Source organism: Chryseobacterium sp. T16E-39, from assembly GCF_002216065.1.
GTDB lineage: Bacteria > Bacteroidota > Bacteroidia > Flavobacteriales > Weeksellaceae > Chryseobacterium.
The window spans coordinates 173015-230685 of the sequence record NZ_CP022282.1; the positions used below are offsets into that span (position 1 = coordinate 173015).

The following is a 57671-nucleotide window of genomic DNA, read 5'->3' on the forward strand; positions in this document are numbered from 1 at the left end:
CTGATCCATGATGCCGAGAAGTTTTAAACGATAGTCATCAGTGGCACTGGAAGGCAGGTTACGTTCCTTATTGCTGAATTCGAAGAATGTATTCACTCTTTCCGGAGTGTACTCGTCCCATGCGGCAAAAACCAGCAGGTGAGAAGCCTGAAGAATCTGCTTCTGTTCCCATGAAAAAGGATATAACTTTTCTTTTAATTCCTGATTGGTGATCACAAAAACCTTGAAAGGCTGTAAACCTGAACTCGAAGGCGACAAACGAATCGCTTCAAGGATCTGGTCGATCTTTTCATTTTCTATTGTTTTACCATTATAGCTTTTAGTGGCAAATCTCCATTGTAATGTTTCCTGTAATGACATAATGTTGAGTGTTTTTTATTAAAATCTGTTGAGGTTTTAATCTCATTTATGGTACAAAGTTAGGGTGTTTAGGTTTCCAAAATACACCTGTTCCCTGTTGGTAACCAGTTACAAAAAAGTAACCAGGTGAATTTTTATAGGAAGATTTGCGTAATTTTGATTAATAATTTCAGGGTATGAAAAAAGATAAAATTGAAATCGGAGAAAAATGCAAAAGCCACATCCGCGGAGTAAAGGATACCATGGATCTGCTTGATGGAAAATGGAAAACCCTTATTATAAGCCATCTTTATTATGTGGGGACGATGCGTTTTATGGATTTAAAAAGACAGGTGGAAGGGATTGCTTCCAAAACCCTTTCCAAAGAATTGAAAGACCTCGAAATGAATAATCTGGTCAAAAGGACCCAAAACAACACCATGCCCGTTTCCGTAGATTATCAACTGACCTGTTTTGGAGAAAGCCTGCATACGATTATTGATACCATGGGTGAATGGGGGATCAGGTACAGGAAAGATTTATTAGGAAAAGAAACGAAAGTGGTTGCTGAAGTTATCGACTGATTCTTCCAACGAAATGAAATTTTGATTGAAGAAGTATTACCATAAAACTTAAGAGAACAGTCTTTTTACTTCAAATTTCAATTAGAGGGAAGATTGTAAATGAAAAATCTGAAAGTTTTACCTTTTTATCCTGCCCGAAAAAGGTAATATTGTAACAATTAAATGCAGACTCATGGACTTAAAAATACTTTCAATTGTTTGGGGGGTAAAGGACCTTAACAGAGCCATTACGTTTTGGTGCAAGGCATTAAATTACGAGCTTAAAAGAGATCCCGATATCGATTTTGCGATTTTAATCCCCAAAAATGGTACAGGGATGCAATTGTCGTTGAAGTTAACCAGTTCCGATGAACCCAAGAGGCATCATATCGATCTCATAACGGAAAATCAGAAAGAAGAAGTTAATCGGCTGCTCAGCATTGGAGCTACGAAAGTAGAAGATTGGAATTATGAACCGGATGCTGACTATGTAGTCCTGCTTGATCCTGAAGGAAACTCTTTTTGTGTAGTTCAGGCGTAAAAGACCAGGATGCACTGAATTATTTTGCCTTCCTTTATTTCAGATTATTACTGTATTTTTTTGGCTTTTGACCCATATGTTTTTCAAATACTCTTGAAAAATGACTTAGGTTTTCAAACCCCATTTGATAGCCTGCTTCTGATACGGATAGTTTTTCATCCCGCAAAAGCCGGGCAGCTTCTTTCATGCGTAAATGCTGATAGTAATCGTAAATTCCCATGCCGAAAACCTGGGTGAATATTCTGCGGAGCTTAAGTTCGTTCATTCCTGCAATTTGTTTCAGTTCTGCAATGCTGGTTGGTTGGCTTAATGAAGAAACTATTTTGTCGCGCACCTGGTAAATAGATTTTATTTCCTTTCCGCTTAGTTTTTGGTGGACTGAACTTTCCCGTTTGCGCAAACTTTCAAATAAATAAAAAAGAAGTTCCATTGCCTTGATCTTGTAGTAATAACTTTTCATTGTGTCTGGCGCTTCTTTTTTCACGATGTCGTTTACGGTGCGTAAAATATCATCCGTCATCAATTCTTCAATCAGAAAACTGTTGGTATCATCGAACAGGAATTGAAAATAGGGAGATTCCTCCTTCAGAAAACTTTTCAGATAATCGGCACTGATGCTGATGGAAACATAGGTGGCCTGTGTATTTTTTGTAAAATTGATTTTCTGCTGTATCGTAAATGGGAATATACGTACAAAGGGTGCATCTCCGGGCAGTTTGATTGTACTTGTACCAGAAGAGGTCCCGTCATCATCAAAGATGTTATAAAATAAAAACCCAATACTGTCTTTGATCGATGAGGTTGCAGTTTTGCGGATAAAATTCTTTTTAATGTTAAACGTACCAAAATGCATGGCTATATCCGGCAAAAATGTGAAGGCTTTAAAAAGTTTGACCTCGACATACTGTAGCTCGTCCAGTGTAGTCAGTCCTACCTTGGTTGCATATTCAAGAATTCTGTGGTCTATATCTTTATGATCTGCATTGCTCATAATTTTTACGACTATTTTTAATAGCTATTGGAGTATTTTAATCGTAAAGTTACTGCTAATTTTGTTCTATCAATGTTACAATAACAATTAAATTTTCAAGTTATGAAAAAACAAGTTTTGATCTCAGGGGCAAGCTTTGCCGGATTAACATTAGCCTATTGGTTAAACAAATTTGGTTATAAGGTGACAGTCGTAGAAATCGGCAAAGAGCTTAGAAGCGGCGGTTCACCCATCGATGTCCGTGGCAAAGCCCTGGATATTGTAAAAGAAATGGGAATACTACAAAAAATAAAAGACCAGGAATTTATCCATACCGATGAGGTTGTCAATGCCAAAGGTGAAACACTCACTACTTTTTCAATCAATGCACTGGAAGAATATCTCGGTGATATTGAAATCCATCGCAGCGACCTGGTAGATATTATTTTTGATATTGTTCCTAAGGATGAAGTCGAAATTGTTTTCGGAAACAGCATAAAAACATTGATCCAACATGAAGATCGGGTTGATGTGTCCTTTGAACATGGAGCGGACAGAAGTTTTGATTTTGTATTTGGGGCAGATGGTACGCACTCTATTGTAAGGAAACTTGTATTCGGTCCTGAAGAAAATTTCAAAAAGTTTTTCGGTGTTTACTTTGCTTTTGCTAAAGCGGATCATATAGAAACAGGTAAGTCGGGTAATACGGGAATCGTATACCGGGAGTTGGGTAAACAAGCTGTTATCTACCATTTTAAAGAGGGAGCGAACGCTATACTCATGTTTAGAGCACCTCAATTGGATTGGGATTATAGAAATAATGAACAGCACAAACAAATTCTGAAAGAATATTTTGGCAACAATACGAATTGGAAAATCCCTGAAATATTAGATACCATGCTGCATTCTGACAATTTGTATTTTGATGAAGCCTGTCAGATTCATATACCGAACTGGACGAAAGGGCGTGTTGCCTTACTTGGAGATGCAGCACATGCTCCAAGCTTTTTTACAGGAATGGGGACAAGTCTGGCTTTACAAGGTGCAACGTTGCTAGCAAAGGAGCTTAACGCCAATGATGATTATAGAACTGCTTTTGGGAAGTATCATGAAATTTTCAAACCAGTTGCAGAAGACATTCAATCCCGCATTACACGAGGGTTAAAAGTGCAGCTACCCGAAACAGAAGAAGAGTTACAGGCATCTTTTGCGGCGATGACTAATAATCCATAAAAATTAAGAGCTATTTTATAGTTAATTTATTTATATTTGATAAATAACCATAAAATAAAAAATTCATGAAAAATTTTAAGAAAATTTCAAGACAAGAAATGAAATCAGTTATCGGATCAGGTACTCCTATCACATGTCCTGCAAAATACTATCTTAAATGTGAATCTATTTATGTTTGTGATCCTGATCAAGGCATTTATGACTGTGTTTGTTCTTGTGTTCCAATCGGATCTTAAAAAGAATTTTTCATATGAAAAAAAAAGCCATCTGTAATAGGTGGCTTTTTTTATGAGATAATCTATTGAAAGTCATTAGAGTAAAGTGCCATGCGAAAGGATTCGTGAGGCAGCGGGGGGATTTTTTTCTACTTATGTATCAAGTTAATATTCTAGAAATTGCTTTCTTTAGTTCAACACTATTAAACAATGAAGAAACTCATTAAATGCTTTTAATTAACTTGTATTGAATGTTTTTCTCTTAATTTTTGGAGGGCTATTTTATCAGTAAGTAGTCCAAAGGGATTATCATTTATATCTATCCATTCGAGCCTATTAATATCATCTGTATTCACTTTAAGATTTTCAACGTCAAGAATTCTTGCCGTATAGTAGATTATAAGGATTTGGCTTCCGTCAAATATAGACTGTATAAAATCTTCCTGTGTATAGAGATGACCTGTAATTTCAATTTTAACATTTAGTTCTTCCAAAAATTCCCTGTGGAGACAATCCAGAATTCCTTCTCCAAATTCCAAGCCACCACCGGGCAACTTACAATAAAATTCTTCCTTGTTATACTCGTAAACTGTCAGCATCTTTCCTTCATGCTCACAGATAGCATAAACCCTTATATTAAAACCATTAATTTTATTCATAGAGCCTGTTTAATTTATAAATTATTAGGCTTTAGAGAAAAAGAAATCAGCCAACTATCCATAATGGTGCCGGCTGCTTTTCCCTACGACGGTATTAACCGTATCAGGTTCAAAGAGACTCTCTCAATTTCGTATAGAAATACCCCTAAAGCTTAGCAAATATACTAATTCTAAAAACTCTCAGTAAAAAGAATATTTAAACATTTCAGTTTGATTTATTAATTAATTTCATTATATTAGAGAATAAGACTCTTGTGTCTTATCTAATTTTATGTTTAAAGAAATGAGCGAGTCTATTGAAAGACTCCAAAATGTAGCGGCGTTAGAATTTATAAAAAATGTGGATTTTTCTAGTAGTATACTAGGTGAAAATCTGATGCAGGATCTTAGATCAGCTACTAAAGCCTTTGATGACTTATCAAATAAATTGAAAATGGATACGTCACAAGTAAGTTTAAGAACTGGGGCCGAAGTATATTGTAATTACGGTACTATAAGACCAGAAGATATTAATTATGAATATAAAGTAATGGTATCCATCAGAAATTAATAACAACAAAACTGCCCCTTAATTGGGGCTTTGTTTTAATTATCATCCAAAGAAAACATTTTTTGAAATTTGAGAAAACATAGGTATTGTAACATATGAACATGTTGAGTTTCCTCATTGAAAAAATTATCTGCTCCATCTAGATCAAATCGAATTAATACTTGCCGATCTTTTGTGAATCTAATTTCAACACTTTTACTTTCTGAATGTTCATATCTCCAACAGTCGTAACATTTTCTAAATCCAAAATCATTAAGCCATCCATCGTCTAATCTTATTGGTTCAATTTGTGTAATTTCCTCATTAGTAATTTTTTCTAATAATTGATCGTCAATTATTGTACGATCTCCGTTTATATTGACATAACTGCCAATAATTATTTTATCTTTTTTCATAATACAAAAATAATATTACTACTTAAGAATAGCAAAAGCATTAATCTGACAATTAATGCTTTGTGTTGTGTGCTTATTGGATAGGGGTTTATACGAGTTCTACCATTTGCTATATTCTAACTCTTTTTCCCTTTGCTGGCGCGAGCATCTTGCTCGTGTCCATATAAATAATATGTTACAAAATAATTCGAGAAACTTAAGTCTCTTGAATTATTCATTATTTTTTCGGTTTAAATTTATACTTATAAATGGGCAACGAGCGTGACGCTCGCGCCAGCGTGGGGAAAAATTCGGAATGTCTAATCAAGTTTTCATAGAATTGGCAAAAAGTGATTCAGATTTTTATTATCTAAGACATACAATAACTAAAGATTGTATATTTTTTTAGGAAAATCAAATAAGTTAGATGTCATTCAATAAGAAGGCTTTTTTGTTATATTTGTGAAAACTAGTAACATGGAGTATAAAGAGCAATTAAAAAATTTAGATTATAGTAAGGTCAATAATTTCCTTAGTGAAAATACTCTGAACTTTGGCAATAGAACAGTTGTAACATCAGCAATACTAATTTTAGCGTCGCTTAATTTCTTGAGTATAGAAGGGATTGAAATAGAAGGAATTACATTATCAATAAATACTACAATAATAATTGTCGTTATTTTACTTGTTAATCTGTACTATTATCAACAGTTTTTTATTTCTTTAAAGGTAGATGATAGTAAATATGTATCACCTGAAGAATATACTCAATTTGGAAAAGATTTAAATACCGTATCCGAACCAATAAAGGCTCAACTACTAGAATATATAAGCAAAGGAAAAGAAATGACTGAAAAATTGGTAAGTCCCGATTTGACGGCAAAAGAGGGATTGAAATTAGAGAAAGAAGTTTCATTAGTTTATGAAGAAATTAAAAAATTTCAGGAAATCTTAGAGAGAACTAAAAATGCTGTAATTGCTGATAATCTAAAAGCTCAAAAATTTGCCAAACTCACAAATAGTTATAATAGATTGAATGCCAGGATGCCTAAATGGATTTATTATTTAGGCCTTGTATCAGTAATTTTTAGATTCATTATATTTTCTTATCAAGTTTATAAAATTCAAGAGCATCCATTGGATTATATTATTGAGAATGAGATGAATTATTATAAAGTGATTTTTGAAAGTAAAGAACTAAAAGATGCTTTAAAAAAATAAAGTAGCCATTGCTTTGAAATATCTAGAATAAATTCCCCTTTTGTTCCAAAATACTATATACAACACCTCTTTTACAATATTTAGTGTCGCCCATCGAATATTTCACAACAACTATTTTTTCAGGATTAGTTTTACTATCAAATTGAAAGTCAATTAATCCTTTTTTATCATTTTTACTTTTTAATCCAAAGGCTAGATGACCAGAAATAGGACCTCCAAATACAACTGAAAGAACGATTCTTTTATCACTGTTTGTTTTATTTTTGAAAACGGGGATTACATGGAGCTCTGTCATTCCTTTTCTAAACGAAAAGTCGTATTCTTGGGTTCTAACTGAATAAGTTCCTGAGAGGTTTTTTAATAATATATCATATTTTAACTTACTATCTACATTGTCATAGTCATCTTTTAAAATTAGCTTTTCACTAAAAATAGAATCTGATTCTATATTGTACATGGTATTTATCGAAGCCGAATTATCGTCTTCAATGTTAAAAGCAAAGGCTATTATTGCCAAGATGAAAAAAGATGCTGTCAGAGCCCCAATAATAATGAAAAATGTTTTCAGGCAACCACGTGTTTTTTGAGGTTTTGTAACAATATTATCCATGATTTTAATTTTACACAAAGAAAGAAAATATAACTATATAGTCTTTACGGTAAACCGTAATATATGGCAAAAAATGGAATTTATCAATTAGATATAAACAGAACATATAAAATCCAATTTTTCTCTATATTTGTACAAAGCACAACAAACCACTATGGAAAAGCTAAGAAGTCTAAGAAAGCAGCGAGGATACACTCAGGAATACATGTCAAAAATCTTATCAACGGATGTTTCCAACTATTGCCGAAAGGAGAGTGGAGATGTCAAAATATTTGAGGACGAGTGGGAGAAGTTAGCGAAGGCTTTGGATGTTTCTGTGGAGGACATCAAAGAGGAGAGAGGTGCTCAGATTCAGCATAATGAAAACTCTACATTAAACGATAATTCGAGTATCAATTACAATCAATTTTGTAATATTCCTAATTACTTGTTAGAAAACCAACAGGAATATATCAACCTTCTAAAAGAGCAGATCGAAGCTTTAAAAGAAGAAAATAAAAGATTAAAATCAGGGAAATAAATCTGTTAAAAACAGATCAACAACATACCATACTGCTTCCAACGAGGCAGTATTTTTTTTGTGGTAAAATACTGTGTTTTCCGCGCTACGTGTTTCTACGTAACTCACCATTTGGTTATTTATACTATGAAATTTCAATCTTTTTCTCCGTTACTTTGGAGTGTTCGCAGAACTGAAACTTGATAGGATAACTAAAAAACTAAAATACGACCATGAAAATTATTACCATCACCTTACCCTTATCTCCGGATTATCATAATGCATCCGCAGACCTTCAAAAAAAAGGATATACCTTATCCTTTGAGTTGCAAGACGGTACCCACACTGTAGAGACGCCGTCCATACCTGTCGGAAAACTGGTGTATCTTGACAATACCAATCTGATGGCGCAGCTTTCTTTTACTTACAATTATGACGAAGAAAATAAAGTAGTGACCATCAGCGGTCCAGATTATACTGCAGAAGATGCCGTTTGCCTGACGACCTATCCGGAAGGAACTGAAGAATATGCTTACCAAAGAGGATCGGAAGTCAAGATCAGCACCCAAAAGTCATTGTATAATCCCAACTGGAACTATAATACACCGATGACACCTCAACTGGATCAGCTTTTTGCGGATACGGTGAAGGAGGCTAACCAGGCTTTAATTGATGCTTTCCTAAAAGAAGAACTGACAGTTCAGGTAAAGACCACACCTCCCGCACTGACTCCCGAGGAGCATGATGAGCTTAAAGTCGTGTATCAAGATGGTGTTTTTGCCGGATTTTATAACCCGGAAGAGCATTATGGCGGTGAGTTTGTCGTAAGGTCTATTTTTTCTGTGTGGGGTGGGGAAGTTACCTTCAACAAAAATGAGAATTTTGCTAATGTCATCGGCAGTACCAACGATCCCAAGATCGCAGGTAAATCATGGCTAAAATTGTGGTGTGATCAGTTTGGAATATATCCTGTAAGCTGTAGCTCTCTCAATTACAGTCCGGTTACCTGTAATACAAGTCTTGTAGGAGGGCACGTGATCCTGGGAAAAAAGGCACAAACTGTACCTAAAGGATCCAATAGTGTTTACATTATGCCGATTTGTACTGCTCATAATAACAATAACAATGTGTATATGGCGGCTATTGTTTATCAGAAAGGAATCTGGCTGAAAAATTATCTGAATTAAGAGTTTACAAAAAAATAATAACCAAAAATATCAACAATATGGTACACTTAACATTGCGGTCCGTTGAAGAATGCATCATGACCGCGTATAATCAATACCTTAAAGGTAAAGACGGAACGATTACATGCCCAACCATTGACAATGGTAAGGTAACAATCCAGACCGTGATCCGTAGCTCTCAGTTCGACTGTGGTTTTGCGGGGAACCAAATGAATAAAGCTGATAAAGCCAACCTTAAACAATGGTGTGCCAGCAATCCCGGAGGAGGCTGGGCTTTCGGATTCAGAGATACAGATGCTAATCATCCGGATAATATCAACGTTACCCTCATTAATAAAACAAACCTGATGTTTAATTTTCATGTTTATCTCTATTAAATAAGATTGTTTTTCTAAATATAATTCCCGGCAACAAGTTGCCGGGTTTTTTGATCATTTTAGATCAAATGTAAAAGGTTTGATTTTTCTTTATCTTTAGAGAATGATGAACATGTCAAGAACTGGAAGGACCCCTATATATTGAATGAATAGGATTTAAACCTCATTCAGACAAGAATGTTATAACTTAAAAATCGTAAATGAATAAGAGTACAAAATTTTTAGTGGTAATACTGATGCTAGCTTGTTTTAATGTATTCTCCCAAACTATTAAGAATAATGGTAGTTTTTCAATAAACCCATTTATTAATTCTTTTATTGAAAATCTTATCAATAAAGAGACAAATTTAGATAAGAATTATCTTACATTAATAAGTCTTATAGATAAAGATGGAAACTATAATATTGATTTGGAACTTACTACAGGAAGCATAGAGACTTTAAAGGTCGCTTCTTCTAAAGAAGAAAAATTAGCCTATGGGAATATTAAAGTTCTATTGATTGGAAAAACAAGTGATGATTTGAAATTTTTAAAGAGATCAATAAAAAAAACGATTAAGGTATTCACCAATAAAGATTTATCCAAGAACAATATGGGCTTTTTTGACGAAGATTATGTCTGGAGTACATTTTTCGATAAGAATAGGAAATTAATATATGTTTACATCCCTGAAGAAAAAGAATCAGCTGATGAGATTTTTAAGAATTTAAAAACGAAAATAAGACTAAGTCCCAAATTTAGAAGTATGGGCTGTAATTGTTTTTAGTTGTATCGATCAAAATACACCCAATACTGCCTGAATAAAGCAGTATTGTTTTTTAGAGTTATCCCTACTAAATCACTTTGTTGTATTCCCTGTAATCAGCCACTAATCAGGGATATATTAATTTTTATGATATTTTCCTGAAACGAAAATTTTGTCTTGTTTTACTGAGTTAAATTCCAGTAATTTGCACGCTATTAATAATAAGACTAAATAATAATAATGAAGTTGAAATTACTTATTCTAATGATCTTCTTTTCTACGATGGCGTTGGCACAGGAAAAGGAAGGAAATAATGGTTCAGTGAAAGGGACTGTAACAACGGCAGACGGAAATAGTGGGCAGGGCGTTGACGTTAAGGTTAAGGAACTGAATATAACTACTACCGCAGGAGCTGATGGTAACTATGAACTGAAAAACCTTCCCCCTGGAAAATATACGATATTGGTTGCCAAAGGAAAATCTGATGGCTATTCCCAGGAAATAGAGATCACCCCTGAAAATGAACATGTTCTTTTGAACATTCAATTGGATTACTCATCCCAAAAGCTGGAAGAGGTCATCGTAAGTTCAGGAGGGAACCGTTTTGCTAAAAAAGAAAGTGATGATGCTTCAAAAATGCCTTTGAAGAACATGGAAAATCCACAGGTTTATTCCATTGTAAGCAAGGAGCTGATGAAAGAGCAGAATATTACAGATTATAACAGTGCTTTTAAAAATATTCCGGGAGCTGGTATTGCGGAAGTAAGAAACCAGGGAAGAACAACGAATATGTCCCGTGGATTTCCAACCCCACAACTGGTAAGAAACGGAGTAGGGAGTTTTACTTATAATTCCATCGATCCTGCGAACCTGGAGCGTATAGAAGTGATCAAAGGGCCTTCAGCAACTTTGTTTGGAAGTACGATCTCTTCTTTTGGAGGATTGTTCAATAGGGTAACGAAAAAACCATTTGATACTTTTAAGGGTGAGATATCATATTCAGCAGGAAGCTGGGATCTGAACCGTTTTACGGCAGATATCAATACGCCGCTGAACCCGGAAAAAACAATGTTGTTAAGATTCAATACCGCATTTCATAGCGAAAACAGCTTTCAGGATGCTGGATTCAACAGAAGCTTTTTATTAGCACCTAGCTTTTCTTATGCGGTGAATGACAGGCTGACCTTCTTATTGGATGTAGAATTTGGGATCATGAAAGGAACTTCACCCACCAGGTTGGCTCCATACATCAGCAAGGACCCGACGAAACCAGCATTGGCTACAAGTATCGAGGATATGAACATTCCTTATACCCGTTCTTTTGCTAATAATACAGTGAACTATACCGGGCAGCAGTACAATATTTTTGCCCAGATGAAATATAAAATATCTGATACATGGAATTCTCAGACAATCGTTTCACGAACAAGATCTGCATCAGAAGGATATGTAGTATCATTATCTGCCTTATCAGACACAACATTAAGACAGTCGGTAACAAAGCAGGATTATCCGTATTATGGAACTGATATTCAACAGAATTTTATCGGGGATTTTAAAATCGGGGAACACAGAAACAGAGTCGTGGCAGGATTGGATTTTTACAGTCTGAAAGCTTACCGTAATGATGCAACCGTAAATATGCCTGCGATCGACTACAGAAATCCGGGAGCTGCTTACAATAACTTTACAATCTCTAAAATAGAACCGCTATTTGACAATGTAACCTTCAATAATTTTACATCCAACAACGAGCAGACATACAGTGCGTATGTATCTGATGTATTTAATGTAACCGATAAATTCATCGCGATGGCAGGGGTACGATTGGACAGATATTTCAATAAAGGGTCTTATTACCCTGAAAAAGATCTTACCGTTGGAGATTATAACCAGACTGCATTCTCTCCCAGATTTGGATTATTGTACCAGTTGATTGAAAAGAAATTATCTTTGTTTACCAACTATATGAATGGTTTCAACAATGTAGGAGGTTCCGATTTTAATGGAAATCCTTTTAAACCAAGTCAGGCCAATCAGTGGGAAGGCGGGGTGAAATTAGACCTTAATAAATTCAGTGCTACGGTAAGTTATTATAACATCAGGGTAACGAATATGACGAGACCTGATCTTGACCATACGGAAGCAAGTTTCCTTATTCAGGATGGAACACAGTTGAGCAAAGGATTTGAAGCTGAATTGATCGCGAATCCGGTTCCGGGATTGAATATCGTTGCAGGATTCAGTTATAACGACAGTAAATATACAAAGGCGAGCGCTGATGTAGATGGCTTAAGACCTTCTACGGCAAGTTCTCCAACAATGGCAAACATTTGGGCGAGCTACCGTTTCATCAATGGCCCTTTAAGTGGCCTTGGAGTAGGAATCGGAGGAATTTACGGAAGTAAATATTATCAGACCAACACCCATACCTTTACATTCAGTATTCCTGAATACACGGTATTGGATGCTTCTGTTTTCTATGACAGACCAAAATTCAGAATCGGGCTGAAAGTGGATAACTTAACCAATGAAAAATATTGGTCGTACCGTTTGGCAGCTCAGAACCCAACAAGGGTAACGGGTAGTTTTACATTTAAATTTTAATCATAAGAGATCCGGTGGCGAATAAGACATTTAAAAAAGCAATACGACAGATCCATTTGTGGCTGGGATTAGCGACAGGGATCATTGTCTTTGTGATCTGTATCACCGGATCTCTCTATGTTTTTGAAGAAGAGATAAGGGATGCAACCGGCAAAGAATTAATGCATGTGGAGCCCCAATCTCAACCTTTTATAGGATTGGAAAGCATCATCCTGAATTTTCAGAAGATCACTCCTAAAGACAAGATCACTTCGATCAGGATCACGGAAAATGAGCCCGGTGCTACAGTTCAGATCCTGAATAAAAAGAAACAAATTTTCTATTTTAATCCTTATACTGGTGGTTTGATAGGCAAACAGGGCCGCGACTGGCTGAATACCGTGTTTGACCTGCATACTTCCCTAATGTTAGGCGAAACAGGGAAAATGATCCAGGGCTGGAGTGTAGTGATCTTTTTACTTATGCTGATAACAGGCTTGGTCCTTTGGTATCCGGCACGCATAAAACAGGCAAAACAAAGTCTGACGATCAAGTGGGAAGCTTCTGTAAAAAGGAAAATTTACGATTTCCATAATGTTTTGGGATTCTATGCTTCCATTCTTTTAATCATCCTGGCGCTTACCGGAATGTATTTCGCTTTTTCCGGAGTTAAAACAGCAGTGGAGATGGTAACCAACTCCAAATTAGGTAAGGGGGATTCTTCTATAAAAATGGCCTTCGATCCGAAAGCTAATTTAGCGGTACGATACAATACCATTTATAAAACATTGACTGAGAAGTACCCTGGTGCTATTTCGATGACCTATTCGGTAAGAAAAAAAGATGAAATGCGTGTACGGATGATCTATCCTTATCAATGGTCACGAAAACAAAATACCTTCTTTTTTAATCGCAATACCGGCGAACTTCTACGCAGTAAACTATACAAAAACAATAATGCCGCTGATACAGTGGAAGCTGCGAATTACGACCTCCATACCGGAAAATTTTTCGGAATTATTGGAAAGATCCTGTGGCTTTTAGCATCACTGATCGGAGCGTCTTTGCCTGTAACCGGTTTCATTATGTGGTGGAACAAAAGGAAAGCAAAAAAGAAAAAACCGAAGAAAAAACATCATCATAAGGTTTTGAAAAAGGTTGTTTGAAAATACAATGCTGATTAAATAATGATAAAAAAGTACTGCTTCTATTGGGCAGTATTTTTTTTTGAAGTCAGGAGTGGGTAAATGACCTGAAAAATTAAAAAATTCCCTGCAATTAGAATAAGCATTAAGTTTAAAAATAGTTCACAACCTACTGAATGTTAATTATGGTTAAGCTTTTATAAGATGATTAATTGCTCTGAAGAAAAATAGTGTGTGTAAAATTGTTATTTTATTAAAATAATATTCTTGCTGTAAGTATTGTGTAAGCAATATTTAGATAAATTGTCTGTAAAATTTTAATTAAAGTTAATACATCCCGTGGTTTTGTTAATACTTTGTTAAAAGATAGTCTGTGATTTTTATAGAATTTTGCCCCAATAAAAAATGTCGCATGAATCTTATCAAAACTTCCTTATTTATTTTCCTTTCTGTTACCGGTTCCAATGCTTTTGCTCAGAAACATTCACCGCAGAAAAAAGTGGTCTTTATCATTGTAGATGGTATTGCTGAAGATATGCTGGGTAAAACCAAAATTCCTAATCTTGATAAAATAAAAAAAGATGGTGCATTGCTGAAAGCTTATGTGGGAGGAGAAAAAGGAGGTTACAGCGAAACCCCTACGATTTCGGCAGTAGGGTATAACAGTTTACTGACGGGGACATGGGTAAATAAACACAATGTTTTCGATAATGATATTAAAGACCCTAACTATAGTTATCCTACGATTTTCAAACTATTGAAAGATCAGTTTCCTAATAAAAAGACTGCTATATTTTCAACGTGGGAAGATAACCGTACCAAATTGGTTGGTGAGAATCTGGATGCAACAGGGAAAGTAAAGGTGGATTTTGCTTATGACGGAATGGAAAAAGATACCAAGAATTTTCCACATGATAAGCAAAGGAGCTATATCCGTAAAATCGATAGTTTGGTTGCCGGAAAAGCAGCCAACTATATTACAGAAAATGGACCGGACCTCTCATGGGTCTATTTAGAATTTTCCGATGATATGGGGCATGGATATGGAGATGGTGATATTTTGTACAAAGCAATTTCTTTCGAAGACCAGTTGATCGGGAAAATATATGAGGCGGTGAAAAAACGTGAGGCAAAACACGGGGAAGACTGGTTGTTTATAGTCACTACAGATCATGGAAGAACGGCAGATACCGGAAAGGGACATGGTGGACAAAGCGACAGAGAGCGTAATACCTGGATCGCTATCAATAAACCGAACATCAATACATACGCAAAGAACAATCGTGTAGGGATTACAGATATATTGCCAACGATCACAGACTTTATGAGCATTAAAGTCCCTGAAAAATTCCAACAGGAAATCGATGGAATTGATTTACTTAAAAGCAGAACAGCTTACGATTTGAAAGCTTCTTTGTCATCTGATAAGACCCTTGAACTTACCTGGAAAACGACAAGTCCTTCTAAGGAGCTTGGAGAAGTATACATTACCGATACCAATAATTTCAAAACCGGAGGCAAAGACCTCTATCAGTTATTGGGACAGGCTGATTTAGGAAGCGGCAAATTTACTTCAAAACTAAAAATTAATAATTCCAATGTCTATAAGATCGTTCTGAAAACCAAAGAAGGTTTTCTGAATACCTGGATCACAACCAAATAAATAAGGAATCTACTTATGAAATTATCGCTTTTAATCGGGCTGGGCTTAGTCTCCGGTCTGGAGGTCTATGGCCAAAATGTACAGAAAATAGACCGTATTGATACGTTAAACACCCACGAAAAAAAAATCGATGAGGTGGTTGTTACAGCCCTGGGAATCAAAAAAGATAAGAAAGCCTTAGGGTACGCAGTACAGGAGGTAAAAGGGGATGTTTTTGAAAAGGCAAAAGAACCTAACTTCATCAATTCATTATCAGGGCGTGTTGCCGGATTGAATATCAAGAACAGTACAGACCTGTTTCAGGATCCGGGAATCAGCCTGAGAGGAGCGAAACCGCTTATCGTTATCGATGGAGTTCCGGACAGAACCGCTGATTTGTGGAGAATCAACGCGGATGATATCGATAACATTAGTGTATTGAAAGGGCCTACTGCTTCGGCATTATATGGATCTGTAGGTAAAGATGGAGCGATAATGATTACCACGAAGAAAGGGAAAAAAGGGAAAATGAGCATCTCCTTCAATAATTCAACGATGTTTCAGACTTCCTTTATCCGGATTCCGAAGGTACAGACTACTTATGGCGGGGGAAATAACGGAAAATATGCTTATGTAGACGGAAGTGGTTCAGGAAGCGAAGGTGGAGGATGGATCTGGGGACCAAAACTCGATCAGAAAGACCCTTCTACACCAAGCGGATACTATGAAACCCCGCAATACAACAGCCCGATTGATCCTACGACAGGGAAACCGATACCATTACCATGGATCTCCAGAGGGAAGAATAATATCAAAAATTTCTTCGATACCGGAGTGATCCAGTCTAATAATCTGAGCGTAGATTGGGGAAGTGATAAAGCAACCTTCAGACTTTCCTTATCCAATATTTATCAAAAGGGAATCGTTCCTAATACCGATCTGAAAACAACTTCGATCAGCCTTGCAGGTTCTATGAACCCTACTGAAAAACTTACGATCAACTCAACCTTAACTTATAATAAGGAATACACTTCCAACTTTCCTGAAGTTGGCTATGGACCTACCAACTATTTGTACAATCTTGTACTATGGACAGGAGCTGATGTAGATGTAAGGGATTTGAGGAATTACTGGGTAGCAGGAAAAGAAGGTTATCAGCAAAGGCACTACAACGTCTCTTATTACAATAACCCTTATTTTCAGGCTTATGAATACCTGAGACCTTATTATAAAGATAACGTGATGGGTAACGTGAACCTGGAATATAAGATTCTTCCTAAATTATCTGCCAAAGCCCGTGTCGGAACGAATATTTATGCGCTGAACCGTGAGTATCAAGAACCGAAAAGTTACATTGGATATGGAAATAAATCATTAGGAAACTATACCCAAATCAATGGAAACTATTTTGATATTACTTCAGAAGTAGGGCTTAAATACCAGAACAGATTTTCAGATAACTTTATGTTGACAGGAGAAGGGTACTTATCCAACTATTACAGAGAACAAAAAAACAGTGAAATACGTACCGATGGATTGGTAAGTCCGGGTTGGTACAACCTTTTTAATAGTATTGGACCACTGTTTGCACCAAAAGAAGGAAACCGGAAAGAATATGAGCAGATCAACAGTGCGTATGGCTATGTAGATATGGAGATTTATAAAGCATTTTTTCTGAATATGACTGCTCGTTATGATAAGGTGTCAACCCTTCCGCAGGGAAATAATGGCTATTTTTATCCTTCAGTTTCGGGATCAGTAGTACTTAATCAGCTGTTCACAATGCCTGACTGGATCAGTTTTGCGAAAGTGCGGGGATCTTTGGCACAGGTTTCCAATGGTAAACTGGCGAATGATACCTATGGTTATATTTCAGCTTTTCAAAAAAGTGATATCAGCTGGAATGGACAGTCTACATTCTCTTTTGGGGATGTTCTTATTGATGCTACTATAAAACCTGAAACTTCAAATTCCTGGGAAATAGGAACAAACATTTCTTTTCTGAAAAACAGGATCAATCTGGACGTTGCCTATTATCAGACCCGCGATTATAATAACCTGGCAAAAATACCTTTGTCTGAAGGGGCGGGATATAAAACCTACCTTACCAATGGAAATGTTTTTCAAAGAAAAGGAGTGGAATTTACGCTGAATGCAGATGTTATAAAGAAATCTGATTTCAGATGGAGTACCCAGCTGAATGTAAGCCATTACAGGAAGTATCTGAAAGAGGCTTATGGTGGAAAAGACTATACGACGATTTATAACCCTGCTAATGGAAGGGATAATTTCATAAGAGTAGGTGAAAGAGCCGACAAGTTAACAGCGATGCCTTATGAAACCTCTCCTGATGGACAACTGGTGTTGCAGAACGGATATCCTGTGAATTCCACAGCACCATTCGAATCCGCTATGGGATATTCTGATCCTGACTGGACCTACGGATTATCAAATAATTTTGGTTATAAAAACTTCTCACTCTCTTTACTGTTTGACGGAAGACTTGGAGGGACCATGTATTCTACCACCAATCAGAAAATGTGGTGGGGTGGAATTGCACCGGGAACTGTTAATCAGTACAGGGACGATGCCAATGCCGGAAATAATACCTATATCGCTCCTGGAGTAAGGGTTGTGAGCGGAGCAATTACTTATGATCAGAATGGGAATGTAAAATCAGATACCCGTGTTTTCGTTCAGAACGATGTTGCAGTGAACTATAATGCTTATATGCAAAGTACCAGCAACGCTTTTGAAAGCAATTACCATTATTACAAACAAACCTTTATCAAATTAAGGGAGATCACGGTTACCTATGATTTTGCGAAATCTTTTGCAGAAAAACTGGGGGTATCTTCAGCAAGTGTTTCCCTGATCGGGAGAAATCTATGGCTGTCTTCAAAGATTAAGAATGTAGATCCTGACTCAGGAGTGGATCAGCTTCAGACACCTGCAACAAGAAGTTTTGGAGTTAACCTCAATGTAAAATTCTAATGATAAAAATACTATAGAAATGAAAGTAGTTAAAATATATATATTGTTATCGGTTGCTTTATTAGGGCTTACGGGCTGCAGCAGAGTGGATGATTTCCATGATGACCCAAACCGTCCTAAAAGTGTAGATGCCGAAAATATCCTTCCAGGAATTGAAGTAAGTGCCTTTAGCAATATAGAAGCTGAAGCAGCATTGGCATCAAGGCAGCTTACCTATATCAATGGGGTAAGTTCTCAGCAATATTACAACTGGCAGAGAGGCTCATTTGGTGCTTATGATAACATCAAGCAGGTGGAGAAGATGGTAGAAGAAGCAAATAAAAAGGGCGCAAAAGAATATATCGCATTAGCCCGTTTTTTCAGATCTTATTATTATATATCATTAACGGAAACATTCGGTGATATTCCATATAGTGAGGCAATAAAAACAGATATTTTCTATCCAAAATATGATGATCAGAAAAGCATTTATAAAAATGTGTTAGCAGAGCTGGCACTGGCTAATACAGAGCTCTCAAACCTGAACACAGTGATCAGGGGAGATCTTATTTATAATGGGGATGTGCTTAAATGGAGAAAGCTTATTAATTCTTACAGATTAAGAATTTTAATGGACTTGTCGAAAAAAACAGATGACCCCGACCTGAATGTGAAGCAGACTTTTGCCGGTATTATTAATAATCCGGCTCAGAATCCTGTTATGGAAACAGTAGAGGAGAGTGGGCAGTTACCTTTCTATAATGTGGTCAATAACCGTTATCCTTATTTCAACAGTAATGATTTGCAGACAGCCTATTATATGGAACAGAGTTTTGTAGACAAACTGAGGACCTCTAAAGATCCAAGGCTTTTTAAGATGGCGGAAAAGAAAACGAGTACAGTAGGAACCAACCCTGCAGATCCGTTTAGTTTTTATGATGGATTATATGGAAGTGGTGATTTGGGGCAGAATTCTACTAAAGCATCCAGCGGTCTGGCATCCAGGATCAATCCAAGGTATTTTAATGATCCGATCAATGAACCTACTTTATTAATGGGATATACTGAATTACAGTTTATATTGGCAGAAGCTGCAGTTCGTGGCTGGATCAGCGGAAATGCGGATACCTATTACCTGAAAGCAATCAATGCTTCTATGAGTTTTTATAAGATAAGCCCGACTGACATTGCTGCCTATCTGGCACAGCCAGCAATTGGTCTTCAACCGGGAAAAGAGATAGAAATGATCATGGATCAGAAACATACAGCCATGTTCTTTAATACGGGTTGGCAAATATTTTACGATCAGAGAAGAACAGGATTTCCCAAGTTCAATACAGATGGACCCGGTATTCTGAACAATGGAAAGATTCCTAAAAGATGGATGTATCCTTCATCTGAAATCACTAATAACAATGCGAATCTTAATACTGCGATTACGAAACAGTATCCGGGTGGTGATAATATCAATGAAACCATGTGGCTGATTAAGTAATACGATACGATAGGTTTTATTTTAAAATATTTTATCGTCTTGCAGAAGATTCCGATACATTAAAAAAAACACCTGCTTCAAAGAAGCAGGTGTTTGCTGTTAGATATAAAATAATTGATATGATGAGATTAAATTGAGTGGATTAGCTAAATTTTTTAATGGCTTCAGGACTCACCGGAGTAAAAAAGTTGATGAGGTTCCCATCCGGATCACAAAATAAAAGAGACCGGTTGCCCCAAGGCATTGTGGTCGGTTCCTGAATGATGTCAGTAGTAAGATCTTTAATCTTTTCATATTCATCATCCACATTGGTGACCATAAATTCTATAATACTGCTTACATTACCTGTGGATTCCAGCAGTTGATCGGTAAACATCTTCATAGTTCGGGTACTCCCTATCGCTATGGTAATAGAGCCAGTGGAAAGCTCAGCAAAATCTTCCGTATACCACTGAGCTGTTAATCCAATCGCCTTTTCATAAAATTGAACCGATTGTTTAATGTCTTTTGTAATAATTCTTATTGATGTAAATTTCATAGGATGTATTGTTTGAATAATTTTAAACAAATGTACAGCAGATCGATGACAACAGTTTGTCAGGAGTATCTGGGTCCTACTTTTATTTTTGAAAGAATTATATTTTTTTGCCTGTCCTGTTAGACCGAGCGTTTATCTTTTGCTATTCTCCTTCGCTGTAATTATTGAATCGGTATGTTGAGCAATGGCCTGGAACATTTTCAGTCTTCTGGAATCCCCGGTAGGATCCTCTGTGTAGTCAGCATATGCAGAATTGGATGCAATAATTATTTTTCTTTTGGGGTTTATGTATAACGTCTGACCATAGATACCTATAGCTGAAAAGTCCATCCCTTCCCGGTTGATAGGAAACCACCATTGATTTTTATATCCTTCCTCAGAGTCAGAATTACTTCGTTTACCAGGCATCAGCTGAGATTTTGTGGGGGTAATTGATTCTTTGATCCATTTCTCAGAAAAAATGGATTCTCCTTTACTGTTTTTTCCTCCATTCAGCATTAGTAATCCTATTTTAGACCAGTCCCGTGTGGATATAATCAATCCACCATACGCAAGCGGATTTCCTTTTTTATCAACCAAAAAGTAAGCATCATCTTCCGCATAGATTTTATCCCACAGTGAATTTTTAAAGAAGTCTTGGATAGATTGGTTGGTCGCACCTGCGATTACCATACTCAATACCTGTGTATCCATACTTGTATATTGATTGTAGATTCCTTGTGGGCGTTTTCTTGTCATTCGTTTTGGATAATCATTAAGAGAACCTTTTAGTGTAGAGAGGATAGATTGTACGACATCAGAACGAATATCTCCGTAATCTTCGGACCAATTGACTCCTGAGGACATATCAAGAAGATTCTGGATTTTTACCTTCTCATAGACTGTTCCTTTAAGAGCCGGGACATATTTTACTACAGGGTCTTCGAGGCTTTCTATATATCTTTTTTCATAGGCAATTCCCGTGAGTAAGCTTATGATTGATTTCGTACCCGAGAATATGATAACCGGTTTTTGTTTTTGGTTGTTCCTGTAATAATACTCTGCAATAACTTTCCCATCCTTGATCATTAATAGTGAAGTAATCGCTCTTTTTTTTATTTCTTCAGAAACATTGTATATTTTGTTTTTAAAGACAAAGTCTTTAGGAAAAATGTCGTTCCCTAAAATATTTTTGGGTACCGAATAGGGCTGGCTGCTCTTATTAAATTTAATAGAAGGATACTGATCCTGGAGACTTCGGAAGTTTTCAGAGATATTTTTTTTATCAAATACTTCTGCGTACTTCTTAAGTAAAAACATATCATCAACTTTATTTTTTAAAAGGTATGCTATACATGCAGCTACCAATAGAACGATACTGCCGATAATGATTTTCTTTTTCATATTTTATTTTTTAATCAAAAGATTATTCAATCACAAATTGACTCAAAATGAAGCGATAAATTTTTAATTAATATTAAAAAAGGATCATTTGAATATTTGCTGTTTTTATATAGTGAAATTATAATATGGCTTTAATCCCTATCAAAGGGCTTACTCCATTTAAGTGGGTTAATGAATTGCTGGAAATCCCGGGAACAGTATAGAACAGACATTCCCCTAGAACGATAAAGGTTTTAGAAATCACATAATTGACGCCGATTCCAAAGTTTAGATAGAGATTATTTGAACTTTTCGTTCCATAGTTGATCTGGTTGTCGGCAGAACTGTAATGAATGGAAGGTTCTTCGATAAGTGCTATACCGGATCCTGCAAAAAGAAAAGGCTGCCAATGTCCATACATTCTTTGGTATCCGATATCCAATCCGATGTTTGTACTGTTTGTCTTTACATCAACTTCGGATCGTAGCGAGTTAAAAGAAAAGCTGGCCTTATAATTAACGGTTGTCTGGCCTAGCTTAAGTCTTGTGAAATATTTGTTATTGTACGTTAATTGAATAGAAGTTACGGAGTTTGAACCTATCGTATTCTTAAATCCATCTGTGCTGCTGTATGGAAAAAATGCTCCAAATGTTCCTCCAAAATCAAAATATATTTTTTTGTTTTCCGTATTCAGTAAATCCTGAGATTTAAAGCTGGCAGGTAAAAGACATAAAATGATGAAATAGATAATATATTGTTGAGATAAAATTTTTTTAAGTGACAGATATAAGGGCATGTTAGATATTTTATTATCTGACAAATAAAAATCATTTTAGCTCGTATTTCTTTAATATAAATTAAAAAATACACGCTAAATAACATGGAAAATAAGGACTAAAGCTTAGTGTTGGCTCTTATGACACTTAACGTCTGTTGGGTTATTCCGAGATATGAAGCAATATGTCCCAGGGATGCCCTCAATATGAGATCGGGAAAATTTTCCATAAGGTCTTCATATTTATTCTGTGCAGACTGGAACTGTAGATTGTATACCCGGTCTGCAAGTATTTTTATATGGTAAGCCATTATCGTTCTTACAAGAGTATTAAGTTTTGGATGTGCATCCAGTAATGATTCTATTTTGGAATAATCAACGATACGTATACTGCAGTTTTCCAATAACTGGTAGCTATAATGATCTTCCTGGTCAAGAAATACATTTTCCACAGATAAGAAAAAAGTGTCTTCTGCAAAAAAATAGTCTGTAATATCTTTTCCGTCTTTATAATAAAAAATACGGACCAGTCCTTTTTCAATATAAAAGACCTGTTTAGATCGATTACCACTCGATAGCAAGATATGATTTTTTGGAAATTCCTTATAATCAAAGGCCTCATCAAGCAAAGTAATGAGTTCCTTTGATAATCCCATTTCTTTTTCAAGATATACACTCAAATCCATATAAAAAGATATGGAACAAAATTACTGTTTTTATACTATACGAATAAACTTAATCTTATGGGGAACATTAAAAAAAATTGAATTTAATGATATGTGATTTTATATGCTTTATGATTTTCAAAAATGATAATTCCATTATCGTAGATTTTTGCAACTAATATGTGTAAAATATTAGGGAAAAACTATGGTGAAATATTAAAATACAGATATTGTATCTACTTAAAATTTGCTCAAAATAATTAAGTGAGATTATTTTTTTGTTATTGGTTGATTTTTAATATTGTGATTTTCAATTATTTGTGTAGGTGTTATATGTATGTAATACCCCAGAATTACAGCTTGTAATTGATTGGATTGTATACTTGTGAAATCAAGAATCATGATCAAGTGAATTGTGCAAAATATCACTTTTATAATGACTATTGAAATGTGAAACTTTTTTTAAAAACAACCAAACAAAAGATTTATTTATGAAAAACAAATTAACTTTTGCAATTTTTATTCCACTGTTAGTAAGTGGTATTTCTTTGCACGCTCAACGATTTATTGAGCAAAAAATCACTAGCAATGACGGAAGGTCATCATTTATTACATTTAATTCTGGTACTGCTGCTAAAGATTTAGCTTTATCGGATAATAAGAAATTCTTCTCGGAGGTTTTAAACCTTCCTGCCGGATCTGAAATGGTTAAAACTGAATCAGCAAAACTGTTCAGTGATTTTTCTGATGAAAGATACCAGCTTTACCACAATGGAATTAAGGTTGAGTTTGCCAATTATATATTGCACTATATAAAAGGTAACTTGGTAAGCATGAACGGTGAAATGTATGATACAGGTAATGTAAATACCCAGCCGACTGTCTCAGAATCTGCCGCACTTAATACAGCTATAAAATCTGTAGGCTCTAAAACGCTGATGAGTACTACTCCTTATGGAAAAGAAATCGGTTATCAGCCGAAAGGTGAGCTTGTTTTAATTCCTGTTGAAGCGTCCAATGGAAAATACAGGCTTATTCTATCATATAAGTTTGATATTTTTTCAGCTGAACCTTTTGTAAGATCTCATATTTATGTAGATGCCCAATCAGGAGCTGTACTGCTAAATGATCCGATCATGAAGCATGCTGGAGAAAATGCCCATGGAAAAGAATTGAAAAACAGTGCTTCTATTGGAGCTGAAAATAAAACAAAAGAAAATTTTGCATCAATTTTTGTTGCGGGAACTGCCCAGACAAAATACAGTGGAACTAAATCCATAGAAACCACCCTTGTGAATGGTAAATATACTTTAAGAGATAATACAAGAGGAGGGGGAGTAAATACCTATAACAACAATAATGCAAACTATACCAGTCTTACAAAAAACGATATAACAGATACTGATAACAACTGGACTACGGCAGAGCATTCTTCAACAGGGAATGATGTTGCATTAGATGTGCACTGGGGTGTAGAAAAGACCTATGATTATTTCAAAAGTGCATTTAACAGAAATAGCTATGATAATCAGGGAGCGGTATTGAATAGTTATGTACACGTAAGAAATTCCTGGGAGAATGCAGCATGGACAGGAAGCGCAATGGTATATGGTGACGGAGCTACTAACTTTAAGCCCCTTGGTGCATTTGATGTTACAGCTCACGAATTGGGACACGCGGTATGTCAGACCACAGCGAATCTTGTTTATCAGAGAGAGTCAGGCGCTATAAACGAAGGACTTTCTGATATCTGGGGAACAGTAGTTGAAAATATGTATGCACCGGATAAGCAAAACTTTTTAATTGGTGAGGATATTACTAAAGTATCACCTAATTATTTAAGATCGATGAGCAATCCGAATTCAGGATTATCAAAACAGCCGGATACCTACAAAGGGACTTATTGGAAAGATGCCAGTAATTCATGTACTCCAAATCCTGATACCAATGATAACTGTGGAGTTCACTATAACAGCGGTGTACTGAACTATTGGTTCTATCTTTTGGTAATGGGAGGTTCCGGAACAAATGATATTGGAAGCAACTTTACAGTGAGCGGAATAGGATTTGAAAAAGCGGCCAAGATCGTTTATAGATTAGAAACTTCTTATCTTACTTCCAATTCTAATTATAATAATGCTTTAACGTACGGAATTCAGTCAGCTAAAGATCTTTTTGGTGCTGATTCAGCAGAGCATATTGCAACGCAGAATGCATTTTATGCGGTAGGTTTAGGGCAGGCATACACGGGTGGAGGAAATCCAACAACAGATACTCAGGCTCCTACTGCACCTCAATTGACATCATCTTCTACAACACAGAATTCCACCGTACTTTCATGGAGCGGTTCTACAGATAATGTAGGAGTAACCGGCTATGATGTATACAGAGGAACAAGTCTTTTAGGATCTACTACAACAGCTACAACTTATTCAGTAACAGGATTGTCACCTGCCACTTCTTATAGCTTCACGGTAAAAGCCAAAGACGCTGCAGGAAATATTTCAGGAGCAAGTAATACTGTAAATGTAACCACTCAATCTGGTGGAACTACGACGACTTATTGTTCATCTTCAGCCAATTCTACATCTGATGAGCGTATCAGTAATGTGAAATTTGCAGACATTAATAAAGCTTCAACCGGAACAACAGGATATGAGAACTTTACTTCTACAGTAGGAAATGTTGTAAAAGGAAATACCTATTCTATCAGTATCACTCCGTTCTGGTCGTCATGGACGTACAGTGAAGCATATGCTGTTTATATCGATTATAACGGTGATGGTGATTTTACAGATAGCGGAGAGCTGGCATGGTCTAAAACAGCAAGTACAACATCTCCTGTTACAGGAAATATAACCATTCCAACGACAGCGATTACAGGGAATACAAGAATGAGAGTAATTATGAGATACAACTCACTGCCAACTTCATCATGTGGAACGTTTGATTACGGACAAGTTGAAGATTATACATTGAGAATAGCTTCAGCAGGTGGAATCAGTTCATTGATTTCTGAGTCTGCAGCTACGAATAATACGATCAGCGTTTATCCAAATCCGGTAAATGATGTTATTAAGATTAAATCTGCTTTCAATTCCGAGTTCAAATATCAGCTTATTGATGCTCTTGGAAAAGTAGTGTTGTCAGGAGAGACACAATCTCAATCTATTCATGTAGAATCATTACTTAAGGGAGTTTATATACTGTCATTGGATAATGGTAAAGAGAAAAGTACTCAGAAAATTATTAAAAATTAATCACTGATTTTTAAAGATTCCTACGGGATTAAAAATAAATGAATATCAAACAGCTGTGGAATTATTTCCACGGCTGTTTTTTTTAGATAGATATAATAGATGTTATTTAGATATTCTTCATCCAGATGTAAAGATCTTCTTCGGAGGAGATCTGTAATCTTTTTCTTAATCTGTTTTTTCTGATCTGAATAGATTGGGGCTGGACAAAAGTAAAGGTGGCAATATCTTTTGTGGAAAAGTTAAGATAAATAAAAGCACAGAACTTTAATTCTGAATTTTGAAGCTGAGGTTCAATGCTTATTAACTTAGGAAACAAAGCCGGATATACTTCCTGAAATCTTGTAATAAATGAAGGATCATCGCTTTTAGCCAATTGTATCACTTCATCAAAAGCAAGATTTAATTTCTGAGACAGTGCTTTGCTGGCATTTTCCTTTTCATTGATATTATTGATTAAAATATTTTTTTGCATTTTATGAAGCCGCCTGTTAACTACTAAAACAATAATCAGCAGCAGAATAATTACAGTAGCTGCAAGCCCCCAATTGATAATGTACTCTGTTTTTGCTTCTAAAGGTTTTCGCTTTTCGTCAACAAGAAGCTGAACTGTGTCTTTCAAGTTTTTATCCTCGGTTTCCTTAATTTTGTCATTGAGAATTGTATACAAGCGTAAATTATCCTGTGCATTTTTTGAATCACCTACTTTATGGTAGGCATCTGAAATGAGTAAATACAAATCCGGGAGATAATTAGACCCTTTTATTTTCTTTGCAAGTTCTATTGATTTCTTATAATAAGATATAGCAGAGTCATATTTCTTTTCAGCATTATTGATCTGTGCTAAAATTTTATAGGTTTTAAACTCGTAAAATCCCAGATTCGTTGGCAATGACTGGACTGATTTAATGAAGTATTTTGCGGAGTCTATCTTTTGTTCCTTGATTTTAACACCGGCCAAATTCAATGTTGCTATTTTTAAATTGGTTTCAAAACAGGAGCAGATCTTTTTCTTCTTTTGCAATATATTAATCGCCCTTTTACCAAAAATAGTTGCCGAATCATAACTTTTTTTATCACAATAAGTGGTAGCTAAATCAATCATTGCTATTGTAGACTGATATATTTTTGCCGAATCATCCTTAATTTCGCTGGCAAGAAGAATATTTTTCTTATACTTTACTATCGCTTCGTCATACATTTTAACGCCATAATAATTATTACCAAATAATCTGTTGATATCAATCTGGGTATTGAGATCTTCAGTCGTATTTTCCCTTTCCAGTAAATGCAGATAATAGATGCTTTTTTTGAATTGATTAAGCCTGTTATAACCATAAGAGAGATTCAGGCCAGCCGTCACTTTACCCTTGGAATAATCAATAGCTTTTGCCTTTTCAAATAAATCCAGGCTTGTGGCAATGAATTTTTCGGTATCTCCGGAGGCAAAAATAGTTTCAGTCTGTTTGAGTTTCTGATCGATTTCTTTGGTCGTCAGCTTTTGAGAATAAAAGGAAAGGGGTAGCCATAAAAAAAGTAAGAGTTTTTTCATTATTATAAATATCGTAATTGTGGTGAAAAATGGTTTTTATGCAACGAATTCGTTGCAATTCCTGAAAAATACAAATATTTTTTGTGTTTTTTGTTAAATAGTGCATTTTTATTTAGTGCATGTACTGATCAGGTGTATATTGGAAACGACAGAAAGTATATAGAACCATCTGAGAATATTCGTGTAAATTTGTTTAGCATAACCATTAATAGGTGAACATCACATGAAAGAAAGTGCTTTAATAAAAAATATTTCGAGGTATGTAACCTTAACCGCCGAGGAAGTTTTAACTTTTGATAGTTTCTGGACTGAGAAAACACTGGAAAAAGGAGACTATCTTTTAAGAAACGGAGAGGTTTGCCGGTATGATAATTACGTCATTTCAGGTCTGTTAAAAGCATTTTATATCAATTCTGAAAATGGAAACGAAGAAATTCTTTATTTTTCTATCGATGACTGGTGGGCAACAGATATCGACAGTTTTTCCAAACAAAGAGCTTCTATCTACAATATACAGGCACTTGAAAAAACAACTGTTTTGCAGATTAGCTACCATTCCTTTCAGCAGCTTTTGAGTAAAATTCCGAAATTGGAAAGGTATTTCCGCCTTATATTGGAAGGCTATCTGGTTGCCATGCAAAAGAGGATCATTTACAATAATATTTATGATGCGGAACACCGTTACTTTGATTTTTTAGAAACCTATCCCAATATTGCTTCCAGAGTTCCTCAGTATTTGATTGCATCTTATTTAGGAATCTCAGCTGAATTTATAAGCAGACTGCGAAAAAAAAATAAATCCTCTTGAACTAGGTCAATTTTTCTTTACTTATTAATCGGGAATTTTGCTTCATAATAATTACGAAGCATATGAATAAAGTATTGATCATTAACGCAAGCGTTAGAAATGAAAGATCCTACAGCCGGAAACTGTCTCAACTTTTTGTAGACAACTGGCAGTCGAAATATCCTGAAGATCTGTTCACTTACAGGGAAGTTGGAACCGAACTCATTCCGGGGATAGATGAATCATGGATTGCAGGAGCTTTTACGAAACCCGCAGACAGAACCGAAGAAAATCAAAAAGCATTGAAACTAAGCGATGAACTGGTGGATGAGTTGAAAGCACATGATCTGTATGTGATTGCAACCCCTATGTATAACTGGTCGCTTCCCAGCGGATTGAAAGCATACATTGATCAGGTGATGAGGTTTAATAAAACCTGGAAGTTCAGATCGGGAGTTCCTGATGGTGATTATGTTGGTTTACTTGAAAATAAAAAAATATTTATATTATCGAGTAGAGGAGATACCGGCTATGGAGAAGGAGAGAAGAATGAACATATGAATTTTCAGACAACCTACCTGAAATTTATTTTCGGAATTATGGGAATAAAAGACATAACAGTATTTTCTTTGGATAACGAAGAATTTGGTGGGGAAATATTCGAAAATTCCAAAAAAGAGATTTTTGATAGAATAAGTTTAATTGAATAAAAGTGGGATTTTTTTAATCCCACCGGAACATTAAAATTGATCGTTATAAAAACCACAACTCAAAACTACTGCCTTCTTCCAATGCCTGATAATTAAGATAGCCACCGTGGGCTTCCATAATGCTTTTAGTAAGCGTTAGCCCGATTCCTGATCCGGTAGCTCTTGTAGTGAAAAACGGAAGGAAGATCTTGTCCTTAATTTCCGGGGTAATACCGGAGCCATTGTCTGTAATGCTGATAATGATCCGGTTGTTGTGTGATCTTACACTTGTTTTAATCGTTTTATGCTCTTTTTCAGAAACGGCAAAAATGGCATTGAGATAAAGGTTGATGAGGCTCCTTTCGATCATTTTCTCATCAGCAGGAACCCTAAAGTCTTCTATTTCCAGAATTATTGAAATGTTCTGTTTTTCAAATTCAGGTTTTAAAAAGCTCACGGCGGATTCAATTACTTTTTTCAGGGAAACAGGAGAGAAAACAGGTTTAGGTAATTCTGCAACCTGACGGTAATCATCCACAAACCTTAGAAGCTGTTTCGATTTTGAATTAATGATCATCAGGCTTTCCTTCATCTCCTGCTGATCCTCCTTGTCTACAGTTTCCTGATTACTGATATATTCCAGATTCTGTATCAGGCTGTTTACGGGGGTCAGCGTATTGAGAAGTTCATGCGAAAGCACTTTCATCAAATTATTCCAAGCCATTTTCTCCTTTTGTTCAATGATTTTTTGAACAGATTCAAGCGTGATAATATAAAAACGGTGTTGTATATTTTTCACCTGTTTTGTTCTTAGTGAGAAAGACTGTTTGGAGTTTCCCTGGATGGAAATGTCAAAAAACTCCTGAGAACTGGTATAACCTGTATCTTCAATAATCTTATAAAATTCAGGAACTTTTGATGCATATGGACTCCAGGTATTGTATTTGGGAACCTGTAAAATATCAAGAAAAGCTCCGTTTACATAAAATACATCCCAGTTTTTATCTTTTTCCAAAAGGATCATAAGGCCTGTTTCCATCTGATCCAGAATACTCTCATAAAGAAGCTGTAAGGAAGATTGGGATAATTGTTCCTGTTTACTTTGGTAATATAAGCGAATGCTGCTGTCTAAAAGTTCTGTTCCATCTTCTTTTGGAAATAATGAAAAGTCTTTTCTTCGGATGGATGAGATTATTTTTTCAGTTTTTGCAAGCTGGGTTGTTAATGAATAATTTATGAAAACTAAAAAGGCAATCATAAGTCCCGCAAAAAGAATTGCACTGAACCACTTTCCCTCCAGGAAAAAATGGTAACATGCAATTCCGCTTAGGATCGCAAAGAAATTATAAAGGAACCATTGGTAATTATGTCTACTCATTATTTTCTATGTATTTTAATTGTAGTCTTTAATTTTAGGTGTTAGGTGTTAGGTGTTAGGTGCTGGACATCCCGCATCTCGTACCTCGAAACCCGTACCCCGAAACTCATCTCCCTCATATCCCAAACTTCTCCATTCTCCTGTACAATGCTGCCCTTGAAAGTCCCAGGTCTTCAGCCGCCAGAGAAATATTTCCGCGATGCTTTTTTAAGGCTTTTTTGATGAGCACTTCTTCCATTTCTTCAATGTTGAGATTGATAATGGTATGTTCATGTTCTTCCAATTGTGGCATCAGGAGCTGAAGGTTGTTATCAGTTGAAAGAATGACACTTCTTTCCAGGCAATGATCCAGTTCACGGATATTTCCCGGCCATGGATAATTTTTAAGGGTAAACAGCAAATCATCGGTCAGCTCCAGATTCGGTTTATGGTACTTTTGTTTATAACGGTCTAAAAAATAATGCGCTAAAAGACCGATATCCTCCTGTCTTTCCCTTAATGCCGGAATCTGAATTTCCACAGTATTGATCCTGTAATACAGATCCTGACGAAACCGGTTTTCAGCCACCGCTTTTTTCAGGTTTTCATTCGTTGCAAAAATGAAACGGACATCCAGTAAACGTTCTTTAGATTCTCCTAATCTGGATAATTTCCTGTTCTGGATCAGACTCAACAATTTTGTCTGAAGCTGAAGGGGAAGATTTCCGATCTCATCGAGAAAAACCGTTCCGTTTTGAGCATTCTCGATTTTCCCTGCATAATCCTGATAAGCATCTGTAAATGCTCCCTTTTTATAACCAAATAATTCAGATTCAAAAAGACTTTCTGAAATACTGCCTAAGTCAATATGAACAAAAGGTTGATTTTTTCTTTCCGACTGTTCATGAATGGATTCAGCCAATACATATTTTCCGGTTCCGTTTTCTCCTAAAAGAAGGACGTTAGCATCTGTTGGCGCTACCTTTTTGATCTGTTCAAGAACCTCCTTCATTTTCAGAGAGTGGCTCTCCAGTTGATACTGACTGTTTTTTTGATTCACATTTTCCCATTGACTGAGCTTTTTATTTTTTCTTGAAATATCAACAGCCAGATTTACTGAGGCATATAACTTTTCATTGTTCCAGGGTTTTAAAATAAAATCAGAGGCTCCTTTTTTTAATGCTTCTACAGCTAATTCTACTTCACCATAAGCGGTCATTAAAATAATAGGAAGATGGGGTTCAAGGGTTTTAATCTCGTTCATCCAATACAGGCCATCCTGGCCACTTTCAAATCCTTTTCTGAAATTCATGTCTAATACCACCGCATCAATCTGACTTTCAGTCATGAATTTCATGATCTGGGCAGGCTTGCTGAGGCAGCTGACCTCAGTGAAAAACTTTTTGAGCCAGACTCTTGCAGAAAACAAAATATCTTCGTCATCGTCCACAATTAGAATATGGGCTTCTTTTTTTCGCATAGTATAGATTAAGTATATTAAAATTAATTCATTATCATGAAAAACTGTTCATTTCTGAACAAAAAGTGTCCGGTATCGGACAGTTAGTTCCATAGCTCTAAAAATATTATTCCAGATTTTCAGGGACTTACAGATTTATATTTTTCTGGCATTTTCATTGTGTAATCTATTGTAATGAAATAAGTTACATCTTATTATGGATACGAAAATAGTAAAAAAGAAATCGAAATTAAAATTTGTTTTAGGCGGATTGGCAGGAGTGGTCATATTATCGCTATCTGGGTTATATTTTACCCAACAGAAGAAAACCTATAATGTTGCAGCAGAAGATATCCAGACGGATAAAGTGACTCAGGGAAAGTTTGAGGATATGCTAATGGTTACTGCACAGACACAATCCCTTAATTCTTCACTGGTGAATGTTTTAGAAGGCGGGGCTGTAAAAGAAATTTTTGCTGAGGATGGTCAGATGCTGATCAAGGGTCAACCTATTGCAAGGGTTTATAATCCCAATACAGAATTCAACTACATGAATCAACAAAATGGAATCCTGCAACAGATCAGTCAGATGAGAAGCACACTTCTTGAATTGAAAAATCAGGAACTGGCTCAGGATAAAGAACTGCTGCAATCCCAGAATGATTATAATACAGCACTTCAAAACTTTAATCTTCAGAAACGTCTTTATGATGCGGAGATTGGAAAAAAAACTGATTATGATATCAGCGTACAGAATCTTAATTATCAAAAACAGCGGAAGTCAATTGTAGAGAAAGGATTTACAAGTGAGAAGAATTCCAGGAACTCCCAGATGGCGGCAGTCAATTCTTCAATGGGAGAGATGAATAGGAGTCTTACCATCTTAAGTTCCAACAAAAATAATTTCCTCATTACTGCACCTGCTTCCGGACGGCTATCTTCTTTTACCATTACAGCAGGCGAAAATCTGACAAGCGGGCAGAGTATCGGAAGAATAGACCTGATGGACGGCTATAAACTGGTGGCTAAAGTGGATGAATATTACATTAATAAATTACAGAATGGGATCAAGGGAATGCTTGATAATAATGGAGCTGATTATGAGGTAGTCATTACCAAAATTCTTCCTGAAGTAAAAGACGGACAATTTTCTGCAGAGCTTAACTTTACGCATAAGAAACCTGAAAATCTGAAAATTGGGATGACTTTCGGAGTTAAACTAAAACTTTCGGCAGATACACAAAGTACTATGATTCCTAAAGGGAATTTTTACAAAGACACCAATGGAAAATGGGTATTTGTGGTCAAGGGAAATAAAGCTGAAAAAAGAAATATCAGTTTAGGAAGAGAAAATCCACTGTACTATGAAGTAAAATCCGGATTGAAGTCAGGAGAAACCATAATTACATCCGACTATTCTGATCTTAAAAAATATGAGATCCTCGACATAAAAAAGTAAAAATATGAATACATTTAACTCAGTATTGCACTGGTTGAATAGCAATTAATAATCGAATCAATACCATAACAAATAAATAGAACTACAATGATCAACATACATAATCTTTCAAAAATTTATCAGTCAGAAGATGTGCAGACTCATGCATTAAATAAAGTAAACCTTAGTATTAAAGAAGGGGAATTTCTAGCCATAATGGGGCCTTCCGGCTGTGGTAAATCAACATTTTTAAATATCCTGGGACTTCTTGATTCCGCTTCCGAAGGTTCTTACCGGTTTTCAGAAAATGAAATGGTAGGGCTGAGTGAGAGAGGAAAATCGGATGTCCGTAAAAAAAATATAGGCTTTATTTTTCAGAATTTTAATCTTATAGACGAACTAAACGTTTACGAAAACATAGAGCTTCCCTTAATTTATAATGGAGTGTCTTCATCAGAAAGAAAAAAGAGAGTTGATGAAATCTTAGAGAAAATCAACATCAGCCACCGAGCCAAACATTATCCACAACAGCTTTCCGGAGGACAACAGCAAAGGGCGGCTGTAGCGAGAGCCCTGGTGACGAAACCTAAACTGATCCTTGCAGATGAACCGACCGGAAATCTGGACAGTTCTAATGGAAACGAAGTCATGAACCTTTTGGCTGAACTTCACAGAGAAGGCTCTACCATTGTAATGGTAACACACTCTTCATACGATGCAGGCTATGCTTCGAGAATTATCAATATGAAAGACGGAGAAATTTTTAATGAAGAGCATGCCTCTCAGAGAAAAGATGTATTTGCAAAAGCAAATGCTGCAGAATTTGAATAAATCAGGAGAGTATACCACATTCATTATTAATACATACAATTATGCTTAAAAACTGGCTCAAAATTGCGTTGGTCAATTATAAAAAAAATGCGCTGTCCACGATCATCAATATATTTGGACTTACGGTAGGTCTTACAGGTTTTATGATGATTCTGATGCATTGGAATGACGAAGAGTCCTATGAAAAATGGAATCCTAAAAAGGATCAGATCTATGCTTTTCAGTTCTTCACCAAAAAAGATAATGCTTATGGAAGTACCATATCTTATCCAATGGCGGTGAGTGCTTCTAAAAAAATTCCTGAAGTTCTGGATTATCTGCTTTTCAGCAGTCCATCAGGGTATAAGATGACCACAAAATACCGGACAGCTTATCAGAAAGACGGACTTTTATCATCCGAAAGCTTCTTTAATTTTTTTCCGTTTAAAATTATTGCGGGAGACACTAAAGATGCTTTGAAAACAGAAACATCCATTGCTATTTCTAAGCAGACGGCAATGAAGTTATTCGGGAGAACCAATGTAGCGGGTGAATCAATAAAAATTGAAAATAAAGAGTACATAGTTACTGCGGTATATGAACTTCCTGAGGGGAACACTCAGATAAAACCTGAATTTATTATCAATCCGGTGGAGCAGCTGAGAAGTGACAGGGAACATTGGAGCGATTTCAAGTATGGATCTTTCTTTATGTTGAAAAAAGGTACGGATCCTGCTGTTTTTGAACAGAAGTTTAAGAGAGATATTATTGAAATCAGGTCAGCTATTGAGGCTAAACCTTTGGGTATAACCATCGAACAGTTTTTGGAAAAATACGGCCCTAACGATGGACTATTGACTCCTTTGGATAAGATCAGGCTGCATGCAAAAGCGTCATGGTTCGGAGTGGGAGATTTCAAAACCATACTCATTCTATTCTTTCTGTCAGTAATGATCGTTATTTTATCCGCCATCAATTTTATTAATTTAAAAACAGCTGAAGCTTCACAGAGAGGTAAAGAAGTGGGAGTAAGAAAAGCGATCGGAGGGACAAGGTCTTCTTTAATCATGCAGTTTCTTTTGGAGACTTTTATGATATGCATGTTGTCGTATTTCCTTTCGTTGGCTTTAACGGAGCTGTTACTTCCTAATTTCAACAAGTTCTTTGGTAAAGAAGTCAAACTGAATGACTGGCATATCTTCGTTTACTCACTGGGCATGGCCGTTATCGTAACTTTAATATCCGGGCTTATTCCTGCCTTCTATCTTTCCAGTTTCAAAGCCATTGAAACCCTGAAAGGAAATTTTTCACGAAGCAAACATGGGATCTGGTTAAGAAACGGAATTCTTACCCTGCAACTGATGATTTCTTCATTTTTTATTATCGGAGGCCTGATTGTAGACAGCCAGGTAAAACATATGATGAATAAAGATCTGGGTTTTGATGGAAAACAAATCATGCTTATTACCTTCAATGAAAATAGCCCGAAACCATGGTTGAAATATGAACGTCTGAAAACCCAACTTTCAAAAATAGACGGTGTTGAAACAGTTTCTTATGGTGAGGCAGTTGCCGGAAGCAACAGGCGAAGCAGTTCAAATATGGACAGTAAGAACCAGACGATTAATTCTGACTACAGTACGATGGATTATAATTATCTGCAATTTATGGGGGTGAAACTGGTGAAGGGACGATGGCTGAATCCTGAATTGGCCTCTGATACGATCAATAATATGATTGTCAATGAAGCATTCGTTAGAAAATTTGGTTGGACTGACGATCAGGTACTTGATGGTACTTACACTCCAGGATTTGATGATGAAAAAAAATACAGAGTTGTTGGTATCGTCAAAGATTTTAATTTCAGAAATCTTAAACTTAAAGTAGAGCCGATTGCATTTTTCCACTATAAAGAAACAGATCGTAAAAGATTTGATGTATATAATATTCAGGTGAAAGTGAAGCCTGACGATATTGAAGGCACCGTCAACAATATTAAGAAATACTGGGAAAATACTGTAGAACCCGGGTATCCTTTTGAGTATTATTTTGTTAATCAAAGATTTGCCAGAACCTTTGTGCAGTATCAGAAACAGAAAACTACATTTTCTATTCTTAATGCAATGGTATTGATGGTGGCTTTATTAGGACTCTTTGCCCTTTCTTCTTTAATGATTGAGCAGAAACTAAAGGAAGTGGCAATCAGGAAAACATTAGGTGCATCAGACCGTATCCTGATTTTTGGATTGACAAAACAGTTTCTTTGGATTGCAGTAAGTGCTGTTCTGATCAGTATTCCAATCAGTTATTTCCTCATGAACGAGTGGCTTAAAGATTTCGCCTACAGAATTGATATGCCGGTTTGGCCGTTTATGATAAGCTTTTGTGTACTGCTTGCATTGACATTTGCTGTGGTTAGCATCAAAGCGTATAAAGCGACGAAAGTCAATCTTGTTAAATACCTCAAATATGAGTAATCCGTCCATTATCATTAACTATCTAGAGTAGATTTAAAATCTTAACGTCTCATGAAAAATTTCATTTTCATATTTTTTGTTGGCCTTTTTCCGGCCCAGCAAACATGGAACCTGCAACAAAGTCTGGAGTATGCAACGACGCACCATCCACTGATAAAGCAGGCTACCGTTACTGTTACAAAGAACGAAAAACTGATCATTGCTTCAAAAGGAATGTTGTTACCTTCTGCAGAAGCTGGGGTGAAGCATAATTATAGTTTTGGCTCTTCCATCAACCAATCAAGCAACCAGAGGGAAGCTCTAAATACGCAATATGACGAGCTTAATGTGAGGGCAGATTGGGAGCTTTTCAACTGGAAGAATTTCTTAAATATATCTTTGTCCAGGCTTAATAAAGAAACCAGTACCTATAAACTTAAACAGGCTCAGAATGATGTAAAACTGAATGTTATTCAAATGTTCTTTACCTATCAGAATAGCCGTAGCTGGCTGAATGTGCTGGAAACTCAAATCTCAGGGATTGAAGACCAGATCAAGCGTACAGAGAAGGAAGTCGAAATTGGAAACAGACCCAAAAGTGATGTGTATGATATCAAAGCTAACTTGGGAACATTACAGGAACAGTGGGTGTCAGCAAAGAACCAGCGTGATCTTGCGAAAATTAACCTTCTGAATGCTGTAGCAGTTACCACGGATTCTATAGATTTTGTACTGGACGATGAAAAGGCTCTTGCCGGAGCTGAGTTTCAGGATACGGACTTTACAAAAAAGCTACTTGAAAAAAATCCTGCGTATCAATCTGCGATGGCCGAGATTACCGCAATGAGAAAAAGAGAAGAAGTCGCGAGATCCGGTTATTTACCGACATTAAATGGAAGCTACAGTTGGTCGAGTTTTTATAATAAAGCATTAGGAAAAAATGATGTTCAGACAGTTAGCTTCTCAGATCAGTTTTCACAGAATAAAAATCAGTCTCTCGCATTCGGACTCAATATTCCCATTTTTAATAAGTTACAGGTGAAAACGAATGTTGAGATTGCTAAACTCAATACGATTAATTCAAATTTAGACAAAGAACTGGTCATCAATAATCTTACCCAGACTATTAATTCGATCAAAGCTCAATTTCTAAATGCTCAGGAAAAATATAATCTTTTGGATGCCAATTTTGAAAATCAAAAACTTTCATTTCAGAAATCTGAAGAGAAGTATCGGGAAGGCCTGATGGATGCATATACATTTTTCGTTGTCAGAAATGGATGGCTTCAGGCGAATTATAACCTGATCAGCAGCAAAAATGAGGTCATTCAGCAAACAGAACTCTTAAAGGTGCTGGAGTCTGGTTTGTAATTGAAGAAAATTATATTTTCTATACATTTTTAATGATAAAAAACATTCATTCATTTATCATATCTAGAAGGCTATCCGGATTTTCCGGATAGCCTTTGTTTTATATGCATATTATATGAGATTTATGATCAGTTCAGGAGTCCTTTTTTGAATTGGTTAGGAGTTATTCCTGTTTCTTTTTTAAACAATCTTGAAAAATAAGGAAGGTTTTCAAAACCCAGTTCATAGGCTATTTCTGAAACCCTGCTATCATTTGTTTTAAGAAGGTTTTTAGCCTCGTTGATCAGATAAATATGGATCAGTTCGATGGCTGTTTTTCCCGTTTCCTGCTTAAGTAAGTCACTTAAGTAGCGCGGAGACATGCTAAGTTGAGATGCCAATGCGGTAACGGAAGGCAACCTTTGGGAAAGGGGGAGGTCATTTTTAAAATGGTTGGCTATGGCTTCATTGAATTTTGACACCGTTTTTTTCGATAGTTCAGTACGGTTAATGAACTGCCGTTTATAAAATCGCTGTGAATACTTCAACATCGAATCAATATGTGCCAGAATAATATCACGGCTGTATTCATCAGCATTGTTGTGGTATTCTTTTTCAATTTTATAATACAGATCCCACATGATCTGCTCTTCTGATGGAGAAAGGTGCAGTGTTTCGTTGGTTTCATAATCAAAGAAACCATATTTACTGATCTCAGAATGTAAATAATGACCGTGCAGAAAATCCTCGTGGATAAACATAATAAAGGCATCTTCATCATATTCCACGCTTTTGAATTCTACCACCTGACGGGGTTTAATAAACATCATGCTGCCATTGTCTGTGTCATATTTGGTACGGCCGTACATAATAATTCCTGATTTCAGTTTTTTGAAACCGATCATATAAAAATCAGAAATAAACTGTCGGTCACCCATCTGGCAGGTCTGGGTACACTGATAAACACTGAACAAAGGATTTTCCGGCGCTGGAAAACCGTTGAACTGATGAATATCCCCTAAACTTTTTAAATGTTCCATAACTAATGCAAGTTAAACAAATCTATGCCACCTTCATGACATAGATTTGCGAATAGAATTATTGATGTTATAAATTATCCATGCGCTGCTGTAGAGACTTCAGCCCACGAATCCCATTCTGCAAAACGACTTTCATACGCCTGTTTTACCATTGGATAAGCGTTTTTACCTAAGAATAAACGTAACGGTGGATTTTCACTGTCAATCAATCGAAGTAAAGCTGCTGTTGTTGCCGTTGGCACTCCCCAGAAATCATCTGTTACAGAAGACTGGAACGCAGCACGTACTCCGTCATATTCAGGCATTGGAGTAGTTTGTGCAGCAGAAGCTCCACTCCAATCTGTTGCATAACCGTTAGGTTCCAGTAAAGTAACATTAATTCCAAAATGTTTTACTTCAGCGGCGAGTGTTTCTCCTAAACCTTCCACTGCAAATTTAGAAGCGTTATATAAACTTAGTACAGGAACCCCAACAAGACCTACAATACTTGATAGCTGAATGATATGTCCATGACCCTGTTCACGCATAATGGGTAGAACCGCCTGGCTCAGCCATAACAAACCAAAGAAATTCGTTTCCATCTGTGCTCTGGCTTCCTCTTCAGTTGTCTCTTCCACAGCACCAAATAATCCATAACCTGCGTTATTGATCAGTATATCGATACTTCCGAAATGTTCTTTCGCTTTCTGAATTGCTGCAAAATCTGCGGTACGATCATTAACGTCTAACTGAAGGGGTAAAATATTTTCACCAAATCGGTTGACAAGATCGTCAAGAGTACTTAAATCTCTTGCAGTTGCTATTACTTTGTCGCCTCTTTGCAATAATGCTTCGGCCCATAATTTACCAAAACCTCTTGAAGCTCCGGTGATAAAAATTGTCTTTGCCATTGTTAAAATGTTTGATACAAATGTAGATCAATGCCAAGGCGAAAGACTTATACAAAAATCCGAAGTACTGATACATTTTTACATCATAATTCATCAGGACGACGCTTGGAGACATTGGAAAAAATCAATAAAGAAGCTTGTTCTAGGGAATCACATGAAAAACAATGGCTGAAATTAAGCTATATTAAATTATCAGTTTCAACCTCTTGTGCCAGGTTCTTTTTCGCATATATTAAAAAAAAACAGGTCTGATTTATTTTTATTTGTCAAGTAATACAATCGTAAAAATGACTCATGTAAAAACTCTAAAAACAAGTCTCAAATATTTAGCCATCTTCTTTATTCCCCTCTGCAAATTCAACTAAATCGATAGATCATTTACACCTGAAATGTACCTGTTTACTTGAGTTTTAAATATTCATATGATGAAAAAAAAACTAAACCTGATTAATGTACTTAATCCCTATTCGTTATTTTCAAAAGAATTAAACACTGACCGAATCTTCGGATTGGATATTTTGCGGGCCTTTGCAATTATTGTCGTGATTATGGATCATGGAAAGTTTATGTTTCCCAGAAAGATTGTAGAATTACATCAATATGTACAGTTCGATGGAGTAACCGTTTTTTTTGTACTTAGTGGATTATTAATTGGTAAGATTTTAATTAAACAAATGGAACATGATAAAGTCAGTTTTAGGCTATTATTGGATTTTTGGATTAGAAGATGGTTTCGCACTTTACCTACCTATTTCCTGATATTATCTGTTGTAATGGTTTGTTATAGCATTAAAGATGCATCATTTGCATTTGTTAAAATGAGTAGATACTATTTCTTTTGTCAGAATTTTTTTCACATCTCCCATTTGTATTTTCCTGAAGCCTGGAGTTTAAGTGTGGAGGAATGGTTCTATTTCATGATACCGGCCCTTATTTTTTTGTTCATCCTAGTTTTTAAATTAAAACCTAAAATTTCGATTCTTATTGTTGTATTTATTGTATTATGTAGTGTTACTTTTTTAAGATATACTATTTTCCTGGATCATGATGAAGAAAAGGCCCGGACATTTCATCATATCGTTATTTTCAGACTGGACAGCATTATGTATGGGGTTATAGGAGCCTATATCAATTATTATTGCTTGAAATACTGGAATTTAATTCCTGGTTATTTATTTTTAGCAGGAATAGGAATATTTGTACTCCAAAAATATTTCTCTCTGAACAATATATTCCCGGATCTGACTGGTGCATATAAAGTTATTTTTGAATTTAGCCTTACCTCTTTAGGTACTTTAATGCTACTTCCTTACTTAACGACTTTAAAAAACAGAAAATGCAATATGGGGAAAATAATTACGATCATCAGTATATTATCTTATTCCATGTATCTTACCCATATGACTTTAATAAAGGATATGATTCTCTACAGCATTCCGTGGACGAGTTTTACTACAAATTATAATATAATAATTCCTGTTATGTATTCTCTGTACTGGGGAATCACCTTGTTGCTATCCATTATTATCTATCAATTTTATGAATCACCCATGACCAGGCTTCGGGATCAGTTTAGTTTGGTCCAAAGGCCTGAAAAAGCTACCACTTAATTGTGTTGATTGTTTATTTTAAAGTCTAGGGAGGTGATCTTTATTTTCATAAGATTATTTTTCCAGTCTGATGGATATCTTACGAGAGCACCGGATTAGAGTTTCTGAAACTCTTACGAAATTCAAGGGCTGTCATTCCGGTTTCTTTAGCAAAGAACCTTGAAAAGTAGGAGTGATTTTCAAAGCCCAGATCGTTTGCAATCTGTTTTACATTCAGGTTGCTAAAATAGAGTAGTTGTTTTGCTTCCATAACGATTTTGTACTTGATCCAGAATGAAACAGAAGAACCGGTATATTTGTTTAAAGACTCATTAAGGTAAGGTTCTGAAATATGAAGCATTCCTGCATAATCAGATGGACTTTTATATCTTTTGATATGTTTGTTCAAAAGTTTTTTAAATCTGAATGATAGTTCTGCAGCTCTTGAAATGTTTCCATCAGAATCTTTTGAAGTTTGAACTGTTGCTGCAGCCATTTCAAAGAAGGAGTGGAGTAAGGCATAGAGTATATTTAAATTCTGACTATCCGGAGAAGGATCCATTGTTCTCCGGTGTAAAATTGTAAGTAAGTCATTATAATCTTCGATATCATTAGGAATCAGATCAACAGGTTCCGGAAAACCAAGCCATCTTTCAAAAGCATTTCGACATGACGTTTCTATTAATGATGGATCTACAGCAATATACCAGCCATTGCCATCAGTAGATCGGATGCGGTAATGGATCTGTTCCGGTAAAATATAATAAAGCTGGTTGGCATGAATGGTCTTTTCTTCAAAATCAACCAGAGTGGATGCCGAGCCTTTTAGCATAATAAAGAAAATATAGTGATCATCACGATGCGCCCCCATTAATTCAGACTTCTGATTATCGATTTGCTCGTGAGTAAATGGGAAAATAATAAAACCCTTATCGGTTCTATCCTGTAATTGATGGGTTGGGATACTTTTCATAGATTTAAAATAGCGTATTAATCATTTTGTTTTACAGGCCAAGCAAACGGTCTGCATTTCTATGGGCAATTTTTTCAATCTGTTCTGGGGGAAGTTTAATTTCATTTAAAAAATCAATACCCATCTGATTGGTGCTGAAAGGATAGTCGATAGAAAAAATAATATTGTCTATACCAATAGTGTCCAAAGCAATCTGTAATGGAGGTTGTGTAAAAATACCACTGGTTGTCATATACAATTGCTGCTTGAAGGTTTCTATTAATGTACGTTGATTTTTTCCTCCATTTCCAGGCTGAAATGCTTTATTAGAGCGGTCCCACATAATAGGTAACATCTCTCCCATATGCCCGATAATGATCTTCAGATTAGGATAGGTATCAAATACCCCAGCTACCAGAAGGCGTAAAACATGAATCGCGGTTTCAGAATGCCATCCCCATCCCCAACAGGCTATGGCATCAAAAGGGCCTGTTTGATCTCCAATATTACTGTAATAAGCATCTATCACAGGTTTTGGCGGAATACCAGGATGGATGTAAACAGGAACTCCTAATTGTTCTGCTCTTTCAAAAATAGGGGCAAATTTTGGAGCATCCAAAAACTCACCATTGGTCACGCCTCTGATCATTGCACCTTTAAAACCATATGTTTTTACTGTTCGTTCAAGTTCATCTGCTGCAGCAATTGAATTAACCATTGGAAGATGAGCAAATGCGGTAAATCTGTCCGGATGACCTTTTATTTTATCAGCAATAAGATCATTGTATTTTGATGCAAATTCCGGAGCAGATTGGCCATCCAGTAAATTAACATCCGTATTTTCAACGGATAGAACCTGCATTGAAATACCTGATTCATTCATAGATTGTAAACGATCGCCGGAAACATCAGCCAGCTTTGGTATCATCTGCTGTAAAGCGCCGGATGGTTGTTTTTTATTTAAAATATCATCAGGAAGGAAACTATTCATTTCGGGGAATGAAATATGCTCTTCTATTGTTACTATTCTCATTATAAAGTGTTTATATGGACGCAAAGATAGATGAGTAAAGATACGTAATCAATGAAGAAATTATAGAAATGATAGCACAAATCGCGGTAAGTGAATATGAACATTTTTTTATATCATTAGAATTGATGTTACTTTTCGAGGGATTCGATGTCAATTATTGTGATTAATGATGTTGTTGCTAAAAATAAAAATCCGAGTAAGCTTTTACCCGGATTTAAATTATTTATTTCAGACATTTAATCTGTGTCTGAATGTCAGAACCTTCCAGAACTAATTAGGTTGCTGGATAACAAAATCTCTTTTGCTTAGGGTATGTGCTGAAAAATATCCTAGTGCGCCATTATTGATATTGCTCGGTGGATTAGCTGGAGTAACACCACTTCCGCCATCATCGGAAATATCCAGAAGCGCGCTGTAATAGGTAAATATATTGTTGTCGATGGATTGCATTTCAACGTGAATGGTATCTCCGGGTACTACCAGAACATCATCCGGATCATCACCATCATCATTAGGAAGGAATAAAGGTCTTTGGTTAGGGAGCCCATTATTCACGTTATCTGAAATACATTAAAGGTTTTCTTAGGTTTATTATTTACTGTAAACCCGAAAAGATAACGGTTTCCTAGTGCGGGAGGATCAGTGAAAATAGGTAAAAGAGTAAAGGTTGTTGTGCCGGCAAATACAAAAGAGTCCTGTTGCAAGCCTTCAAAAGTTACCTCTGCTGGCATGGTGCTTTGAGCAGTATATTGTTTCCCTTCTGCCTCTACCTTTAAAGTATAGGTTCTGCCAGTAACTCCTGTAAAAGCAGTAGTCTGATATTTTCCGTCACCTATATACTGTAGGGTTTCAGTTTGGCCGGTATTGTCACTTACAGTGACCAGGGCATTGGTAACCGCAGGATATTGATTGTTTTGTGTAACGGCAACTGATTTTGTTATTCTCACAATATAAGGTCCTGGCTGATTGGTTATATTCCCCTCGATAACAATGTTTCCACTTTTGTCAGCAAGATCAAGATCGATCTCTTTTTCACAAGAGTTTAATAAAAGCAGGGATAATATGATAAAAAATGTATTCTTCATGATTTAAAATTTGAAATTGTAAGTGATGTTTGGTACCCAACGGAATAATGAGGTCTGCATAGCACGAGTGGTTCCCGGATTGTTCGGATTATCTTCAAAGGTAATCGTATAGGCATTCTCACGTCCATAGATATTGTAGATACCAAAAGACCATGACCCACGGAAACGCTTATTGGAATTGGAACTTGGCTCATAGGTAGCACTTAGATCCATTCTGTGATAGGCTGGCATCCTATCAGCATTCCTGCTGCTGTACTGAAAAACAGTTTGTCCGTTAAGTTCATATTTTCCGGTTGGGAAAGTAACTGCATTTCCTGTACTGTAAACAAATAAACCTGAGAAAGACCATTTTGGATTTAGCTGATAAGTCGCGACTATTGACAGATCATGGGTCTTATCCATTCTGGCATTGTACCATTCGTTGTCATTAATACCATTTATTTTTCTTTCAGTTTTTGATAAAGTATAAGAAATCCAACCTGTTAGTTTTCCACTTTTCTTTTTTGCGATAAGCTCAAGACCATAGGCTCTTCCTTTACCGAATAACAATTCACTTTCTATATCTGCGGCGGTATCAAAAGTAATTTGAGCTCCGTTTTTATAGTCAATCTGATTTTGCATTGATTTGTAATATACTTCTGCATTAATTTCATAGTTGTTGTTATTGAAATTCCTGCTGTATCCCAAACTTACCTGATCTGCAATTTCAGGCTTTATGTTATAGCTGCTTCCAATCCACTGATCGGTAGGATTTCCACTGCTGCTATTGCTTAAAAGGTGTAGATTTTGGGTGTTACGTGAATATCCTCCTTTTATACTGCTGACTTCATTGATCCGGTAATTAGCTGTAATACGGGGTTCCAGATTAACATAGGTTTTTCCAAATTTCCCCTTTTCAAGATATCTGCTTTCTGTCAGAGTTCCGTTTTCGTAAGTATTAAAAGTATCGCCTCCTAAAACACTGAATCCGGAAAGTCTTAATCCATAATTAATGGTCAGCTTTTCTGTAGCTTTAAAATCATCATTGATGTATACTGCATTCTCCCATGAATATCTTGGGTTTCTTGGAAAACTGCTTACACTGGTGCCTGAAGCACTGCTTGGCGTAAGGGTATGATAAATGGATTGAAGACCAAAACGAACGGAATGCTTATTTCCTGCAAACCATGTGAAATCCTGCTTGAGGTTCCAGTCCTGGATCTCAGAATTTAGGCCAAACTTATTATCATTACTTTCAAGGCTGATCTTGTAATTATAATCACTGTAAATAATGGATGTATTGGAGAATAGTTTGCTGCTGATAATGCTGTTCCAGCGTAGGGTTGCTGTTGTATTTCCCCAGTCTGTTGCAAACGTTTTTCCTACTCCTAATACATCTCTTCCGAAATATCCGGATAGATAAAGGCGGTTACTCTCATTGATCTGGTAGTTCGCTTTTAAATTAAGATCATAAAAATATAACTTACTGTCTTTATAATCGTCACTTCCTTTAAGGAATAAATCGGCGTACGTTCTTCTTCCTGAAACAATAAATGATGATTTCTCCTTTTGAATAGGTCCTTCAACACTTAATCTGCTGCTGATTAAACCAATTCCTCCATTAACGTTATAGTCTTTGTTATTTCCATCTTTCATCTTTACATCCATTACTGAAGATAAACGTCCTCCATACTGAGCCGGACTGTTTCCTTTAATAATACTGGCATCTTTTAGCGCATCACTGTTGAATGTACTGAAAAAACCCAGTAAATGAGAAGCATTATAAACAGGAGCTTCATCCAGTAATATTAGATTTTGGTCGGTTGCACCACCTCTTACACTAAATCCACTGTTTCCCTCACCATTACTTTTAATCCCTGGCAATAGCTGAATTGTTTTCATTACATCCTTTTCTCCAAACAAAACAGGAAGCTTCTCGATGTTTTTGATGCTTAAAGTCTCAGTACCCATTTGAGCAGTAGAAAGGTTTTTATCCTTTTTAACGCCTGATATGATCACTTCATCAATTTTTGCTGTTCTTTCTTCCTCTTCCTGATTTAGGGGAAGATCCAGTTTGATATTCTGATCAACTTTTATAGGTTGCTCAAAATCTTTATAGCCGGGATAAGAAATAATCATGGTGTAATTTCCCTCCGGTAAGGATAGAGAGTAGAAACCGTATTCATTGGCAACTACATTGATCGAGGGATCTTCAGCTACTTTTACGGTAACTCCAATCAACAGTTCTCCGTTCTTTTTGTCTTTCACAGTTCCACTGACAGAGTATTTCTGTTGGGCTAAAACCACTGTACTGAAACAGAGAGCGGCCGAGGCGGCAGCAATTTTAAAAAAGGATGTTTGCATTCAGTTTATTTTTTTAATGTAGTAGATTTTTTAAATAGTAGTAGGATTTAGTTATGGTTTGTTACATGGGGAAAGAAGAGAAGTTCAATTTTACCGAAAAACCAGTAGAAAGATGTACTGAGAAACAGGTATGAAAAAAAGATGATTACAATTTTACTGGTTTGGTGATTGGTTGTGGGTTAAAATAGTTTTCTTTAAAAATCTGCAATGCGAAAGTAAGTATTTTAGTTTTTAAAATGTACTTCGTCATATTATTTTTCAAACAATTGTGACTTTTTGCCTGTAATTCTGGCTTTATGAGAAGTCGTTGACAAAATTCAGCTCATCTTGATACAGAGATTTAGTAATTGGTTATCAAGGAGTATAACTGAAAAATTGTAAAAATATTTGATCAGTGATAAAAAAAATAATAATTTTAATGCCAGTGCAAATTATTAAACACTAAATAATAAACATGAAAAAAGTAACAGGTATTGGAGGCATTTTTTTCAAATGCAAGGATCCTAAGCAAATGCAGGAATGGTATAAAAATCACCTTGGTTTAGACACCAATGATTACGGAGCCACATTTGAATGGCGTGAAGCGGAGGATACCTCTAAAGAAGGGGCTACTCAATGGAGCCCGTTTTCTGAAACCACAAAGTATTTTGAACCTTCAGCCAAAGAATTTATGATCAATTACAGAGTGGCTGATCTGGAAGCTCTTGTTGAAGAATTGAAAAAAGAAGGAGTAACCATTGTTGATGAAATAGCAACTTATGATTATGGAAAATTTGTTCATATCATGGATGTGGAAGGAAATAAAATTGAGCTGTGGGAACCGAAATAAATTTTTAGTTTTTTAAAAGAACAGAATAAAAAAGAGATTGTATTAACCTGCTGCCCTGCTGCGCAAAGTCTGCGACTTTGAGCAATAACGAATAAGCATAGTGTTGACTATTTTATTGTACAAAAATTTTTGAGAATTTTTTAAATCCATATATTTAAAATAAAAATACACAAAATGAAAGAAGGTTATGTTATACGAGATCAGGAAAAGCCACATTTTATTACTTGTACAGTTATAGATTGGATTGATATCTTTTCGCGAAAAACTATAGAGATGTAATAATTGAGTCGTTAGATTTCTGTATTAAAAATAAAGGGATGATATTATATGGTTATGTGATTATGACTAATCATCTTCATCTCATAATACAATCAAAAAATAACAATTTATCAGATTTAATAAGAGATTTTAAAAAATATACAGCGAAAAGTATTCTTGAAAAAGTTCAAAATGAGCCTGAAAGTAGAAGAGAATGGATTCTAGAACGATTCTCTAAAGCAACTGAGACCCACAATAGGAATAAAACATACCAGTTTTGGCGATATGGTAATCATGCAGAAGAAATATTTACATTATATTTCATGTGGGAGAAGTTAAATTATATCCATCTCAACCCCGTAAGAGCTGGGTTTGTTGAAAAAGGGTATCACTACCTTTATTCTTCGGCTAGTAATTATACATATGGAAAAGGGCTACTTGATATTGAGATAGCTGAGAATCCTATTATAGATGTTACGGGGAAAAATAATTTTTGGAAATATAATAATTATGATGATTGAATGTGATGACTCAAAGTCAGAGACTTTGCGTAGCAAGTAAACCGATTTTTTTTAAAAGACAAATTTTGTAATATCCAGCTGCGCAAAGTCTGCGACTTTGAGCAATAACAGTTTCCAATTCTATCCTTATATTTGGTTTATGAAAACAGGTTTATTCGCAATACTTTTAGTCGCTTTCAGTAATTACTGCCATACACAAATAAAATCACAGCTAAAGATCGAATCAGGCGTTTCCTATGAGTTGGCCCGATTCAGGAAAAGTACATTAAGTGATATTACATATGAACTGGACCTGAAGATTCCTGAAAGCAAGTCGGAAAGGATCTCCGGAACAGAAGCTCTTTCTTTTAATTATAAAAAGGAGAGTGAAGAGCCCCTGCAAATTGATTTTAAAGAAGATGCTTCCTCCCTGACTGCCGTATCCGTCAATGGAAAGATTATACAACCGGTTCTGAAAAATGAACATATCGTGATTGAAGCGGTATACTTGAAATCAGGAACCAATACAATTCATTTTACATTCCTTGCCGGGGATGGAGCATTGAACAGACGTGATGGCTATTTGTATGCTTTATTTGTTCCGGATCGCGCACGAACCATGTTTCCTTGTTTTGACCAACCCAATCTGAAAGCAAATTATACTTTGTCACTAACGATTCCTGAAAAGTGGAGTGCAATAACGAATGGAAAATTAAAAGAAACAACGATAGAAGGAAAAAATAAAAGATTAAACTTTGGTCAATCAGACCTATTGCCAACCTATCTGTTTTCTTTTTCTGCCGGAGACTTCAAAACCTTTACTGCTAAAATTGGCCAGGAGGATTCCAAAATTTTATACCGTGAAACGGATTCTGTAAAAATTAAAAACAGCATGGATTCAATTTTTTCTCTGTACAAAAATTCCCTTGCTTACTATGAAAAATGGACCGGAATTTCACATCCTTTTCAAAAACATGGAATGGTTGCTGTTCCTGATTTTCAGTTTGGAGGAATGGAACATCCGGGGGCTATTTTATTTCAGAATTCCACCTTATTTCTGGATAAAAATGCTACGCAAAATCAGTTAAACAGCAGATCGAATCTTATTGCGCATGAGGTTGCTCATCTCTGGTTTGGTGATATGGTAACCATGGATTGGTTTAATGATGTATGGATGAAAGAGGTATTTGCCAACTTTATGGCCGATAAAAGTACAGGAGCCTCTTCAGATAAAAGGGTATATGATCTTAAATTCTTAACAACCCATTTTCCTGCTGCTTATTCTGTAGACCGTACTTTGGGGGCAAACCCAATTCGCCAGAATCTGGACAATCTGAAAAATGCAGGAATGATGTATGGTCCGATTATTTATAACAAAGCACCTATTATGATGCGCCAGCTGGAACTTTTAGCAGGTGAGGAAAATTTTAGAAATGGGGTGGATGAATATCTTAAAAAATATGCCTATGGTAATGCTACCTGGCCAGATCTTATTACAATCCTGGATAAATATACCCCTGAGGATTTACAAAAGTGGAATAAGGTATGGGTTAATGACCCTGGTAGACCAATAGTTGATTATGAGATAAAATATAAAGGGAATATCATTGAGCGTTTTAAGGTTTCCCAGCACCCGGAATATGGAAAAGAACAAAAATCATGGCCCCAGGAATTTGAAATAAGCTTATTCTATGCCGATAGAGTAGAAAAATCAATCATCAAACTTTCAGGAAGTCAGCAAGAAATTTCTGAATTAAAAGGAAAAACGAAACCCCTTTTTGTCCTTCAAAATTCATCAGGAATAGGATATGGAGTATTCAGAATGGATAAAGATCTGATGTCTAACTTTTCTTTAATAAAAGATCCGGTCAACCGTGCCAGTGCTTATATTTCATTATATGAGAATATGCTGGGAGGCCTGGGAGCACATCCGCAGGAATTATTTCATTTTTTTTCCGGGCAGCTGCAAAATGAAACGTCAGAGCTGAATCTCCGTTTGATCACAGGGTATATTTCAACCATTTACTGGACTTTTTTACCTGAAGCCCAGCGGCTGAAAGAATCTGAAAATTTAGAAAATACATTCTGGAAAGCATTGCAGACTCATACTGCAAAAAATAATAAGAAAATTTTGTTCGATGGCTATCAGGGAATTTTTCAGTCTCAGCAGGCATACGACAATCTTTATAAAATCTGGAAATCTCAGACTCCACCAAAGGAGGTGTCCCTTAATGATGAAGATTTTACAAACTTAGCGCTTTCATTGTCACTAAGAAATAATGAGAACAGTGATCTGCTACAGGAGCAGTTGATCAGAATTAAAAACCCTGACAGGATCAATCGATTTAAAATCATTATGCAGGCTGCTTCTTCAGACAAAAAGATGAGGGATGATTTTTTCAGCAGTCTTTCGGAAAAGAAGAACAGAAGTAATGAATCTGCTATTGGTGCTTCTTTAGCTTATCTTCATCACCCTTTAAGACAGCAGGTTTCCATTAATTATCTTCCAAAAACTCTGGAGTTGTTACAGGAAATACAAAAGACCGGAGATATCTTTTTCCCTGATAACTGGCTTCGTTCGACATTCGGAAGCTATCAGGACCCAAAAGCCCTTAAGATTGTCGATCAGTTTCTTTTACAAAATCAGGAGTATAATCCTATTCTTAAAAATAAAATTTTACAGGCAACGGATAATCTGAGAAGAGCTCAGGTATTGGTAAAATAAAAAAAGGCTGTCTTAAACGCGAGACAGCCTTTTTTATGTGTATATCATCCGGTGTGTAAAAATCTTTGGCGACTGAATAATACTTCTTCACTCTCCCGATGATCTGGATCATCAATGCAGCAGTCAACAGGACATACTGCCTTACATTGCGGTTCTTCATGGAACCCTTTACATTCTGTACATTTCCCCGAAACAATATAGTATACATCATCAGAGATAGCCTGATTATAAGAACTTGCGTCTACTTCTGTACCATCGGGAAAAATTGTTTTCCCTGAAAGTTTTGTTTTATCCTGCCAGCGCCAGTCGATAGCACCTTCATATATGGCAGAGTTTGGACATTCTGGTTCACAGGCCCCACAGTTGATGCACGCATCTGTTATTGTTATAGCCATGATATCAATCGTTTAGATTCTTTAATAAAGATACGGGATTTTGAATTCCCAATCATCAAGTTTTACCTATACTTTAGAATAAAGTATTTTTTCTATCCTGTTCGTAGTTGCAATATTGATCAGTCTGTCGAGTTTATCTGTATACAAAGGAGAAATTTTATTTTCACTGTCAAATAAAGAGGTCCTGATCATGGGAACGCTAAACGGCAGTGGCCATGCCCGTAATGATTTGGCTATCGAGTCCATTGCATTGATTCCCTGCATCGCTTGCAGGCCATCAGCCCAACAAACAAGGCCTACCGTTTTATCGGTGAGATAGGGTTGCTCCTGATCAGCAGTGACCTCGAGCCAGTCCAGGCAGTTTTTCATGACACCGGGAATACTTCCGTGGTAGAGGGGGGCTAGCCAGAAATGGATATCCGCACCCAGAAATAATTGGGTCATACGTTCTACGGCCAAAGGAGTTTTAGTCAGGGTAATATCGTAAAGGGGAACGCCCGAATCGGCTAGTGCAAAAGTTTCATGGGTAATACCCAGCATTTCAAGTTTGTCTGTAAAGTATTTGGAAAGGATTCCTGATGTAGATTGAGGTCTTCTTTCCAGGGCACCGTTAAAGATAATTGCTTTCATTTTTATTTATTTTTTAAATATAACTTTAGGCATCCCTATTTCACCATACATCAGGCTTTTGACAAATGGTTTCAGAAGTTGGGTGACTAAAAAATAAAGTGCAGGAGCAGTTTCGGATCTTGCCTTAACAACTACTTTAAGATCTTTATACTGCTCTAATTCTGCACTTTGGAGTTCTTTTTTCCAGAGGTCTTCCAGGATCCCTTGTGAGTTCTTGATATCACTGTAAACACAATATCCTGATAGTTGATTCATTAATACCATATAAGCCCATGGTGGTATGATAGCATCAGTAGAACAGATGACCGCAACAGCTTTTCCGGTATATATGGAAAAATCAATGGCTGAGATCGACTCTTTAAACTCTTTTTCTTTAAGGATCATTCCCATAAAAAGGTGCTCTTTGAGATCAATCTCAACAATTTCAATACTGGGCTTATAATCCCAGATATCGAATGATACGATTCCCGAGGCTTCTGCTTTATTGATGAAAATATTCTGTTCCATGATTAAATAGGATTTCTATGCTTAGTATTTTCAGAATACTTATTTGATTTTTGAAAGGGTCTCTTCGTATTTCTTTTCTACAGATGCCCAGTCAAGGACCGACCAAAAAGAATCCAGGTAATCTGCTCTTTTATTTTGATACGCTAAATAGTAAGCATGTTCCCAGACATCAATTCCAAGTATAGGAAAACCTCGGTTAGTAGATTGAATATCCATCATAGGATTATCCTGATTAGGAGTTGAACTTACTGCAAGTGAACCGTTAAATTTAACATACAACCAAACCCATCCGGATCCAAACTGCCCAAGACCGCCTTTTTTTATTTCTGCTTTAAGGCTGTCAAGACTTCCAAAAGTTGCATTGATTGCATCTGCAAGTTTTCCTTCCGGAGCCAGCTTAGGTTGTGGAGATAAAATTTCCCAGAATAACGAGTGGTTAAAATGTCCACCACCATTGTTTCTGACTGCCGGACCATACTCACTGATTCTCTGTAATAAAGAATCCAGATCTGAATCTGCTTCTCCAGCCTGTTCAAGAGCGGCATTTAAATTATCAACATAAGCTTTATGATGTTTCTGATGATGAATAGTCATCGTTTCTTTGTCAATAAAAGGTTCTAATGCATCGTAAGCGTACGGAAGCTGAGGTAGGGTAAATGCGTTCATTATTTTGATTTTTTATTTAATGTGTTTCAAAGGTAATAATATATTTTAATTAAACAACTATATGGTTGTTTAATTAAGCCTGAAGCTCATTATTCTATTAAGTTGTAAATTATTGATTTAAGCAGATAAACCATAGATTATAGAAAATGACTATCTTTGTTGTACGAAAATAAAACAACCCAAATATTGCCAAATGAAAAAGCCGGCAGCGGATCGCATTCTAATGTTTTTAAAAATGAGAGGAGAGGCTACATCGCTTCTGATCTCTGAAGAACTTTCTATCACAAAAGAAGGGGCAAGAAAGCATTTGTTAAACCTTGTTAAAGATGGACTGATCGAATCCATAGCCAAGAGCGAAGGGGTAGGCCGTCCTTCTACCTATTATGTGCTTACCCAAAAAGGATTGGCACAGTTTCCGGATACCCACGCTGACGTTACCGTACAGCTTTTGAAATCGGTAAAAAATCTTTTGGGTGAGAATGCGTTGGATTTATTGATCAATGACCGGGAAAAGAATACCTATCAAAGATATGAGAAAGCCCTTACCAGTGCGAAATCACTGGAAAGCCGTCTGGAGATCCTGGCAAAAATGCGGAATGATGAGGGGTATATGGCGGAATGGACAAAAGAAGGAGCTGATTATTTTCTGATAGAAAATCATTGTCCGATCTGTGCTGCAGCGACCGAATGTCAGGGATTTTGCCGCGCAGAATTATCTAACTTTCAGAATTTAATTGGTTTGGATTATAAAGTGGAAAGAGTAAAGCACATTCTTTCAGGTGCCCAACGATGTGTATATAAAATCAGCAGCTAACGTATTTTTGGATTCTTCCGATTTTTGTTAAAAGGCCCATATCATCCTATTTTTACACTCATATCCTGAACTTCTTCAGCTGAGAGTCCATAGATCTGGGGAGTTTTTACATCAAGAAGATTGAGATAAATATAGAGTTCCCCTCTGTGATGGATTTCATGCTCTGTCATGGCCCGCAACCATTTCCATACAGTGATTTCCTGATTGGCAGGGGTCATGCATTTTTTCTGCAGATCTTCATCCGAAAGTTTACTGATGATTTCGACAGTCTGTCTGTGCATTTCATTGAAATAATTGATAATATTGTCATATCCGTCTGCCAATTCTTTTCCACAGCCCTGATAAGCACTTTTTCTGCCTGAAATAGTTTCCCCGTACATGTATCTTTCAATAGCTGCAATATGTCTGATCTGGTCACCGACTGTAAATTTTCCCGGCTTATAAGAATAATCCAGATGTTCGGGCTGAATGACAGCAAGTAATCGAAGAGTCCTCGAACGTATTTTTTCATAATAATCGATAAATGACTGTGCTGACTTTATTTCCATTGTATTAATTTTTATTTATTAAGTCAATTAAGATGTAGAAAAGTTTTTCCTGGATTGAAAAATATCTTGTGAAGATAAGAAAATCTACCTTTAATTGAGTCCTGATCATTCTATTAGACACATAAATATCCGGGTAGTAATTAACATAATAAAAAAAAGTCTACAAATTTAATAGACTAATTGAAGATATATTTTATATTTGCATTCATGTTTAAGAAATAAATAGCAGAAATGTACATAATGAAGTGATTTTATTTCTGAATAATAGGGGGAGGTAAATTTTTTTCCACTTATTTATTGCAACATTGTTGCGGATTTAATTTTTTTTATTATTATTGCAATTGTATTGCGTTAAAACAATTTTATTGTTCAGAAGTCTAGTGATAAATCATTGATTTAAAAAAAATGCAGAATAATAGATAAATGAGAATGGTAAATTGAATGGATGAATGATTTAATTGGGATTGGGACTTTTTAAATAAATAAGGAGGATTACGCTATAGGGCTCACTTTTTTTCAGATGCTTTTAACTTAAAAAATATATTTAATATTTATCATTTATGAAAAAACAATTACTAATGATCGGGATATTATTTGCTGCTTTAGCAAGTGCCCAATCCAATGATGATCTAAAGAGAGAGTTTGAAAAACAGAACAAAGAGAATAACGAAAAATTTGACTCTTATGTTGCAAAACGCTATGGATCTGCTAAAGCTCCGGGTGTTCAAAAACAGGTAGAAGAAGAGAGAAGTAATCTTGCAGGTTTTTTACCGGGGGGTAAACCTTATTTCTATAAGAAACAGGATGTAAGACAGGTTCAAAATGCTAATGCTGATGTTTTAAATACTGCTGGGGGCGTAACAGGATTAAACAATGCTTACAAAGGTGAAAATATTAAATTTACAGTTTTTGATGGAGGTAGAGTATATGCTGCCCATCCTGCTTTTGACAATGCGGTGGGAAGAATCTCGAATAAAGAAGCTGCGACTCAAATCTACAGTGAGCATTCAACGGGTGTGGCGGGCTTTATTGGAAGCAGAGCATTAAATATTTCAGGTAATTTAAATGGAGTACCCGTTACAGCAAATATTCAGGGGGTTGCGGTGAACTCTACAATAGATTCTTATAGATTTGCGCAAACTGTATTACCTGGAAATACAGCGGCCAGTAATGTATTCCAGAAAATACTTATAGCACAACCTAAAATATCGAATCACTCCTATGGAACCAATCCAGGTTGGAGTATAGAACAAGCAACTGATGGCTCTTATTTCTGGCTGTGGAACGGTGCTTTTTCAAGTCCTTCCACCAACTATGATACGCAAGGCAGTTACTTATCCAATGATCAGAACTATGATCAGATCGTATACAACAATCCATCTTATATTGTCGTGAAATCTGCAGGAAACTCTTTTGGAGATGGGCCTAACAGACCTGGGACCACTGCATTTCCCAAGTATTATGAAGATGCCAATGGAAATCCGGTTCAGTTTGCTTCTACAGATACTTTACCTGCCGGGAACTGTGCACAAGGATATGACTGTATAGGCCAGGGATCATTAGCTAAAAATATAATTGTAGTGGGTGCTACGGATGTGATCACCACCAATAATTTTAAATATTCTGTAGCGGGGGATGTGGTCCATTCTGATTACAGCAGTGCCGGACCAAGAGATGATGGTGGAATAAAACCAGACATTGCAACTACCGGAACTAATGTTTTTTCTGCTTCTACAGCAGAAGATACAGTGGGAAGTACAAAATATGATTATGGCAGTGGAACATCCTATTCAGCGCCTGTTGTAACAGGAGTTATTGGATTATGGACACAAATTCATAAAGAACTTTTTTCTAATCAGCTATTAAATGCCGCAAGTGCAAAAACATTAATGGTGCATTCTGCGTCTGAAGCAGGAAACGTTGGCCCGGATCCATGGTTCGGATGGGGGTATATCAATGCAAAAAAAGGGGCAGAACTACTCGTTGGAAAAGCGAATAATACCGTTATTTTTAACAATGAAACCTTAAGTAATGGTGTTGCTAATACCAAAGTTGTCAAAGCATCAGGAACAGAGCCTCTTAAGGTAACCATATCATGGATAGACCCTGCATATGTGCTTCCCGCTGGTTTAACTTGGGGACAGGTTTACAATAATAGAAGTTCAAGATTGGTCAATGATTTGGATTTAAGAATTATTGATACTACGAACAATACAGTTTATACTCCTTGGAAGCTTAATGCTAACAGTCCATTGACTCCTGCTACTAAAGGAGATAACACGGTAGATAATGTAGAACAGGTTGTGATTGATGCTCCAGTTGCCGGAAGAAATTATAGAGTAGAGATCACTAATAAAGGGAATTTAGTGAATAGCGCCGGGGCGGGAGCACCTCAGAACTATTCGATTATAGTTACAGGATATAATCAGGAAGTTCTTGCAACGAAC

General features: G+C 36.1%; 52 protein-coding genes and 1 riboswitch (2 of these 53 running past the window's edge). Of the genes, 28 read left to right on the plus strand and 24 right to left on the minus strand.

The genetic code is table 11. The features are described from left to right. Positions 1-360: the 5' portion of an NAD(P)H-dependent oxidoreductase gene (locus CEY12_RS00760; RefSeq protein ID WP_089025880.1), read on the minus strand. Its footprint begins 273 nt before the window's first position; 360 of the gene's 633 nt are visible here — the first part of the coding sequence; the start codon lies at positions 358-360; its stop codon lies beyond the left edge, outside the window. A 176-nt stretch (positions 361-536) separates the two neighbouring features. On the opposite strand from CEY12_RS00760, the gene CEY12_RS00765 reads away from it, so the two are divergent. Both CEY12_RS00765 and CEY12_RS00770 read left to right on the plus strand, forming a co-directional pair. Next, positions 537-923 carry a winged helix-turn-helix transcriptional regulator gene (locus CEY12_RS00765; protein ID WP_089025881.1) on the plus strand — a complete coding sequence of 129 codons (387 nt, stop codon included), beginning with the start codon at positions 537-539 and terminating at the stop codon, positions 921-923. 172 nt (positions 924-1095) lie between these two features. After that, positions 1096-1443: a VOC family protein gene (locus CEY12_RS00770; protein ID WP_089025882.1), complete on the plus strand. Its 348-nt coding sequence runs from the start codon at positions 1096-1098 to the stop codon at positions 1441-1443. Positions 1444-1477: 34 nt separating this feature from the next. Here the strand turns inward: CEY12_RS00770 and CEY12_RS00775 are convergent, their stop codons facing one another. Further along, positions 1478-2434 carry an AraC family transcriptional regulator gene (locus CEY12_RS00775; RefSeq protein ID WP_089025883.1) on the minus strand — a complete coding sequence of 319 codons (957 nt, stop codon included), beginning with the start codon at positions 2432-2434 and terminating at the stop codon, positions 1478-1480. Positions 2435-2536: 102 nt separating this feature from the next. On the opposite strand from CEY12_RS00775, the gene CEY12_RS00780 reads away from it, so the two are divergent. Both CEY12_RS00780 and CEY12_RS22815 read left to right on the plus strand, forming a co-directional pair. Continuing rightward, positions 2537-3646 (plus strand): FAD-dependent monooxygenase, encoded by a 1110-nt coding sequence (locus tag CEY12_RS00780; RefSeq protein WP_089025884.1) that lies wholly within the window; start codon positions 2537-2539, stop codon positions 3644-3646. A 65-nt stretch (positions 3647-3711) separates the two neighbouring features. Further along, positions 3712-3882: a bacteriocin-like protein gene (locus CEY12_RS22815; protein ID WP_410493875.1), complete on the plus strand. Its 171-nt coding sequence runs from the start codon at positions 3712-3714 to the stop codon at positions 3880-3882. 212 nt (positions 3883-4094) lie between these two features. Here the strand turns inward: CEY12_RS22815 and CEY12_RS00785 are convergent, their stop codons facing one another. Continuing rightward, a complete protein-coding gene (locus CEY12_RS00785) occupies positions 4095-4520 on the minus strand; it encodes an NUDIX domain-containing protein (protein WP_089025885.1) in 426 nt (141 codons plus the stop codon). Between the two features lie 63 nt (positions 4521-4583). Next, a riboswitch (TPP riboswitch) is annotated at positions 4584-4677 on the minus strand. Between the two features lie 126 nt (positions 4678-4803). On the opposite strand from CEY12_RS00785, the gene CEY12_RS00790 reads away from it, so the two are divergent. Then, positions 4804-5070: a hypothetical protein gene (locus CEY12_RS00790; RefSeq protein ID WP_157676720.1), complete on the plus strand. Its 267-nt coding sequence runs from the start codon at positions 4804-4806 to the stop codon at positions 5068-5070. A 35-nt stretch (positions 5071-5105) separates the two neighbouring features. On the opposite strand, the gene CEY12_RS00795 is transcribed toward CEY12_RS00790, so the two are convergent. Beyond that, entirely contained in the window at positions 5106-5465 is a 360-nt protein-coding gene (locus CEY12_RS00795; RefSeq protein WP_089025887.1) for a hypothetical protein, read from the minus strand. Between the two features lie 456 nt (positions 5466-5921). Between CEY12_RS00795 and CEY12_RS00800 the strand changes: the two genes are divergently transcribed. Then, the gene (locus tag CEY12_RS00800) at positions 5922-6665 is read left to right on the plus strand and encodes a hypothetical protein (RefSeq protein ID WP_089025888.1); all 744 of its coding nucleotides are present in this window, start codon (positions 5922-5924) and stop codon (positions 6663-6665) included. Positions 6666-6687: 22 nt separating this feature from the next. On the opposite strand, the gene CEY12_RS00805 is transcribed toward CEY12_RS00800, so the two are convergent. Then, on the minus strand, positions 6688-7275 hold the full coding sequence (locus CEY12_RS00805; protein WP_089025889.1) for a hypothetical protein: 588 nt from the start codon (positions 7273-7275) through the stop codon (positions 6688-6690). A 154-nt stretch (positions 7276-7429) separates the two neighbouring features. Between CEY12_RS00805 and CEY12_RS00810 the strand changes: the two genes are divergently transcribed. The 9 genes from CEY12_RS00810 (at position 7430) to CEY12_RS00850 (ending at position 19925) form a co-directional block, all read left to right on the plus strand. After that, positions 7430-7795 (plus strand): helix-turn-helix domain-containing protein, encoded by a 366-nt coding sequence (locus tag CEY12_RS00810; protein ID WP_089025890.1) that lies wholly within the window; start codon positions 7430-7432, stop codon positions 7793-7795. A gap of 212 nt (positions 7796-8007) precedes the next feature. Then, on the plus strand, positions 8008-8961 hold the full coding sequence (locus CEY12_RS00815) for a hypothetical protein (RefSeq protein ID WP_089025891.1): 954 nt from the start codon (positions 8008-8010) through the stop codon (positions 8959-8961). 38 nt (positions 8962-8999) lie between these two features. Beyond that, positions 9000-9338, plus strand: coding sequence for a hypothetical protein (locus CEY12_RS00820; protein ID WP_157676721.1), 339 nt, complete (start codon positions 9000-9002; stop codon positions 9336-9338). A gap of 200 nt (positions 9339-9538) precedes the next feature. Further along, positions 9539-10105, plus strand: a complete 567-nt coding sequence (locus CEY12_RS00825) for a hypothetical protein (RefSeq protein ID WP_157676722.1) — start codon at positions 9539-9541, stop codon at positions 10103-10105. A gap of 219 nt (positions 10106-10324) precedes the next feature. After that, positions 10325-12691 carry a TonB-dependent receptor gene (locus CEY12_RS00830; RefSeq protein WP_089025894.1) on the plus strand — a complete coding sequence of 789 codons (2367 nt, stop codon included), beginning with the start codon at positions 10325-10327 and terminating at the stop codon, positions 12689-12691. A 14-nt stretch (positions 12692-12705) separates the two neighbouring features. Beyond that, positions 12706-13836 (plus strand): PepSY-associated TM helix domain-containing protein, encoded by a 1131-nt coding sequence (locus CEY12_RS00835; RefSeq protein WP_228409757.1) that lies wholly within the window; start codon positions 12706-12708, stop codon positions 13834-13836. 391 nt (positions 13837-14227) lie between these two features. After that, entirely contained in the window at positions 14228-15478 is a 1251-nt protein-coding gene (locus CEY12_RS00840) for an alkaline phosphatase family protein (protein ID WP_089025895.1), read from the plus strand. Positions 15479-15493: 15 nt separating this feature from the next. After that, positions 15494-18451, plus strand: a complete 2958-nt coding sequence (locus CEY12_RS00845; RefSeq protein WP_089025896.1) for a SusC/RagA family TonB-linked outer membrane protein — start codon at positions 15494-15496, stop codon at positions 18449-18451. Positions 18452-18470: 19 nt separating this feature from the next. Beyond that, positions 18471-19925, plus strand: coding sequence for a SusD/RagB family nutrient-binding outer membrane lipoprotein (locus CEY12_RS00850; RefSeq protein ID WP_089025897.1), 1455 nt, complete (start codon positions 18471-18473; stop codon positions 19923-19925). 142 nt (positions 19926-20067) lie between these two features. Here CEY12_RS00850 and CEY12_RS00855 read toward each other — a convergent pair whose 3' ends face one another. The 4 genes from CEY12_RS00855 to CEY12_RS00870 all read right to left on the minus strand — a co-directional run bounded on the left by CEY12_RS00855 (position 20068) and on the right by CEY12_RS00870 (position 23286). Continuing rightward, on the minus strand, positions 20068-20463 hold the full coding sequence (locus CEY12_RS00855; protein ID WP_089025898.1) for a VOC family protein: 396 nt from the start codon (positions 20461-20463) through the stop codon (positions 20068-20070). A 132-nt stretch (positions 20464-20595) separates the two neighbouring features. Next, a complete protein-coding gene (locus tag CEY12_RS00860; protein ID WP_089025899.1) occupies positions 20596-21846 on the minus strand; it encodes a serine hydrolase domain-containing protein in 1251 nt (416 codons plus the stop codon). 118 nt (positions 21847-21964) lie between these two features. Further along, on the minus strand, positions 21965-22621 hold the full coding sequence (locus CEY12_RS00865) for an outer membrane beta-barrel protein (RefSeq protein WP_089025900.1): 657 nt from the start codon (positions 22619-22621) through the stop codon (positions 21965-21967). A 98-nt stretch (positions 22622-22719) separates the two neighbouring features. Continuing rightward, entirely contained in the window at positions 22720-23286 is a 567-nt protein-coding gene (locus tag CEY12_RS00870; RefSeq protein WP_089025901.1) for a Crp/Fnr family transcriptional regulator, read from the minus strand. Positions 23287-23756: 470 nt separating this feature from the next. Between CEY12_RS00870 and CEY12_RS00875 the strand changes: the two genes are divergently transcribed. Next, the gene (locus CEY12_RS00875) at positions 23757-26525 is read left to right on the plus strand and encodes a M4 family metallopeptidase (RefSeq protein ID WP_089025902.1); all 2769 of its coding nucleotides are present in this window, start codon (positions 23757-23759) and stop codon (positions 26523-26525) included. A 106-nt stretch (positions 26526-26631) separates the two neighbouring features. On the opposite strand, the gene CEY12_RS00880 is transcribed toward CEY12_RS00875, so the two are convergent. Continuing rightward, on the minus strand, positions 26632-28074 hold the full coding sequence (locus CEY12_RS00880; protein WP_089025903.1) for a tetratricopeptide repeat protein: 1443 nt from the start codon (positions 28072-28074) through the stop codon (positions 26632-26634). 223 nt (positions 28075-28297) lie between these two features. On the opposite strand from CEY12_RS00880, the gene CEY12_RS00885 reads away from it, so the two are divergent. Both CEY12_RS00885 and CEY12_RS00890 read left to right on the plus strand, forming a co-directional pair. Continuing rightward, entirely contained in the window at positions 28298-28882 is a 585-nt protein-coding gene (locus CEY12_RS00885) for a Crp/Fnr family transcriptional regulator (protein WP_089025904.1), read from the plus strand. Positions 28883-28944: 62 nt separating this feature from the next. Next, positions 28945-29571: an FMN-dependent NADH-azoreductase gene (locus tag CEY12_RS00890; RefSeq protein WP_089025905.1), complete on the plus strand. Its 627-nt coding sequence runs from the start codon at positions 28945-28947 to the stop codon at positions 29569-29571. A gap of 43 nt (positions 29572-29614) precedes the next feature. Here CEY12_RS00890 and CEY12_RS00895 read toward each other — a convergent pair whose 3' ends face one another. Beyond that, the gene (locus CEY12_RS00895; protein ID WP_089025906.1) at positions 29615-30928 is read right to left on the minus strand and encodes a sensor histidine kinase; all 1314 of its coding nucleotides are present in this window, start codon (positions 30926-30928) and stop codon (positions 29615-29617) included. A 115-nt stretch (positions 30929-31043) separates the two neighbouring features. After that, on the minus strand, positions 31044-32387 hold the full coding sequence (locus CEY12_RS00900) for a sigma-54-dependent transcriptional regulator (protein WP_089025907.1): 1344 nt from the start codon (positions 32385-32387) through the stop codon (positions 31044-31046). Between the two features lie 196 nt (positions 32388-32583). On the opposite strand from CEY12_RS00900, the gene CEY12_RS00905 reads away from it, so the two are divergent. From CEY12_RS00905 to CEY12_RS00920, 4 genes are all read left to right on the plus strand, one after another. Continuing rightward, positions 32584-33825: an efflux RND transporter periplasmic adaptor subunit gene (locus tag CEY12_RS00905; RefSeq protein WP_089025908.1), complete on the plus strand. Its 1242-nt coding sequence runs from the start codon at positions 32584-32586 to the stop codon at positions 33823-33825. 87 nt (positions 33826-33912) lie between these two features. After that, entirely contained in the window at positions 33913-34635 is a 723-nt protein-coding gene (locus tag CEY12_RS00910; RefSeq protein WP_089025909.1) for an ABC transporter ATP-binding protein, read from the plus strand. A gap of 41 nt (positions 34636-34676) precedes the next feature. Continuing rightward, the gene (locus CEY12_RS00915) at positions 34677-37091 is read left to right on the plus strand and encodes an ABC transporter permease (RefSeq protein ID WP_089025910.1); all 2415 of its coding nucleotides are present in this window, start codon (positions 34677-34679) and stop codon (positions 37089-37091) included. Positions 37092-37142: 51 nt separating this feature from the next. After that, positions 37143-38441: a TolC family protein gene (locus tag CEY12_RS00920; protein ID WP_089025911.1), complete on the plus strand. Its 1299-nt coding sequence runs from the start codon at positions 37143-37145 to the stop codon at positions 38439-38441. Between the two features lie 128 nt (positions 38442-38569). Here the strand turns inward: CEY12_RS00920 and CEY12_RS00925 are convergent, their stop codons facing one another. Then, positions 38570-39460, minus strand: a complete 891-nt coding sequence (locus CEY12_RS00925) for a helix-turn-helix domain-containing protein (protein WP_089025912.1) — start codon at positions 39458-39460, stop codon at positions 38570-38572. A 74-nt stretch (positions 39461-39534) separates the two neighbouring features. Beyond that, a complete protein-coding gene (locus CEY12_RS00930) occupies positions 39535-40350 on the minus strand; it encodes an SDR family NAD(P)-dependent oxidoreductase (protein WP_089025913.1) in 816 nt (271 codons plus the stop codon). Positions 40351-40775: 425 nt separating this feature from the next. Here CEY12_RS00930 and CEY12_RS00935 point away from each other — a divergent pair, with 425 nt between their 5' ends. Then, positions 40776-41960: an acyltransferase family protein gene (locus CEY12_RS00935; RefSeq protein WP_157676723.1), complete on the plus strand. Its 1185-nt coding sequence runs from the start codon at positions 40776-40778 to the stop codon at positions 41958-41960. A gap of 79 nt (positions 41961-42039) precedes the next feature. Here the strand turns inward: CEY12_RS00935 and CEY12_RS00940 are convergent, their stop codons facing one another. The 5 genes from CEY12_RS00940 to CEY12_RS00955 form a co-directional block, all read right to left on the minus strand. After that, positions 42040-42912 carry a helix-turn-helix domain-containing protein gene (locus CEY12_RS00940; RefSeq protein WP_089025915.1) on the minus strand — a complete coding sequence of 291 codons (873 nt, stop codon included), beginning with the start codon at positions 42910-42912 and terminating at the stop codon, positions 42040-42042. A gap of 31 nt (positions 42913-42943) precedes the next feature. Further along, the gene (locus CEY12_RS00945) at positions 42944-43924 is read right to left on the minus strand and encodes an amidohydrolase family protein (RefSeq protein ID WP_089025916.1); all 981 of its coding nucleotides are present in this window, start codon (positions 43922-43924) and stop codon (positions 42944-42946) included. Positions 43925-44194: 270 nt separating this feature from the next. Beyond that, complete coding sequence (locus CEY12_RS22530) at positions 44195-44479, minus strand: DUF4249 domain-containing protein (protein WP_228409758.1); 285 nt, start codon at positions 44477-44479, stop codon at positions 44195-44197. Continuing rightward, positions 44476-45009 carry a DUF4249 family protein gene (locus tag CEY12_RS00950; protein ID WP_228409759.1) on the minus strand — a complete coding sequence of 178 codons (534 nt, stop codon included), beginning with the start codon at positions 45007-45009 and terminating at the stop codon, positions 44476-44478. The genes CEY12_RS22530 and CEY12_RS00950 overlap by 4 nt, the downstream gene beginning before the upstream one ends. A gap of 3 nt (positions 45010-45012) precedes the next feature. Next, a complete protein-coding gene (locus CEY12_RS00955) occupies positions 45013-47352 on the minus strand; it encodes a TonB-dependent receptor (RefSeq protein WP_089025917.1) in 2340 nt (779 codons plus the stop codon). Between the two features lie 454 nt (positions 47353-47806). On the opposite strand from CEY12_RS00955, the gene CEY12_RS00960 reads away from it, so the two are divergent. From CEY12_RS00960 to CEY12_RS00970, 3 genes are all read left to right on the plus strand, one after another. After that, positions 47807-48181, plus strand: a complete 375-nt coding sequence (locus CEY12_RS00960) for a VOC family protein (protein WP_089025918.1) — start codon at positions 47807-47809, stop codon at positions 48179-48181. 302 nt (positions 48182-48483) lie between these two features. After that, positions 48484-48960 carry a transposase gene (locus CEY12_RS00965; protein ID WP_317043960.1) on the plus strand — a complete coding sequence of 159 codons (477 nt, stop codon included), beginning with the start codon at positions 48484-48486 and terminating at the stop codon, positions 48958-48960. A gap of 139 nt (positions 48961-49099) precedes the next feature. Continuing rightward, complete coding sequence (locus CEY12_RS00970; RefSeq protein WP_089029733.1) at positions 49100-51664, plus strand: M1 family aminopeptidase; 2565 nt, start codon at positions 49100-49102, stop codon at positions 51662-51664. Between the two features lie 44 nt (positions 51665-51708). On the opposite strand, the gene CEY12_RS00975 is transcribed toward CEY12_RS00970, so the two are convergent. The 4 genes from CEY12_RS00975 to CEY12_RS00990 all read right to left on the minus strand — a co-directional run bounded on the left by CEY12_RS00975 (position 51709) and on the right by CEY12_RS00990 (position 53862). Beyond that, on the minus strand, positions 51709-52059 hold the full coding sequence (locus tag CEY12_RS00975; RefSeq protein ID WP_089025919.1) for a 4Fe-4S dicluster domain-containing protein: 351 nt from the start codon (positions 52057-52059) through the stop codon (positions 51709-51711). 66 nt (positions 52060-52125) lie between these two features. Further along, positions 52126-52689 carry an NADPH-dependent FMN reductase gene (locus CEY12_RS00980; protein WP_089025920.1) on the minus strand — a complete coding sequence of 188 codons (564 nt, stop codon included), beginning with the start codon at positions 52687-52689 and terminating at the stop codon, positions 52126-52128. A gap of 6 nt (positions 52690-52695) precedes the next feature. Beyond that, on the minus strand, positions 52696-53196 hold the full coding sequence (locus CEY12_RS00985; RefSeq protein ID WP_089025921.1) for a DUF2480 family protein: 501 nt from the start codon (positions 53194-53196) through the stop codon (positions 52696-52698). 39 nt (positions 53197-53235) lie between these two features. Beyond that, positions 53236-53862, minus strand: a complete 627-nt coding sequence (locus CEY12_RS00990; protein WP_089025922.1) for a superoxide dismutase — start codon at positions 53860-53862, stop codon at positions 53236-53238. 193 nt (positions 53863-54055) lie between these two features. Between CEY12_RS00990 and CEY12_RS00995 the strand changes: the two genes are divergently transcribed. Then, positions 54056-54676, plus strand: coding sequence for a helix-turn-helix transcriptional regulator (locus tag CEY12_RS00995; protein WP_089025923.1), 621 nt, complete (start codon positions 54056-54058; stop codon positions 54674-54676). A gap of 41 nt (positions 54677-54717) precedes the next feature. Here CEY12_RS00995 and CEY12_RS01000 read toward each other — a convergent pair whose 3' ends face one another. Further along, positions 54718-55224 carry a DinB family protein gene (locus tag CEY12_RS01000; protein WP_089025924.1) on the minus strand — a complete coding sequence of 169 codons (507 nt, stop codon included), beginning with the start codon at positions 55222-55224 and terminating at the stop codon, positions 54718-54720. Between the two features lie 560 nt (positions 55225-55784). Here CEY12_RS01000 and CEY12_RS01005 point away from each other — a divergent pair. Continuing rightward, positions 55785-57671, plus strand: partial view of a S8 family peptidase gene (locus CEY12_RS01005; protein WP_089025925.1) — the 5' portion only. The gene runs 252 nt beyond the window's last position; 1887 of the gene's 2139 nt are visible here — the first part of the coding sequence; the start codon lies at positions 55785-55787; its stop codon lies off the right edge, out of view.

Coding starts and splice junctions, on each gene's coding strand:
- CEY12_RS00765 (WP_089025881.1), top strand. CDS start 537: ATGAAAAAAGATAAAATTGAAATCGGAGAAAAATGCAAAAGCCACATC.
- CEY12_RS00770 (WP_089025882.1), top strand. CDS start 1,096: ATGGACTTAAAAATACTTTCAATTGTTTGGGGGGTAAAGGACCTTAAC.
- CEY12_RS00775 (WP_089025883.1), bottom strand. CDS start 2,434: ATGAGCAATGCAGATCATAAAGATATAGACCACAGAATTCTTGAATAT.
- CEY12_RS00780 (WP_089025884.1), top strand. CDS start 2,537: ATGAAAAAACAAGTTTTGATCTCAGGGGCAAGCTTTGCCGGATTAACA.
- CEY12_RS22815 (WP_410493875.1), top strand. CDS start 3,712: ATGAAAAATTTTAAGAAAATTTCAAGACAAGAAATGAAATCAGTTATC.
- CEY12_RS00785 (WP_089025885.1), bottom strand. CDS start 4,520: ATGAATAAAATTAATGGTTTTAATATAAGGGTTTATGCTATCTGTGAG.
- CEY12_RS00790 (WP_157676720.1), top strand. CDS start 4,804: ATGAGCGAGTCTATTGAAAGACTCCAAAATGTAGCGGCGTTAGAATTT.
- CEY12_RS00795 (WP_089025887.1), bottom strand. CDS start 5,465: ATGAAAAAAGATAAAATAATTATTGGCAGTTATGTCAATATAAACGGA.
- CEY12_RS00800 (WP_089025888.1), top strand. CDS start 5,922: ATGGAGTATAAAGAGCAATTAAAAAATTTAGATTATAGTAAGGTCAAT.
- CEY12_RS00805 (WP_089025889.1), bottom strand. CDS start 7,275: ATGGATAATATTGTTACAAAACCTCAAAAAACACGTGGTTGCCTGAAA.
- CEY12_RS00810 (WP_089025890.1), top strand. CDS start 7,430: ATGGAAAAGCTAAGAAGTCTAAGAAAGCAGCGAGGATACACTCAGGAA.
- CEY12_RS00815 (WP_089025891.1), top strand. CDS start 8,008: ATGAAAATTATTACCATCACCTTACCCTTATCTCCGGATTATCATAAT.
- CEY12_RS00820 (WP_157676721.1), top strand. CDS start 9,000: ATGGTACACTTAACATTGCGGTCCGTTGAAGAATGCATCATGACCGCG.
- CEY12_RS00825 (WP_157676722.1), top strand. CDS start 9,539: ATGAATAAGAGTACAAAATTTTTAGTGGTAATACTGATGCTAGCTTGT.
- CEY12_RS00830 (WP_089025894.1), top strand. CDS start 10,325: ATGAAGTTGAAATTACTTATTCTAATGATCTTCTTTTCTACGATGGCG.
- CEY12_RS00840 (WP_089025895.1), top strand. CDS start 14,228: ATGAATCTTATCAAAACTTCCTTATTTATTTTCCTTTCTGTTACCGGT.
- CEY12_RS00845 (WP_089025896.1), top strand. CDS start 15,494: ATGAAATTATCGCTTTTAATCGGGCTGGGCTTAGTCTCCGGTCTGGAG.
- CEY12_RS00850 (WP_089025897.1), top strand. CDS start 18,471: ATGAAAGTAGTTAAAATATATATATTGTTATCGGTTGCTTTATTAGGG.
- CEY12_RS00855 (WP_089025898.1), bottom strand. CDS start 20,463: ATGAAATTTACATCAATAAGAATTATTACAAAAGACATTAAACAATCG.
- CEY12_RS00860 (WP_089025899.1), bottom strand. CDS start 21,846: ATGAAAAAGAAAATCATTATCGGCAGTATCGTTCTATTGGTAGCTGCA.
- CEY12_RS00865 (WP_089025900.1), bottom strand. CDS start 22,621: ATGCCCTTATATCTGTCACTTAAAAAAATTTTATCTCAACAATATATT.
- CEY12_RS00870 (WP_089025901.1), bottom strand. CDS start 23,286: ATGGATTTGAGTGTATATCTTGAAAAAGAAATGGGATTATCAAAGGAA.
- CEY12_RS00875 (WP_089025902.1), top strand. CDS start 23,757: ATGAAAAACAAATTAACTTTTGCAATTTTTATTCCACTGTTAGTAAGT.
- CEY12_RS00880 (WP_089025903.1), bottom strand. CDS start 28,074: ATGAAAAAACTCTTACTTTTTTTATGGCTACCCCTTTCCTTTTATTCT.
- CEY12_RS00885 (WP_089025904.1), top strand. CDS start 28,298: ATGAAAGAAAGTGCTTTAATAAAAAATATTTCGAGGTATGTAACCTTA.
- CEY12_RS00890 (WP_089025905.1), top strand. CDS start 28,945: ATGAATAAAGTATTGATCATTAACGCAAGCGTTAGAAATGAAAGATCC.
- CEY12_RS00895 (WP_089025906.1), bottom strand. CDS start 30,928: ATGAGTAGACATAATTACCAATGGTTCCTTTATAATTTCTTTGCGATC.
- CEY12_RS00900 (WP_089025907.1), bottom strand. CDS start 32,387: ATGCGAAAAAAAGAAGCCCATATTCTAATTGTGGACGATGACGAAGAT.
- CEY12_RS00905 (WP_089025908.1), top strand. CDS start 32,584: ATGGATACGAAAATAGTAAAAAAGAAATCGAAATTAAAATTTGTTTTA.
- CEY12_RS00910 (WP_089025909.1), top strand. CDS start 33,913: ATGATCAACATACATAATCTTTCAAAAATTTATCAGTCAGAAGATGTG.
- CEY12_RS00915 (WP_089025910.1), top strand. CDS start 34,677: ATGCTTAAAAACTGGCTCAAAATTGCGTTGGTCAATTATAAAAAAAAT.
- CEY12_RS00920 (WP_089025911.1), top strand. CDS start 37,143: ATGAAAAATTTCATTTTCATATTTTTTGTTGGCCTTTTTCCGGCCCAG.
- CEY12_RS00925 (WP_089025912.1), bottom strand. CDS start 39,460: ATGGAACATTTAAAAAGTTTAGGGGATATTCATCAGTTCAACGGTTTT.
- CEY12_RS00930 (WP_089025913.1), bottom strand. CDS start 40,350: ATGGCAAAGACAATTTTTATCACCGGAGCTTCAAGAGGTTTTGGTAAA.
- CEY12_RS00935 (WP_157676723.1), top strand. CDS start 40,776: ATGAAAAAAAAACTAAACCTGATTAATGTACTTAATCCCTATTCGTTA.
- CEY12_RS00940 (WP_089025915.1), bottom strand. CDS start 42,912: ATGAAAAGTATCCCAACCCATCAATTACAGGATAGAACCGATAAGGGT.
- CEY12_RS00945 (WP_089025916.1), bottom strand. CDS start 43,924: ATGAGAATAGTAACAATAGAAGAGCATATTTCATTCCCCGAAATGAAT.
- CEY12_RS00950 (WP_228409759.1), bottom strand. CDS start 45,009: ATGAAGAATACATTTTTTATCATATTATCCCTGCTTTTATTAAACTCT.
- CEY12_RS00955 (WP_089025917.1), bottom strand. CDS start 47,352: ATGCAAACATCCTTTTTTAAAATTGCTGCCGCCTCGGCCGCTCTCTGT.
- CEY12_RS00960 (WP_089025918.1), top strand. CDS start 47,807: ATGAAAAAAGTAACAGGTATTGGAGGCATTTTTTTCAAATGCAAGGAT.
- CEY12_RS00970 (WP_089029733.1), top strand. CDS start 49,100: ATGAAAACAGGTTTATTCGCAATACTTTTAGTCGCTTTCAGTAATTAC.
- CEY12_RS00975 (WP_089025919.1), bottom strand. CDS start 52,059: ATGGCTATAACAATAACAGATGCGTGCATCAACTGTGGGGCCTGTGAA.
- CEY12_RS00980 (WP_089025920.1), bottom strand. CDS start 52,689: ATGAAAGCAATTATCTTTAACGGTGCCCTGGAAAGAAGACCTCAATCT.
- CEY12_RS00985 (WP_089025921.1), bottom strand. CDS start 53,196: ATGGAACAGAATATTTTCATCAATAAAGCAGAAGCCTCGGGAATCGTA.
- CEY12_RS00990 (WP_089025922.1), bottom strand. CDS start 53,862: ATGAACGCATTTACCCTACCTCAGCTTCCGTACGCTTACGATGCATTA.
- CEY12_RS00995 (WP_089025923.1), top strand. CDS start 54,056: ATGAAAAAGCCGGCAGCGGATCGCATTCTAATGTTTTTAAAAATGAGA.
- CEY12_RS01000 (WP_089025924.1), bottom strand. CDS start 55,224: ATGGAAATAAAGTCAGCACAGTCATTTATCGATTATTATGAAAAAATA.